Below are 57671 nucleotides of genomic sequence, written 5' to 3' on the forward strand. Positions count from 1 at the left end.
CAGCCACTTCGTTTGAAGTGGCTGTTTAATATGTTTATTAAAATAATATTGATCTCAAATTACATAAATAGTAATTGTGTAAGAATGTAAATTGGTAATAAAATGATTAATGAAAATTTAATCATATATCCGAAGAAACTAGGCATTTTAATACCGTGATCTTCTGCAATAGATTTTACCATAAAGTTAGGACCATTTCCAATGTAAGTTAAAGCTCCAAAGAACACAGCACTTGTCGCAATGGCGCTTAGTATTTTTTCTGCAACGTTAGCAACTATAGGAATGCCATCTGCCACAGGTATACTAGACGCTACACTATGAAAGGCGACTGCAGTTGGTGTGTTATCAAGAAAGGCACTAAGTATTCCTGTTGCATAATAAAACTGCCAAGCTTCAGTTAGTCCCATATCTGGCGCATGTTGTCTTAAAAAGATAAGGGTAGGTGTCATGGTAATGAAAATACCAATAAAGACTACGGCAACTTCAACAATAGGTCCCCATGAAAATTTATTTTTTGCACGTGTTTTTTCAGGTGTAGAAAAGAATGCAATTGCAGTTAATGTAAGTAGAATGAATTCTCTTAAATATTTCAACCAAAACGGCGCATCTTCTTTAGCCATTTGAGGAATAACATCGTGATTAATAAACGCTACAGATAAAATAACTCCTAATAAATACACAAAGTTTAAAGCACCTGTAATACGTATAGGTTCTATTTCTCTAGCATCTGCTTCCAGATTACTTTTAGGTTCTTTTTTGTAATATTTAGTATCAACTATATAATAGATAATAAGTAATAGTGCACCTGTAAACGCCCATTCTGGGATTAGACTAAAGAACCACGTGAAACTTGCACCTCTTAAATACAACATTAATAATGGTGGATCTCCAAGTGGAGTTAGAAGTCCACCACAGTTAGCTACAGCTGCAATAAAGAATAATATGGTGTGCACGTTGTATTTTCTCTGGTGGTTGATAGAAATTACTGGACGTATAAGTAGCATTGCTGCTCCGGTTGTTCCCATAAATGAGGCCAAAAGGTATCCAATCCCTAAAAATAAGGTGTTTACCCAAGGTTTTGCTTTAATATCTCCACTAAGGTGAATACCTCCAGTGATAACAAATAGTGAGGTTAGTAAAACAATAAAAGGGAAGTAATCTCCTAAAATTTGATGTTTAAGATGTTCGGTAAGGCCCATAGTTACCAAATAATAAATTGTGGGTACACTTAAAATAATTGAAACAATAAATTTGTTTCGATTATTTTCCCACCATTCCTCTGCAATTAGAGGTCCGACAGCGATTGCGAGTAAGATAATAAAGAAAGGAATTGAGGGCCACAGAGGTATTTGCTGTACTAATTCAGTACCATTAAGTAATAATAACATGAGTTAATTGTTTGTAGAATGGTTTAGCTATTCTAATTGAGTTAATTTTTGTTTGTAAGGTCTTCTTAATTTTTTTGGTGATTTTTAATTTTTACTTAAATAAATCCATAGTTTTTTGTGTTATTGTTGTTTTTTTGACAAATTAAGGCATAAAATAGTTTTATTTTTATGACAAAAATCAGCAAGATGAATATGAATATTTTTTATAACAGTAAATTAGATAATAAGTAACTAAATTAATAAAACCTATGTTAAATTGCGATCAGAAGATATGTTAAACTTTGAATAAGTTTAAGAAGTATGCTGACAGTTGCGTTTTTTTAGCTCCGCTTTTTATCAATTTTTGTATTCTTATTAGTCGTAGCCATACTGTAACCTTTTGTAAGATGGACTGATATATAAGATGTTATAAATACGTTTTTTTACATTGATGAGTGACCGTATTAAAATTCTTGATCCTTAATTTGTTTGCCGCTAAGTTTTGTTAATGTTATGTTATATTCCCCGTAAACTCTAACAGAAGTCGTTTAAAGAAGTCTCTATTAAATAATATTTCTTTAATTTGCACCCATCTTTCTTAGATAGTTTATGGATTATAAAAAACAGATCGGCAAAAATATAGCCTCATTATTGCTTTTGGTAGCTTTAATGTTACCTACTGTTGTCCAATTTGTTCATATTTTTGAAGATCATGAACATTATTCATGTACCGAACAAAAAGCTCACATTCATAAATCGGTCACCAAGTGTGAAATTTGTAGTTTTCATTTGGCTTCTTTTAAGTATGATATTTTTGAATATCCTGACTTATTAATTACAGAAGTTCCTGTAAAACCTGTAGCAAACTTTATTGCATTACACTGTCATGCTTTTGGAACTACTAATACTCAACTTCGAGCACCACCTATTTCATAATTCTATCTTGTTTATTAGATCTTAAGGTCACATATGCTATATAAATTTGCTTATTAATTGCAAGGTTTTATATGTGTCTTAGTCTTAATCTATAAACATTCTATATTCTGTTACTTAAAATGTTATGCATAATCATAAGCTTGTAAACCTATTGGTTATACGTTAATTGTGTATAAGAATTTAACTAACAATACACTCAAATTAAGTAAATCTATATTTTTTATGCGTATATATGTACTAGTCATATTGTTATGTTTCAGTATGTCTGCTCTATCACAAACTTGTGATAATACCCTTTCCGGTACCGTAAAAGACTCTCATGATGGTTCTCTATTAGTTGGAGCCACAGTAATTATTGCTGGGACCGAACAAGCCGTGCAAACCAATTTAGATGGTGAGTATGTTTTTAATCATTTATGCGACGGAACTTACGATATACAGGTATCTCATCCGTTTTGTGAGACGCAAGGTTTTAGCGTTAAAGTTGATGAAAACACTGTGAAAATTTTTAGGTTAGAACATCACCTAGAAGAACTTAATGAAGTTATTGTAGAAGGTCATGCTTACGGAGATAAATCTAAAACACTTGTAGAAAGCACCATTTCAAAAGAGAAATTAGAAGCATTTAACGGTGCAACACTTGGAGATGCTTTAAATAGTTTGAGTGGCGTATCGTCTTTAAACTCTGGTAACGCTATTGTTAAACCAGTTGTTAACGGGTTACATAGTAGTCGTGTTATTGTAATTAATAACGGCGTACGTATGGAAGACCAAGAATGGGGTGTAGAACATGCGCCTAATATGGATGTTAATGCCGTGGGAAACCTAACACTTATAAAAGGGGCAGGCGCTTTGCAATATAGCGGAGATGCTGTTGGAGGTGTGATTGTTGCAGAAGCCGCAAAGGTACCTGTTAAAGATACACTCTATGGAAAAACAATTCTTACAGGAGCATCTAACGGACGTGGTGGTTCGGTAACTTCTCAACTAACTAAGAGTTATCAAAATGGTTGGTATGGTTCTGTACAGGGGACTTACAAGCGCTTAGGTGATTTTGAAGCACCGGATTATGTGCTTAGTAACACGGGAACATCTGAACGTAATGCTTCTTTTAATTTTGGTCTCAATCGATTTGATTATGGGGTAGAAGCCTATTATTCATACTTTAAAAATGAAATCGGAATTTTAAGCGCCTCTCATATTGGTGGTGCTTCAGATTTAGTGAGTGCCATTAACAGTGATGTACCCTTAATTATTAATGATTTTACGTATGATATTTCAGAACCTAGGCAAGATATTACCCACCATTTAGCACGTGTAAAAGGGTTTAAAACATTTGAAAATTTAGGTAAACTGAGTTTGCAATATGATTTTCAGCGTAATAATAGATTAGAATATGATATTAGAACCGGTTCAGACAGTGGTAAAGCATCTGTAGATCTAGAACTGACCACGCATACGCTTAGTCTCGATTTAGACTCTCATTTAAAAGATGGTATAAAACTAAAAACAGGTATAAAAGCCAGTTACCAAGATAATTTTGCAGATCCCAATACAGGTGTACGACGCTTAATACCGGATTACGATAAGTACGATTTAGGCGTGTACGCTATTCTAGATTACCCAATTAATAATGATTGGGTTGTTGAAGCTGGTGGACGTTTTGATTACAGTTTTATGGATGCCTATAAATATTATAAAACTTCGTTTTGGGAATCTAGAAATTACGACGAATTGTATCCAGATATTGTAGTCGAAGAGTTCGATAATCAAATTTTAACGCATCCAGAATTACACTTTTATAATCCTTCGGTAACCTTAGGGACAACTTATAATTTTGGAGAATCGTATCAGTTGTTTTTTAATTATGCTTTAGCTTCAAGAGCGCCAAATGCTTCAGAATTATTTAGTGAAGGCTTGCACCATTCGGCATCTAGGATAGAATATGGCGACTTGAGTTTTAATTCAGAAATCGGACATAAATTTATACTAACATTTCAACGAAATAATAAAGACTTCAATTTTTCTGTAAGTCCGTTTATAAATACCATTAAAGATTTTATTGTTATAGAACCAACCTCTATAGAAACTACGGTAAGAGGAAGTTTTCAGGTGTGGGAATACAGACAAACAGATGCACAACTTTTTGGTGTAGATATAGATGCGTCTTATGCTTTTACTAATAATTTCCGTTACAACTATCAGTTCTCTTTAGTAAAAGGTTACGACCGTTCTCAAGACGAACCGTTAATAAGCATGCCGCCTATAAACATGAAAAATGAAATTGTATATCAGAATCCGAAATTAAATAATTTAAGATTAGCCTTACAAAGTGAGTTTGTATTCCGTCAAAACGAATATCCAGATAATAATTTTGAAGTCTATATCGCAGAAACAGAAAGTACAGAACTTGTAGATATAAGCACACCTCCAGATGCTTATCATTTACTAAATTTTAACTCCAGCATAGATCTTAACGTGAATGAAAAATCTAAGTTAAGTTTAGGGTTTGGAGTAACAAATCTATTAAATACCTCTTACAGAGATTACCTAAATAGTATGCGTTATTATGCAGACGATTTGGGTAGAAATTTTTTACTAAATATTAAATTCAATTATTAAATATTAAATCAAAAACAGCAATGAAAAAAGGAAAATTTTTAAAATTAAGCCAAATGAATACAGTAAAGTTATTTACTGCAGCCTTATTTGCAACTGTATTATTTACATCATGTTCTAGTGACGATGATACTCCCGAAATAGTTAACGAAGAAGAAGTCATTACTACGCTTACAGTAACATTAACACCTTCTGGAACAGGAGATGTTATTACCTTACAAACACAAGATTTAGATGGAGATGGTCCTGACGATCCAGTGATTACTGTGTCTGGAAATTTAATTTCAGGTGAGGTTTACCAAGGTAGCATTGAACTTTTAAACGAAACTGTAGATCCTGCTGAAGATATTACAGAAGAAGTAGAAGATGAAAGTGACGAGCACCAATTTTTCTATACTGTAGCTAGTACTTTAGATGTTTCAACAGAGTATACAAGTTTTGATGATGATGGAAATCCATTAGGAACAACATTTACACTTACAGCGGGAGCAGCAAGTACTGGTAACTTAACTTTTACATTAATTCATGAGCCAACAAAACCAAATGATGGTTTAACAGATGCTGGCGGAGAAACAGATGCAGAAGCAACATTTAGTGTTACAGTAGAATAATTATAAAATTCTAAACTTAAAAAAAAGCTCTTAACTAGAATGTTAAGAGCTTTTTTTTGTGCTAAATAAAAGGCACAAAAAATTATTAAAAGGCTATAAAAAATCAACATTTAAAATTAGTGCGAATTTGGTGTTTCAAATTTTAGTAAAACATCACTTATTTCGTGTCACTTTTCGGATATACTAGGAGATAGTTAAGTATGTGAAAGTCATTTTTAAGAGTAAAAACATTAAAATAAAATTCTATTCACCTACGGTAAACTACCATTCGTCTACACTAATAGTCTCGCTATCGATTAGAAAATGAAAAATTAGCTTTTACATACTATGTTTGTAATTCTCTAAAAAATAGCTAAAATGACACACGTTTTAAAAATATTACTTATCGAAGATGATATGATCGAAGTTATGAAACTAAACCGATCAATTTCATCACTAAAATTAAATCATAAAATCATTGAAGCTAATAATGGTGAAGATGCTTTGAAAATTTTAGAGAGAAAAGAGGACTTACCCGATATAATTTTATTAGATTTAAATATGCCAAAAATTAATGGCATTGAATTTTTAAATATTCTGAAACAAGACGATGTTTTAAAATACATTCCTACTATTATATTGACGACCTCTAGTAATCAAAAAGATTTATTAGAATGTTATAAAATAGGTGTTGCAGGTTATGTGTTAAAACCTTTAAAATATGAGGAATACGTGTCTAAAATCGAAAAGCTTTTAGCCTATTGGAGTATTAACGAATTAAAAAAAATGTAATGAAAGGTATCGTTTTTACTGAGTTTTTAGATTTAGTTGAAGCTAAATTTGGATTAGAAATGGTCGATAAAATTATCACTGAATCTAATTTGGAATCTGAAGGGATATATACTTCTGTTGGAACGTATAAGTTTTCAGAAATGTTACAATTGCTTCAGCATTTAAGTGAACATACAGATATTTCTATAGACGATTTACTGTTGGTGTATGCCGAACATTTTTTTAGTGTTATTGAGCGCAGTTATCCAGGTTTGCTAAATACATATAGCGATCCTTTAGAGATGTTATCTTCTATAGAAAATCATATTCATATAGAAGTTAGAAAAATTTATCCAGACGCCGAGCTTCCCACATTTGAAGTTGTCGATAAAACCCAAGATTCACTCGTATTAATATACAAATCGAATCGCGCAATGCATCATTTTGGGTTAGGTTTAATGAATAAAACGTTCGAGCATTTTAATACTAAAGCCAGCATTGTATTAGAAAAGATTAAGGACGATGGTACAGAAGTAAAGTTTACGATACACAAAATATAATGAGTCAAGATAAGATAGATATTTTACAACGGGCATTAGCTCGAGAAAAAGCGGCAAGAAAACAAGCCGAATCTATCTTAGAAAAAAAATCAGCAGAATTATACGAAACCAATCAGAAGTTAGAACAATCGTATACCGAGCTTGAAACCATACTTTCCAAAAAAGATTCTCAATTACAAGGTGTGTTTGAGAATATTGTCGATGCCTATTTAATAATGGACTTGTTTGGCAACGTTCTAAAAATGAATGATGCCGCACTGCAATTATTAGGATTTAAAGTAGATCAAACCGACTTTAACCTTATGAGTATGGTGCAGCCTAGCGATTTAGAGCGGGTTAATAAGTCGTTTAAATCGCTATTAGAGAAAGGCACATTAACAGATTTTGAAATTAAAATAAAGACCTGTTTAAACGTAGAAAAGCTGGTACATATAAATGCCAGTATCATTTTTCATAACAAGGTGCCAATAGCAGCACAAGGTATTATTAGAGATATTACTAAAGACAAAGAGGCTGAAGACAAACTTAAAGAATCTGAAAACAGACTGGCCACTTTAATTCTTAATTTAGATAGTGGAGTTGTTTTAGAAGATGAAAATCGAAAAATTGTACTCACCAATAAAAAATTCACCGATTTATTTAATATAGACGCTTCTCCAAGCGAATTAATTGGTTTAGACTGCCAAGAAGCAGCAAAACAAAACAGTTTATTATTTAAAAATCCAGAAGCTTTTCTAGCACGGATGGATGATATCGATCACAAAAAAGAAACGGTTTTAGGCGATGAATTGGATATGGTAGATGGAAAAATTCTAGAAAGAAACTATATTCCCATTATTCATGGCGACCAATCTAAAGGGTATTTATGGACCTTTAAAGATGTTACGCTTAACAGAACTTATAGAAAGAGTTTAGAGACAGAAAAACAGAAATATTATAATATTATCTCTAACATGAATCTAGGTTTGGTAGAACTGGATTTAGATGATAAAATTTTGATGGTCAATCAGACTTTTATTAACATGACCGGATATACTGAAGCCGAACTTATCGGGGTTAAAGGCAAGGATCTTTTTCCTGTACATGAAGATAAACGTATTATAGAAGAGCAAATTAAAGCTCGAAAAAAAGGAAAAACTGCATCTTACGAATTGCGTATAAACGACAAGCAAGGGAATGTAAGATACTGGCTTATTAGTGGTGCTCCTAATTATGATTTAGAAGGTAATATTATAGGATCTATTGGATTGAATTTTGATATCACAGAAATAAAAAATCTAGAATTTCAAAAAGAAAACCTGCTGTCAGAACTGGCTAAAAGTAATAACGAATTACAAGAGTATGCACATATAGTCTCTCACGATTTAAAATCGCCTTTACGCAGTATTAATGCTTTGGTAAGTTGGATAAAAGAAGACAATACAGATAAATTAGATGCTGCAAGTATTCAGAATTTTGATTTAATAGAAGTCACCTTAGAAAAAATGGAGCAATTAATTACAGACATTTTAGATTACTCTAGTATAGGTGCAGAAGAGAGCGATAAAATAGAAATTAATACGCAAGACTTAGTCGAAGATTTAATAGAGATTTTATACATTCCAGAACACATTTCGGTTCAAATAACCAATACACTGCCGATGGTTTTAGGACATAAAACAAAGTTGCAACAGGTGTTTCAAAATTTAATAAGTAACTCGGTTAAATTTATTGATAAACCGCAAGGTATAATACAAATTTCAGCAGAAACGTTAAGCGATTCGTATCAGTTTTCTATTCAAGATAATGGTATGGGAATAGCGCCTCAATTTCACGATAAAATATTCAAAGTATTTCATTCTTTACAACACAGTAAAGATTCATCTGGTATCGGACTCTCTATCGTACAAAAAATAGTACATATGCATGATGGTAAAATTTGGTTAGAGAGTGAACCTAATATCGGAACCACGTTTACTTTCACAATAAAAAAATAGAATGAAAATAGTACAGTTAACAAGAACAGCATCTTCCGATTGGAAGTATTTAAGTGCAGACACTACACTTGTAAAACCACTTGTTTTGGTTTTTGGAAGTCGGTTACTCTTAGAACAAGAAGGCGTTTTTAACGAGGTTAAAACCCTTTTTCCTGATGGCGAAATTGTATTTGGCTCTTCTTGTGCAGATATTACTGCCAATTGTGTTAATGAAAATGCCATTACTATAACAGCCATAGCATTCGAAAAAAGTACATTTCAAATACGGACGAGTAATGTGTTACATACCGATTATGATGGTTTTAAAACAGGACACGATTTAATACAAAAATTTCCTAAAGAAAACCTTAAATATGTGTTTGTGATTTCTGAAGGGAGTTTTATTAACGGAAGCGATTTAACTAAAGGCATGAATTATGCCACACACGATAATTTATTAATTACGGGCGCTTTATGTGGCGATTCAGACCGGTTTGAAAAGACACTGTCTTCGTATAACGAAAATCCCAAACCTGGTGAAATTGTTGCCGTGGGCTTATACGGTGACTCTTTAGAGATTTCATTTTCTATTTATGGCGGGTGGACACCTTTTGGTCCTGAGCGTATGGTAACTAAATCTGAAGGCAATGTGCTGTTCGAGTTAGACAATCTTCCAGCTTTAGATATTTATAAAAAGTATTTGGGCGAAAAATCTAAAGAACTTCCAGGTGCTGCTTTATTATATCCTTTAAACGTTAAATGTGCCAATGAAAAACAATCTATTGTTCGCTCTATTTTAAATATAGATGAAGAGCAGAATGCCATGATACTTGCTGGCGATATACCTGAAAATTCAAAAGTTCAACTCATGATGACTAATGTTGATAATATTGCAAATGCATCAGAACGCGCTGCACAACAAGCATTAGGTTTAAGAGAAAAGAAACCCGAGTTGGCCATGTTAGTGAGTTGTATTGGAAGGAAGTTAGTGCTAGATCAGCGTGTAGAAGAAGAAATAGAAGAAGTCACCCAAGTTATTGGAGCAGATATTGCTGTTACTGGACTGTATTCTTATGGAGAAATAGCGCCTTTTCATGGCGAAGTTTCATGCCAGTTACATAACCAAACCATGACGGTTACTTTATTGAGCGAATAATGAATTCATTATTAAAACGGCAAATACGGAAATATTTAAATGAAGGGGAACTTGATGCCAATTTAGAACCTTTTATTGATGCCGTAAATAAGTCTTATAATAATTATGATGAGCATTTTGACATGTTGCAACGCGCTATGAGTATTAGTTCTGAAGAGTTGTTTTCTGCCAATCAGAAATTACATAAAGAAGCCAAAGCTCAACAAAAACTTATCGATAAATTAAAGAGCGTTATTAATACACTTAAAGTTTACGACTTATCTGAAACCGATAAAACGGATGATGGCGGTGAGTTAAGCGGACTTCATTTGGTGAATTTTTTAGATAGTCAGACTAAAGATATTATAGAAATTAATGCCCAACGCGAGCAAGTTTTACAAAAATTAGCCCAACAAAATCAAGAATTAAGTGATTATGCCCATATGGTTTCTCACGATTTAAAATCACCTTTACGAAGTATCGATTCCTTAACGGCATGGTTAAAAGAAGATTATCAAGATAAAATTGATGAAGAAGGAAATACACATCTTAACCTAATCCGGAATAATGTAGAAAAAATGGATAAGTTGATTAGTGGTATTTTAGATTATACCACCATTAGTAAGAATAAATCCGATTTTTATGATGTCGATGTCAATAAATTAATAGACAATATTATTGAAGCTATTGCAGTGCCAGATCACATAACTATTCGTAAAACCACAACCTTACCTCTTATTAGCGGTGATAAATTTAGGCTGCAGCAATTATTCCAAAACCTTATAGATAATGCTATAAAATACAACGATAAAGAATCTGGTGTTATAGAAATTGGGTGTGAATCGCAAAATGATTTTTGGAAGTTTACCATACAAGATAACGGTAAAGGAATAGAGCAAATGTACTTTGATAAAATATTTAAAACCTTCGAAAAATTAGAAAATAATCCAAATTCTACAGGAATAGGATTGTCAATAGTCAAAAAAATTGTCGATGTTTATGGTGGTAAAATTTGGTTAGAATCGGAATTAGGTACAGGTACTACTTTCTATTTTACTTTAAAAAAATAAACCCATGGAACAGCCTAACTTATCCTACATTCACAGCATGTCTGGAGGCGATAAAGCCTTTGAACAAAAACTAATAGACATCATAAAAAGTGAATTTCCAGAAGAAAAAGCCACCTATTATAAAAATTATAAAGCGGGTGAATTAAAAATGACTGCAGAAAATGTTCATAAACTTAAGCATAAAATTAGTATTTTAGGACTTGAAAAAAGTTATGATATTGCGGTAGCATTTGAACACAATTTATTAGAAGGGAGTACAGACCTTAATGAAAACTTTGAATCTATATTAAATACCATAACTAATTATTTAACCACCTTATAATTAGTTCTATTTATGAATTGTATTATTATTGATGATGAGGCTACTGCTAGAGCCATAATTGTTCAACTGTGCTCTAATATTAAGTCCCTTAATGTGATAGCCGATTTTTCAAATGCAATTCAGTCCATAAAATTTTTAAATCAAAACGAAGTCGATTTAATTTTTTTAGATATTCATATGCCCGATTTTACAGGATTCGATTTTATTCAGACCTTAAAAAATCCGCCAAAAATTATTTTAACCACTTCAGATCCGCAATTTGCTATAGAAGCTTTTGAGTACGATTGTATAGTCGATTATTTAGTAAAGCCTGTTTTACCTCCGCGTTTTGAAAAAGCCATTATTAAAGCTCAAAAAACTGAATTAAATCCAGCTGAACCCAAAATAGTTAAAGAGAAACCCACAGATACTACGGGTAACGTTTTATATGTGAATATTGACAGACGATTGATTAAAATAGTAATCTCTAGTATATATTTAGTTGAAGCTAAAGGCGATTATATTTTAATAAAAACAGACGATAAAAATTATACTGTACATTCTACACTTAAAAAAATAGCAGATAAATTACCGGAAAGTATCTTTTTAAAAGTGCACCGTTCTTATATTATTAATGTACAAAAGATTATTGATATAGAGGATAATAGCGTTTTAATTAAAAAAGATGTTATTCCTGTAAGCCGTTCCAATAGACCAGAATTAATGAAACGCTTAAATTTACTGTAAGCGTTAAACTTTAATAACATCCCATTCGTCTACACTTAATTTTCATCCACCGAATAATAAAAAATAGTAGAGGTTAGTGTTCTAAATTCGTGATATAAATATCTATATCATGAAACAACTATTACTTTTATTAATCCTTATTTATACCACTTCTAACGCACAAGAAGTTCCTTTTAATTGCGATTATAACGCTTACTTATTTCAATATAACGATATCTATGCTGTCGATTTAGCTTCAGGAAACTCATATATAGTTGCCGAAGATATTACAGAAGGTAATATAAATGCTACAGCATACAATTCTGCAGATGGTTATATCTGGGGCGCTTTAAGTTCTCCTAGAAAAACAATTGTACGTATTGGTAAAGATTATAAAGCCACGACGTACTATATAGACGATTTGCCAAATTCAAATTTTTACATTGGTGATGTAAGTACCTCAGGGATTTACTATTTAAAATCTTCAGGAAAAACGTATTATACTGTAGACTTAAATCCAAACTCGGCGACTTATACTTCAGGAATAAACACATTAACCTTATCTCAAAGCATTAATAATCACGATTGGGCTTTTAATGCTGTAGATAATAAACTGTATACAGTTGAAAAAAAGACTAATATTTTATACAGAATTGATGCTGAAACCGGTCAAGTTACAAATCTAGGAACAGTACCTGTATTGGCTGGGTTAACTTATACTTATGGCGCGGTCTATTTTGATGCTTCTGGACGCTTTTATGTGTCGGCTAACGAAACTGGAACCATATACATGATTCAAAGTGTACAAGATTTAACAGGAACTAATGCCATGGAATCTAATTTATTCGCTTTCGGACCTTCAAGTTCTCAAAACGATGGTGCACGTTGTCCAACAGCTCCTGTAGCTCAAGAAATTTGCGATAATGGTATAGATGATGATGGCGATGGATTAATTGATTGCGAAGATCCTTCATGTTCAGGATATTCGGGCTGTCCAGTTATTCAGACTGCAGCGTCTTCAACAGCAAACGAAGGTGGATTAGAAAGTAATAACAGATTATCAGATCAAATTAGTAAGCGTAATTTTAACAGAACGAAAACAAATTACGAGTTCAATTCTGCTACAGCTAAACGGTTTGTAAAACCAACTCATTACGGAGCGACTGCGACAAGCAGAACGGCATTTCAATTATCAGATTTTATACCTGCAGAGGTTATTGATGAAGATATTATTATAGAATCTTCTCCAGAAGATTTGGTAGGAATTACCAATGCAACGGCGGTTTACTCTGTAGATTATATTAGACAAGATGATGCTGTAGCTTCTATACTTGTGTTAGAAACCGAAGATGGAGTTTACGAGCATACCAAATACATTTGCGATAGGTTGTTAGGCGCAGAATTGGTGTCTGTATCTACTATCGATATTAATGAACAACAGTTTATTAAAGCACTTATTAGAAATATAGATGGCACACTAGAATTCGTATTGAGTTTCTCTGCTAAAGCAGAAAACAATAGTTCTAATTTTGGTATAGAGAGTCACTGGAATTTGGATAAATATGAAGGTGGAGCGGACTTTTATAACTTTCAGATTTGGTCTAATTCTTTAGACGATTTGATGGTGTTGGGGGAAGAAGTTTTAAAGTTAGTCGAAGTACAAAAACCTATATCTAGCTATAATAACTCTACACCTCCTACGGTATTTGTTAAAAAAGGAACGTATAGAAATGGGAAACTAAATTTAGAATTGGTAAATACCAATAGAAGTAGTCAGGTTACATTTGATGGCGGATTAAGATCTACAGAAACCGCTGGAGTAGAGTATGTGTCTACAGCCATTAGTTTAGAAGATAGTTATATCTCGCATGTAGAAGTTGATGCAGGTAATTTATTCGATATCGGATTTAGAATAGGGGATGGCGTGGCTACACCAGACGATTTATTTATGTCTGATGGTCCTTGGGGTTATGATGATGCTGCACCAAGTACAACGGTTAAAAACTATACCGTGTCTACCAACCTTGATGCTTTTGAAGCTGATGAATATCCTATAGAAAGAGATATTACTTTAACGGCAACTACAAGCGAATATATTGCTGCTTACAGAGCTTTAACGCCTAAGTTTAATGCTATAGACTTAACAGACTATAAAAGCTTAAAACTACAAGCAAAAGGTACAGGAACATTAATTGTTAGATTAGTTAAAGCAAGTGTAGATCAATGGGAAACACAGTATAAAGCAAGTATAGAGTTAACATCAGATTTGGAAGATTATACAATCCCATTTACCGAATTTGAATCGACTAATGGTACACCTATAGATGTGAGTGATATTACTTCACTTGTCTTTACGATGCTAGCTGAAGATGGAACAGAAACCACAAAGTCTATGACATTAGAACAATTAAGGTTTTCTGCTCAAGCACAAACGCTTTCAATTTCAGACAGTGAATTAGAATTGACTAACAGTACGTTTGCATCTCCAAACCCAATGCGAACTATATCAAACATACACTTTACGGCTCAAACCTCAGAATCTGTAGTGTTATTGGTTTACAATCAATTAGGAGCATTGGTAAAACAAACAACTTTTAATGCAGTCCGTGGTGATAATGAAATCACTTTTAATAGAGAACATCTTAGTTCTGGACTGTATTTCTGTAAAATAGATAGTAAGCATACCACTTATAAAACGATCAAGCTACTCGTGAATTAATTAATAGCTAATTACTCCTGTAGTGTGGCAGAAAGCGAAAGCTTTCTGCCTTTTTTTGTTTAAAATTGTAGGTGTATTTCAGATGTAAAAGGGTTACCACATTTTAAGATTTATAGTTGCATATAATTGTTGTTTAAATATTAATACATGGGACTATCTTACCTCTTAAGAGCCCTAAATAAGTATAGCTTATTACATGTTTCAGTTGTAACGCTTAAGGATTAATGTATTGTATTGAATATTCTAATATAATGTCCTAATAAAAAGTCTTAAAACAGCTGATTTAGAAGTCTGTTATGCCGACGTTTTATATTCTATCCGTTTATAAATAATAGTTGTGATTAAAGCCGTTTTAAACTGAACATTAAGATATTGAGATGAGTATGTATTAGTCTGTTAAGACGTCATTATGTTACTAAACCAAGTTGACAAGTGATTTAATTCGAGACGTGTATATCTCTAAATTTGATGCATTATTCCTATGTAGATCAGCAAGCTTTTGATTGTCTTTGTGGTATTTGAGTAGTACAAATTCTATAGTGAAGAAGTGCTAATGAGAAGCATGAAGGATCGATCAATATCATCAAACTATTTATATGTTGATTATGATTACGGAAACTTGATTAAAAGTAGACTTTAATATTTTGCTTTTTAAACTAAACTAAAATACTCCCAAACTTCATTACGAGAATGAAACATGGGAGTATCTTATTACTATAAACGTATAGCTTTTAAGAAAGTTTTTTATTTTCTAAAAATAGGAGCATCAAACAAGTACCATTTAAATCTTAAGCCAAGCTCTGTATAATTAAAACCAGCAGCTGTAGCTGAAGCAATATTACTTTGTGTACCATAGAAATTTAAGAGTGCACGCTCAGAAAATTTGTATCCTAACTTTCCTTGTATGCGATAGGTCATTTGGCTGCTATCATCTTCAATATACTGAAGTCCTGTAGCAGCAGTAAGTTCGTAAAACCACTCTTTAGGTTTCGTTTCACTTTCATTTTTAATGATGTTTACAAAAATTTCAACAGCATTAAAGGTCTCAGGACTAAAGTAAATGTCTGGCACTTGATTTTTAAATGTAATGTATTGGTAATTCAAACCTGCCTTTAAAGCGGGTTTACTCAGTATATTATAATATAGAGATGTGAAAAATAAATTTCTGGTATTATCATCGTTTTGCCAGGTATAATAATACTGTGAAAACCAGCCTAATTTAAAATTAGTACTTAGGTTATAATTGGCATATAGATTATTCATTACAATTTCACGATCTAATAATTCGGCATTAAAACTCTGAATTTCTCGTTTATAACCCACATCTAACACCTGAAGTTTGTAAGGTATAATATGTAGAGCAATATCAGATACGAAATGTGTATAATCGTTAGTGGTTGCTTTAGCAGAGGTTACACCTGCAGTTCCTTTAAATGTTATATTTGGTAGAATTTGATAGCCCAATCCTAACGAGAAATCATGAGACTTGGCATCGTTATCTGTAACTTTATTAGATGTAGAACGGTAACCGTATTGTGCCAACCATTCGAGTTTAGTTGAAGTTGGTAAAGCTACATTGGTTTGTATAGCGTAAGCGTTATTATCTCCATTATCAAAAGAGTAATAAGACTTGGTCTCCCAAAAAGGTGTAAAGTTGGTGTTTAATGTCTTTATAAAATTAGTAGCATCTTTTTGCTTATCGTAAAAAACTAAAGTTTGTTCAGCAGAATTATAAGCATCATCATAATAGCCTAATGCTTTTAAAGCATTGGCTTTTCCCAAATTCCCATCAAACGAGGTGCTATCGTTTTCTAAAATTCGGTTATAGTCCTTAACACTCATTTTGAAATCACTTTTATAAATGTTTAAAGTGGCACGTAAAGCAAGGATCCAATTTTCGTTAGGCTGTTCTGCAATTAATTCAGAAATATGAGATTCTGCAGTGCTATACTTTTTATTCCATATCAAAGCTTGAATATAACGTTCAGTAGTTGCTCGTTTATTTGTCGATTTAGTTTCAGAATTTATACTTGCAAAAGCGTGTTCACTAATTTGTAATGCATCGGCTTCTTTACCATTTAAATGCGCAACTAAAGCTAAACCGTTTAATGCTGTGAGTTTGTAATCTGGATGTTCTCCTATTTTATTATAAACGGTTTCGGCATCGTCTAATCGATTTGCAATAAGGTATAAGTTGGCTAAATTTATTAGAGTGTCTATATCGTCCGGGAATAACGATAAGTTTTCTTGTAATAAATCTTCAGCTTCATCGTAATTCTGGGCTTGCTGATTTTGGTAAGCATATCCTAAATAGATATATTTTTTAGAGGTTAATGCATTGGCATTTCCTGGTAAAACCTCTAAAGCTTTATTGACGTATGTTAAAGCTTCGTCATATATTTTTAGATTAGAGAGTGTATTAGCATAACCCAAAAATGCTGGAAAACTCTGGTCGTTTTCGGCAATTAAACCTTCGTAGAATGTTTTGGCGTCTTGGTAATTTTTATTCCATAATAACGATTCTGCATAGTTTAATTTAATTTCAAAATCGTTAGGATAGGTGTCCAGTAAATCTGTAAATATGACTACCGCCTTATCAGATTCGCCTTGTAATCCTACCGCACGACCATAACAGAGCTTAGCTGTTTTGTTCTCAGGATAATCTTTTAAAATGGTTTCAAAGAAAGATTCTGCCTTGGCGTATTTACCTGTTTCTAAATATGTAAAGCCTTGTTGCATATCTTGAGAAAACGCAAAACTGCTGATAAAGAAAACACATATTCTAAGATAATATTTATAGGTCATTTGTTCTAAATTTTAATGTATAGCAAGTTAATCAAACCAATTCAATCATTCATCTACAGTAACATGCAACTCACCGAAATATACCTGTACTCTGGTGATTATTGAAAGATATTTGTGTCTATAAAACAGAATAAAACTCTTAATTTTTAAAGTAAATAAGCTGTTTTATCAGTAAACTATTAAAGCTAGTACTTAAATATAGTAAAGCATTTAAGTCTATTGTAAACATATACTTTAAACAGAGAAAACGAATATATAATATAATGATACAATCAATTTTAAATTTAAGAACTAAAAAAATTGCACCAGAGCAATTGTTTATGTTAAGTGTGTTAATTGTAAATGGTGGTAATTATATTTACAATCTTATTTTAGGGCGTGTATTAGGTCCGGAGCAGTTTGCAGATGCTGCTGTGCTTATAACATTTTTATTAGTCTTGTCTTTTGTCGCAATGACGTTTCAATTGGTTACAGCCAAATTCTCGGTGTTATTTGAACATAAGGTCTTTCAAGATTTTATTACTAAAGTCTATAAGCAAGCTGGAATAGTTGGCCTTCTATTAGGATTACTCATTATCGTGTTTGCTTCGCAATTGCAACACATTTTTAATACGTCTTCATCTGTTATGTTTATCATTTTTGGATGTGGTGTACCGCTTTATTTTTTAATGAGTGTAAATAGAGGAGCATTTCAAGGTAAAAAAGCTTATAAACCGTTATCGTTAACGTATCAAGCAGAAATGTTAAGTCGGTTATTAATTACCTTAGGATTAATTTATCTTTTTAATCTTCAATCGTCTGCAGTCATCGCTATTGGTATAGTCTTGTCTTTTGTATTTGGAATGTTTCCTTTCAATGTGAAACACATTCGTTTTAAAAAGCCACAAGCGTTATCGCAAGATTATAGTAAACAAATTAAGCGTTTCTTTTTGTTAACCGCGTTTTACGAGCTTACTCAAATCATTATAAATAATAGTGACATCTTATTAGTAAAACACTATTTTGAATCTTATGAAGCAGGTTTATACGCCTCTCTAGCATTAATAGGGCGCATGGTATATTTTATAGCTTGGATGTTTGTAATGTTACTTTTACCTGCTGTAGTTGAGTTGAAAAAAGAAGGGAAAGAAACAGCTTCGGTCCTTTTTAAATATGTGGGTTATATCGCTATTATTTCCGCTCTCATTGTTTTAAGTTGTTTAAGTTTCCCAGAATTGATAATAAAATTATTATTTGGTGAATCTTATCTTGCCATGGCACCGTTATTATGGAAATATGCTATTGCGACTTCAATGTTTGCTATTTCAAACATCTTCGCTTATTACTATTTATCGTTAGATCAATATATCCCCGTAATCTTCTCTGGAGTGTTTGGTATGCTTCAAATGCTATTGGTGGTGTTTTATCACGATAGTCTAGAGCAAGTGGTTCATATGCAAATTATTGCTATGCTTTGTTTGCTTACTATTCAAATTATATTCTTTATCTATAACTCAAAAAGAACACGCTTAAAGGCTTAGTCTAAAGTAAATTACCATTCGTCTATACTAAATCGCCCTCGGTCTAAATTGGGCAATATTATTGAAGAATAAACATCAAATTTGTATTATAATTAAAATAATTAATCATGAAATTAGCTATTGTAACCGCCTTCCCTCCAAGTAAAGTCACCTTAAACGAATATGCTTATCATTTGGTAAAGCACTTCAGACAAAAACAAGATATCACTGAATTAATTTTACTGACAGATAAAACTGAAGGTGATAAAGATTTAGAATTTACAGAAGCCGGTTGTAAGATTACTGTAAAAGAATGTTGGTCGTTTAATAGCTACACTACGTTATTTTCTGTAAATCGTGCCATCAATAAAACAAAGCCAGATGCTGTATTATTTAATTTACAGTTTATGAAATTTGGTGATAAGAAAATAGCAGCAGCTTTAGGATTGTTATTGCCTTTAGTATGTAAATTGAAAAAGATTCCTAATGTAGTATTGTTACATAACATCCTTGAAGAAGTAGATTTAAAAAGTGCAGGCTTTACTTCAAGTAAGTTAATGCAAAACATTTACGGATTTATAGGAACAACCTTAACCGAATTTATTCTTCATGCAGATGTTGTTGCCGTTACTATGCAGAAATACGTCACCACATTAGAAGCAAAATACTTAGCGCCAAACATAAAGTTAATTCCTCATGGGACTTTTGAAGTGCCTGTTGAACAAGATTATAGTTTAGCAGATGGACCTTTAAAAGTAATGACTTTTGGGAAGTTTGGAACTTATAAAAAAGTTGAAGGCATGATTGAAGCTGTAGAATTAGTCCGTGCAAATACGGGATTAGATATAGAGGTTGTTATTGCTGGAACAGATAACCCAAATGTACCTGGATATTTGGCTCAAGTGCAAGAGGACTATAAACACGTCCCTCAGATTAGATTTACGGGTTATGTAGAAGAACATGAAGTGCCAACTTTGTTTAATGAAAGTGCTGTAGTTGTTTTTCCATATACCTCTACAACCGGAAGTTCTGGGGTGTTGCATCAGGCTGGAAGTTATGGTAAAGCAGTAGTGATGCCAGATTTAGGTGACTTAGCTAGTTTAGTTAAAGAAGAAGGCTATAAAGGAGAGTTTTTTGATCCGAATAGTGTTGAAAGTTTAGCCGTTGCAATAGAAAATATTGTAACTAATAACGGATATAGAATTGCATTAGGTCAAGCCAATTATAAAGCAGCAACAGCTTTACCTATGAGTAAAATAACTGACATGTACTTAGAAACATTTAAGGAGATCATCGAAAAAAAAATAGAACTAACTAATAAGAAAGAAATTATGGCTTAGCTATATAATCAAAGGCGGGTTTTGTTTGCCCGTTTTTGTCTATAAATCCATAATGTTCTTGTGCGTTTTTTCGCCATGGTAAACTCCCTACAACTGCTTTTGGTATGTATGTAAAATCGTAAAGTGTCCAAGACATAAATTGCAAATTATTAGCTGCAATATGTTCTTGGATTTTTTTGTGGTAATTAGCTTGGTCTTCGTCTGAAGCTCCATTAGGTTTCCATAATCCTGAATAAGAGGATAGCCCAAATTCCTGTAAAACCAAAGGTTTGTTCGGGATTTCGGTTTTAAGGGTTTTTATAGCGTCATTTAAATGCTCTAAATTTTCGTAATAATGAAAGGAAACGATATCAACTTTATCTTTTAAAATTGGTGCACTTTGGGTATTAGACCAGCCAATAGTTACGGGGTGCGAAGCATCTACAGATTTTACAAAATCTATCATATTATCTAACCACGCAATAACATTAGGTTTACCTCTCGATTCAAAATCTAAATTGGGTTCGTTTTTAATGTCCCAAGCAAGAAGTGCCTTGTGGTTCTTGAAAGTCGATACAATAGTTTCTGCATGACGCTGATTTAATGTCCAATCCATCACCGAATAATCCCCATAAAAATCGAATAAAGTTAAGACAACTTTTAAACTATGAGCTTCAGCTAAGTCTAAAGTTTGTTTTAGTTTTTCTAGCTTTTCGGGTTTTACGTTTGCTTTGCCAAAATCTTCGTATTGTACAAAAATACGCACCGAATTTAGTCCAGCATTTTTAATAATGTCAAAATCTTTTGATAGGATTGAGGTCGAAAAATCGTCGCCAAACATATCCCAAGGATTGGCTTGCGGATAGTAATTTATACCTTTAATATCTAAATTAGCCGTATTGATTGGTTCGGTATCAAACGTGTAGGGTTCACTGTGTTCTTTAACCAAATGTCGAATGCGCCAAAAACCATCTTCTAGTAAAAACACCATTTTATAGGTCGAAGTTTCTGTGGTTTCCAAAACCAATTGTTCCGCTTTAAACACGCTTTTGTATTCTACCACATTTCTATCTGTAATAACGGCTAATTGACCATCTTCACTAAAAAATTCTAAAGTCGGATGATGCTTTAAAGTGGTAGCATCAATTGTGATGTCTTCCGCTTTATTTAAGGCTATAAAGTCGAACAGGTTTTTTCGTGCACTATCGGTATAATAGTCTTTGATACCTGCTGTTTTATTGGTTTTATAAGCAATTTGTTTTACATACCACGCATCTAAATAATCGTTTTGTAAAGCGTTTAGGTTTTCGTTGTCCATGGGACGTCCTTCGTTTTGTAAAGGTTCCCACACCAATTGAGGCATGTATTGTTCTACTTTCTGAATTTCGGTATGTAACATGCTGCTTCGGTCTGCACCTGTATTGAGGTAGCTAAATACAGCGCTAAGGCCCGAAATAATTAAGGCAATAACCATAATATAAGAGATAATTAAAATGGTACGTAGTATGTTTTTATTAAGACCTACCATAGTTTTTTAGTATTGAATTGTTTCGTTATTCCAGCCGTTTCTATACTGAAATTATAGTTGCCATTACTGTAAATAGCGGGTTTTAAATTGAAATTGACATACCCATTAAACGATGTTTTGGTCAGAGTTTCAATGTGTTTATTTGTTTTATATATATGAAGTTTTACATGTAAACCATCCGGAATCATTTGTCCCATAAAACTTTGTAAAGGCCCAACCGTAATGCTTCTGTTTTGCTCTGAAAATTTTACATTATAATCTTCAATAACAGATTTGTATTGTAATGCAATACTTTCGCTTTCTGCCATACCATCGACGTAGGCTTTAACAGTCCAAGCATCTTTATAATCTGGATGTATAATTTTTGCTTGGGCAATACCATCAATTGTTGTTCCTGTGGTTTTTAGAATATTTTGTTTTTGATTGGTGATAAAAAACGTAACATATGTACCATCACTCACCACATTATTCTGTTTGTCTTTTATAATAGATGTTGAAAATGTTGTAATCTGATTACCGTCGGCATAGGCATGAGGACGTGTTGCCGAAATAGTAAAATCTGTAGGAATGGCAGCAGAAACATTAATCGTGAATTCTTTTGAGTTGATACCTAAACTTTCTGAAGACACTAACATACGTCCGCTTTCTTGTTTAGAATATATGTTTTTATACGCAATTAGATTCTTAGTGAAAATGTCTGTAGTTTCTTCTGATGCTAAAAATTGATGCTTAGCATTTACCAAAGTATTTGTCGGCACCGGATTATCTAAAGAATCGGTAGGAATCACCACCAACATGGTATAATCTGTACCACCAGCTTCTATACTTGGCGGCCCAATATAGGTTTCCATAGTTGCCACTTCAGCTTTTGGATTCATGGTAAACGTCCCTGATAGCGACATTGTTTTATCTAGTAGTTTCCAACTTACAGCACCTCTCTTTTTACTGATGTTTTCTGGAATTTTATATTGAAGGATATTCGCATTTAATTCCCCAGTCAACAAAGTAGACCCATAACTGTTAGAACAATAGAGTAGTGGGTGCTCGCCTTCCGATGTAGAGAATTTTAAAACAACACTATCACCAACGTTATAATCGGTTTGTGTGGTAATCAATTGGATAGGTTGAGTTGTTTCACTGTATTGTACAACAGAAAAAGATGATAATAGTATCAATCCTAAAAGGAACAAATATGTGTGTTTAAATGGCATTAATTCGGACTTCCTATATATGTGTTTATTTCTATTTTAATATAACTAAAATTGGGATGTTCAATTTTTTGTAATTGAGATGTCGTATGATTGTCAATTCTATTGGGTACTATTTTACCAGCAATAGCAGCGTTAGGTAAGCCGTTGACAAAAATATTAGTCATATCATCATTTATCAACGTCACTTTGCCTGCATGCAACATCGGATATTCAAAATCTTGTTTCCGTTGTTGGCGTACCCCTTCTTTTACAAAAGCATGATCTACCCAAAGCATGTTTTTCTGCTCATCGTAATACGTAATTAATAGCTGAGGTATCGTAATTTCTTGAATACCACTATTAAATAAGTTTCCGCTTATAGTTTTATCTTTAATATTGATAGCGCTTAAGACGACACTTTTATATAAATCGGACCCAGAGACATTTCCTGCCGCTTGTAAGTTAAATTTGGTAGGTTGTTCTTCAAACTCTACAGGTGTAAATTCATCCGGATTAAACGTATCTGGAATAGAATCTTGTGTTTTAGACCAGGCAATACCTTCAAAATTAATACGGAAACTGGTCGACTCTTTAGGCATCAACTTATGTTTCATATGGTATTTAGCATTGTAAGTCGCCAGTTCTTTATTATCGTCGTTATATAAGGTGCCTTTTAAAATCACGTCTGCTGGCACATTATCTATATTTTGAACTTCACCAATAATGGCATAATGTCCATCGTATTGCACCAATTTAGCCGAAACGACTTCTAAAACAGGTTGTTTTAAAATGTCTTCGTGATGGGTTTGTTCGGTGGTAATACGGCGTCGCCCTTGATTAAAATATTTAGTGGCATTAGCCGAGTACAATTGGTCTGGTGGTAAATCGTTATTTAAATCGTCGGGGTGTAAATACCATTTTTTACGATGTTTAGATAGGGTTTTATAATCTATCTTTTCAATTTTTTCTAAAGGTGTTATCCATTGGGTGGTCACTTTTGCAGAAGCCGTACTATCGTTAAGTTGTGTGATTTCTGTTTCAATGGCATCCATTTTAGCATAACTACTTAATAAACCATCTGTCACCGAAATTTCCAACATATACTGAGCAATTGGCAAATTACTATTGGGATCTATCAATTGGTGAGCTTTTTCAAATTCCTTAAAATCTAAAGCATCGTAATAGGCGATAATGGCATTTTCAGGACTGCGTTGTGAGTCATTTTTAAGATAGAATAGATAGAGGCCATAACATAATATAATCGCCAAAAACACCGACCAAATATGCGTGACACGCAGAACGTTCCTGTTAAATTTATGGTAGCTCACCGAGTATTTTAAAAAATCTGGAATAGGTTTAAAGCGCGTTTTTAGCATGTTTACCCAGAGCATTTGTATGTTTAAAACAAAGGCGATTAATACGGTTAAAAATGGTACTATTCCCCAATGAATTTTAAGCCATTTGGCTACATCTTCTTTGGGTAAAATAGATGACACTGGCGGAATATTAAGCCGTTCCCAAACCATGATGCCGTTTTCTAATTGGCGTAACCGTTGCCAACCACAGAAGTAGAGGATAGGGTCGTAAAACTTATCGTTAGAAAAAATGTATTTGAGATTGTATTTTTCAGGCGTCGTTAAAAATTGTTGTAAGGACCCAATGCCGGCCACTCCTTTAAACTTCGAGTTCTCTAAACGTTCAATTGGTCGTGTGGTGAGTTCTGGTAAACGTCTTGCTGAATGGTAGTTACCGTCAACTGTCATAGCATTGGTTTGTGCACTAAGCCAAGCCATTTGGTCGCCAAAACCTAAGGTTAAAAAACGCCATTTATCATGGTCATCTTGGTTTAAGAAATTCACAATGGGTAACATCTTAATTTTCTGCGGTTGCGATGGTCTGAAGTAATTTAAACTCATGGTAAACACCACCATAAATACAGCTAATCCCGCTAAAATACCACCAATTATTCGGTGATAGACCGCGCCAAATTTAGACTGAATCAATTCTTTTAAATCGCCTTCAACAAAGCGATAGGTAAATTCACCCATTAATGGAATGGATAGAATAGACGCCCAAAGTGTAAAGCGGTCTAAAGTCAAAATATTAAAAGCAGTTTCACCTAATATTTTTAAAGGAATAGGCGTGGTGCCACCAGTACCCAAAATAGTACAAATGGTAACGGATAAACCAAAAAACAGATAGCGTTTGCTGTAATATCTGTAAAAGATATAAGGTAACAAGACTAACAAGATTCCCCAAGGAATTAAAAAGAAGACGAGTCCTGAGGATGTGATTTCTAAAAAATTATCGCGAGAACCATGCGGAATCGGAACTTGCGTAATAGGATTGGCTTTTGAGTTTAACCAATACGGAAAAATACAGCCAATAATTAAAACTAAAGACAACATGCCGAAGCTTACAATCCGTTTAAAAAGTTTGAAAAAGCTATTTAAAAAGAGTTTGAAGGTGACCTCTTTCATAGAGTTCACTTGCGCTCTCGAGACATCCATAATTACCATACCTATTAACGGAAAGATAAAAAAGACCATTCCAAAAATAGGGGTTACATGATGTGATGTTACGGTAACGGCAATGAGTGACAGACTGGTTGCTAAATACCATTTCTTACCGGTTTTTAACCATAAATAAATTTCGGGTAAGGCATGCATTAACACCGAGACACCAACAATACTAGGCAATTGCCCAAAAATATGAAGCGTTTCTACAAAAGAAGATGAGAACACCGCCAAAAGAGCGGCATAACCCGCTACGGTTTTGTTCCCCGTCATGAGTAATGAAAACCGATAAGCACCAGTAATAAATAAGACTATTGCAATTAAGGCCACACTAAACATTCCAAACTTTAAGCCCCCAATCATTGAGAGTAAGGCAATAGATTGATGTACTAAAGGCGGATAGCTTTGCACTGTAAAACCCGTATACCATTCATAGTTCCAAGGTTCAAACCAACTATTCGCATAATGATCTGCAAAGAACAAATGGATTAAGGCATCATAAGTAGTTTCCAAAGTGAAAAATATGGCACTTCCATGAAAAGCCAATCCTAAGAGTAGGGCTGCTATTAAGTATTTATTTGAGGTTTCCTTCATTTTTAAGCCTAAGCTGTAACGATATGGTAAAGATATATAATTTTAATAGGGGTTCGATTTTTAATCACCTAAAGCAAACTACCATTCGTCGACACATCAATATGAGTTAATCTAAATAAGAAAAATAAAAGCAGCTTCTACAGTACTTTTGAACTGTTTAAAATGATAAAATAACCACATTATGAAAATTCTTGCTATAGACGACCAACAATTAGTTTTATTGCCTTTACAAAAACGATTAACCGAATTGGGTTATGGAGTAAGCACCGCAAGCAATGCATCTGACGGTATGGATTTGTATGATACCATAAAACCAGATTTAATTATTGTAGATATAAATTTATCTGGAATTTCTGGTTTAGAAGTTGTCAGATACGTTAGAATTACAAATAATGATCAGACTCCAATTATGGTGTTATCTGGTAATACAAAAGACGAAACTATAACTAAAGGTTTTGAATTGGGGATTAATGACTATATGAAAAAGCCATTAAGTCTTAATGAGATTAGTGCTCGTGTAAAACGTTTAATAGGAGCGCCTGCAATGGAGCATCGTATAACGAATACAGATGTTATGATTCAAGAACGTTGTGTAGGCGTTGTTATTCCATGTTATAACGAAGAAGCACGTTTATTAAGAAAAGAATTTACAGATTATATTGATAAAAATACAGGTTACCATTTATGTTTTGTGAATGATGGCAGTAAAGATGATACCTTAAATATCTTAAAAGATTTGCAACAAGGACGAGAAGATTTTATTACCGTGTACGATTGTGAAAAAAATGGTGGTAAGGCTGAAGCTGTGCGTTTAGGCATGTTGCATATGGCTAAAAAAGAAGATTTAGACTATATAGGGTTCTTAGATGCCGATTTATCTACCGACTTAGCCGATTTTGATGATTTAGTTAAAACCATTGAAACGTCCGATTTCAAAATTGTAAGTGGATCCCGAATCTCTAGAATGGGTGCCAATATTACCAAAGAATCTGCTCGAAAAATAATCAGTTTAAGCATCAATTATATCATTAGAAAGATTCTAAAAATGGATTTTAAAGACACACAATGTGGTGCAAAAATCTTTAGTAAAGATGTCATTAATATTGCGTTTGGAGAAAAATTCGTAACCCAATGGATTTTTGATGTTGAAATCTTTAAAAGAATGAGTAATCATTTCGGTTTAAAACAAGCAAAAAGTATGTTGTGTGAACAACCTTTAAAACGTTGGATTCATGCTGATGGTTCTAAATTATCTATGAAAGATTCTATGAAAATTATTGGGCAATTAGCTCAGATTGCTTGGGTGTATAAAGGAAAACAGACTATTAAAGCAGAGACTGCAAATTTGAAAGTAATCCATAACGATTAGACTATGAAGATTGGGATATTAATTATTTTTTTTAATACCGAAAAACACATTAGTTCTCGTTTATTGGAGAGTTTATCAAATTTTCCTAAATATGTAAAATTGAGCTTAATTAATAATGGTAGTAAAGACAATACTTTTGAAAAGCTTAAAATGCTTGAAGATCGTAATGACGAAGGGCTCTCTTTAATCGATATTAAAAAATATAGAGGTATAGATCCAGCAATAAAAGCAGGCGTGAGATACCTCTCTAAAAATAACGATTTAAAATATATTGGATACTTAAATTTCGATGCCAATTTAAATCCAAATTATTTTATTAAAATCATGTTGTTAATCAAAGCGCAACATGAACTCATGTTTACTTACAACCAAGCGCAAGAGCAAAAACCGTTTCAGCGTAACTTATTTAAGAATATTTTTTCTTTAACAGATTGGGAAATATTTGCTCACAATACTATTGAGAAAACTGATTGTAATACGTTTTAATCACCTGTTCTACAGGTTTGTTTTGTGGTGTAAACCTTGAGTCGTTTTCTCCACCAGATTGATCATGATTAATAAACCATTTCCAAACAAATCCTCCAGCAAACCATTTTTCAGCCCAAAAGGTATCAAACAATGCTTTCGTGCAATTTACTTGTGCATCCAGATTTACTGTAGTCATAGCACGATCACTATTCCAAGGTGCTTTACCACTATAATCCACACTTCTGTATCCAAACTCTGTAAATAAAATAGGTTTGTTATTAGTTGTGGAAAATTCAGAAACTAAGGTTTTATATTTCTTTAAGCCTGCCATGGCATCTTCATAACTAGGTGTTTTATTCGGACTTACAGGAAAGTATGCATTAACACCAATATAGTCTAAGCTATCCCAAAACGGTGTGTCTTCAAATTCATCCCAATTGGCAGCATAGGTTAATTTTCCAGAATACACCTTTTTAACATCCACTATTAAAGATTTCCAAAATTCAGGTCTAGCCGTAATAAATTGCTCTAATTCGGTACCAATACAAAACATATCTACATGAGCCGTTTCTGCTAGTTTCGCATAGTCTAAAATAAAATTAGCGTAAGTGCTTTCTAAAGTGTTCCAATGGTCTTCATTAGTCATGGTAATATGTCCTGTAAATTCGCCGTGTCTGACCCATATTTGTGGTTTAAGCATCACTTTAATGTTTTGCTTTTGTAATTTCTCTATATAATATTTTGCACCAGATTTAGTTTCGCCAAACCATTGTCTTTGCGTATTGTATTGTACTTCGGGGTGATTAAGATCGCGAATAAATCCAAAAGGCATAACAGCGGCATAATTGGAATGAATATTTACAAGTGGTGTAATATGATTATCGCTTACCGTGTCTCTTGAAGCAACAAAACTGACACCGTTAATTTTAGGTGTTTCATTCTGACAAGAAAGTATACTGAATAGAAATAAAAAAAATAAACGGTTAAATATATGCATGGCGTCTTTTTCTGAACTTCGAATGTAGTATAAATCAGTCAACCATTATTTTAAAGTTTTACTAAAGTTTAAGATTTCATTTAGACTTTTCTTTTAAAAACGATAAAAATTATGCACGTCATCACTTGTTTAAAAACCTTACAACGCCTGTGTAATTTAAACACTTTCTAAATTAGAAGCAGCTTATAAGTTATTACCTTTAAGTTCGACCTAACATTGGATAACAATTAAATCTATGGAACATATTGCCATTATTGGAAACGGAATTTCAGGAGTGACACTAGCACGACACATTAGAAAAAATTCTGATAAAAAGATTACTATAATTTCTGGAGAGACTGAATACTTTTTCTCACGTACTGCACTCATGTATATTTATATGGGACATATGAAGTTTGAGCATACGCAGCCTTATGAAAATTGGTTTTGGGAAAAAAATAGAATCGAATTAAAGCAAGGGTTTGTAAAGCAAGTCGATACAGATACAAAAACACTTCATTTTGCAGAAGGCGATACATTGCAGTACGATAAACTTGTGATAGCGACAGGAAGCAAACCGAATAAGTTTGGCTGGCCAGGTCAGGATTTGGAAGGTGTTATGGGGATGTACCATAAACAAGATCTAGAGAATTTAGAAAAGTATGCACCCAATAAAGACGTTTGTAAACGCGCCGTTATTGTTGGTGGAGGCTTGATAGGTATTGAAATGGCAGAAATGCTTAATAGTCGTGGTATTCCCGTAACTTTTCTGGTAAGGGAAGATAGTTTTTGGAATGGGGTGTTACCGAGTGGTGAAAGTGAAATGATTAATCGTCATATAAAAAATCATCATATAGATCTTAGGTTGTCTACAAACTTAAAAGAAATTGTTTCTGATGCAGATGGTAAAGTAAAATCCATAATTATTGAAGAAACAGGAGAAGAGATTCCGTGCAATGTTGTTGGTCTTACTGCTGGTGTGGCACCAAACATTGATTTTTTAAGAGAATCTGATATTGAAATAGGTCGCGGTGTAAAAGTGAATCGCTTTTTAGAAACAAACCTCCCAGATATTTATGCGATTGGAGATTGTGCAGAACAGCATGAAGCTATAGGGAATAGACGACCAATAGAAGCTGTTTGGTATACAGGACGTATGATGGGAGAAGTTTTGGCACAAACTATTTGCGGTAATAAAATGGAATATAAACCTGGACATTGGTTTAATTCTGCAAAATTTTTAGATATCGAATACCAAACGTACGGTTGGGTATTTAGTGATAGAAATAAGTCGGAATTTGAAGCACATTTTCATTGGAAACATACAGACGATACTAAATGCATTACAGTGGCGTATCACAAAGATACGAATACGTTTTTAGGCATAAATACTTTCGGAATTCGAATGCGTCATGAGGTGTTTGACCGTTGGCTTACCGAAAATCGAGATGTAGATTATGTTATGAATCATCTCGCAGAAGCTAATTTCGATCCTGAATTCTATTCTAAATTTGAAACTGAAATTTTAAACGCCTACACTAACCAATTACAAACTATATAACATGAGTAATAAAATAAATCATAGTATGTCATTGGCTCAACCCGATGCATTAAACATTACTAACACACAAAAAATTGCACTGGCTATAGGTGTTGTTGGCTTATTTATATTGGCTTTGGCACTTTTTAATACTAATTTTCCTAACAAAGGACTGTTTTTAACACTTTCATTAGGCGCCATATTTGGAGGTGTCATTCTATATTCTAGATCGGCGTATCTTACCAAATTAGAGGGGATAAAAAACGACGGTGTTTGGTTTAAATCCATTTCTTCTCGTGGAGTTTTGGGGTGGATGCTTGGTGTGCTGTTAACGACTTTTTATATTGTATTATATTTCTTTCCAACGTATTTAGGCCTTGGTACAAACGGGGAAGCAAACTCAGGTTTAATCGGGTTTTTCGATCCTTTAAGTCAGTTATTAAGTGGGAGAGATGCTAGTCAGTGGTTTGTATATGGCGTACTGTATACTGTGGCTATTTTAGCTTTCGGATATAAGTTTTTATTAAAATACAGACATAATCGCTATCAGCAATTACGTACGGGTTCTGTGATGTTTTTTCAATTGGGTTTTGCCTTTCTGATTCCAGAATTCATGTACGTTATGAATAACGATTTACCGTATTACGACCTTAAAAGTATATGGCCACTTAACTACTATATTTTTGATGAATGGTCTGTAAAAGGATTTCTTTCAACAGGAAATATTGGTATTGCCTTACTCTTATTTGGTTTGTTATCCATTTTTGTAATTACACCTATTTTAACTTATAAATACGGGAAGCGTTGGTACTGTTCTTGGGTTTGTGGTTGTGGTGGTTTAGCGGAAACTGCAGGGGATTCTTTCAGACAGTTATCCTCTAAAAAAATGTATGCTTGGAAAATAGAACGCTGGTTAATACATACGGTATTGGTTTTCTCTATCGTAATGACGGTTGCCATGGTATACTCGTATTTAGGTTATGAAAAAAACGATTTTTGGTTAACCCGAGGTGTATTTATTTCATTAGTCATTGGGTTGTTAACAGTGGTATTTGCTGCCGTAATGTACTTTAAAAGACAAGAGCTAGGTAAAGATGCTAAAATGGGAGCAATTGGTTATGCTGTTGTAATTGCTTTGTTATTAATTATGCACTACACAGGAACTACAGATCATTTATTTTATATAAAAGCAGGAGCTTTACGTTCTGCTTACGGATTATATATTGGTTCTATTTTCTCAGGAGTTATCGGAACTGGGTTTTATCCTATTTTAGGAAACCGTTCTTGGTGTCGTTTTGGTTGTCCTATGGCGGCAATCTTAGGATTCCAACAACGTTTATTTTCTAAATTTAGAATTACAACCAATGGCGGACAATGTATTTCTTGTGGAAACTGTTCTAACAGTTGCGAAATGGGAATAGATGTTAGAGCCTATGCACAGAAAGGTGAAAACATTGTACGTTCTAGTTGTGTAGGTTGTGGAATTTGTTCTGCAGTCTGCCCAAGAGGTGTTTTAAAATTAGAAAACGATTCTATGAAAGGACGAATTAATCCTACAGAAGTACTTTTAGGAAATGATGTAGATTTAATGGATTTACTTAATAATAAATAAGAAGAAGAGTAGTTTTTAACTCTAGTTTAAATTATCAGTGTTTTATACTTTAAAAGGATATTACACTGATAATTTATTCGTTTTTAGAAGTCGTAGTTATGGGTTCTTTTTCTATTTTAATGAAATAGTGAAACGGATGAAAACACATATCCTTAAAAATATTAAAGAGCACTTTTGGGAGTAATCTAAAGTTTACACCTCTAGATTTTAATGCTAAATAGAAGGTGATTGAAAAACTAACAATAAAATTCACCAGACCAATTAGTAAAGCTCCACTAATACCTAGTAACATAATTTTGATACTAAAATCATAATTCATGATCGCAAAACCTAGATTTGCAGAACTAAAGGCAACGTGTCTAATGTCTATTTCGAAAGGAAAAATATGACTGAGTAAGAATGATGATCCTAGAAAAAATCCAAGACTAATATTCCCAAAGAAAGTACCAGCTTTCTTTTCAAAAAAAGTTGCTAAGCGATTACTATTGAAGAATAATTTATTATTACTAATACGGTGTGCTACTTTAGAAGCAATAACTTTATTATCTACATAACCAGAAATTAAACCTGATAATGCTAAGAAAAACCCAGCCATTGCGGCAAAGAACAGCAATTGTGTGTTAGGAAGTATTTTACTAATTAAATACTCGGGCTTCACCATTTTATTCACGTATTGTGTGTCTATTTGCTGTAAGATAAACATTAACCCACAGGCAAATAGTATGGCCATAATAAAGTTTCCCATCACAGAAATAAACTGACTCCTAAATACTTTTCTAACAATATAAATAATACTTTTTATGGAATCGTATTTCATATTCCCTTCTTTATCAATGTTTTTTGCAAGGGTAGTAGCTGTCATTGCAGGCTGTTTAGTCGCAATAATTCCGCCTAATTCTTTTACAATTATAAAACACAAAGCATAGTTTAAGCTATACAATAGGGCATGTGTAAATTCTGTTGCGTCGTAAGAGGTTAAAATTAATTTTATAAATGCAAACAGGGCAATTATGCTTCCGCCAAACAAAGATCTGTTAAAGAAGTTCCAATACTCTTTACGGGTTTCAGCAATATATTTTTCACCTTTATTAGAATTGTGTTCAACAATTTCTATGGCTAATAAATCGGAATGTCTGCTAATATAACGTCTAATACTATCCTTGTGTTTCGCATAGGTAATAAAATCTGTTAAGATGTTTTTCCAATATTTTTCAGAAGAAATATTGAGTTTTAGAAAAAGTAATTCTTTAATTCTTGTGGTATATTCTAGAATTCGTCTTGTTGTAAGCGTTAAATGAAGACTAGTACCAATCTTATTTTTGTTTTTCCTTAAATCGATTATAAGACGCTCTATATCTTTTAATGTGTTTATTAAATCTAAAGTATCTTCTCGTTCGCAATGAGATAAATGATTAATTTTTTCGAGTAAAACTATAAATGGTTCAGTGTTTAATTCTAGATAATCACTTTTAGCCTTAATATTACTGTCTAAACCAAAGGCGACAACTTTAGCACAAAGCGCTTTAATACTTAGATCCAGTTGTTTGGACGTATGACTTCTTGATATGGTTTTAAAATCGATTAGGGATAACACATAAGAAACCGGATTTTCTTTTTTCAGTAATACATATTCCACCGTGTTAGGTTCAGGGATATTAGGTAGTATTTTCCTATAAAATCGGTTTATAATTCCAGAACTAAACCCGTATTCTTCCATAAGTGAATACTTCGTGAAGAACGAATAAAAATTCAAAAATTCTAGGGATTTAGGATTGGTTTCATTTGAAATCATATGTGTTCGACGGTGTTTTTTAAACGATGTCATGATTATTAAACAACAAAGTTTACCAAATACTAAAATAGCGCATATTAAACTATGAATTGTGCTCCATTAATTTATTATTTAACCCAACTAAAAGGCGGCTGAATTCGGTCAAAATTTAATAAGGAATTCACGTCAATAACTAGTGAAAGTGTAGTCTGTTATTTTAGTAATCCCACTAAAATTATAATTTCAAGAAATAATTTAAACGATTTAGATTGTGTACCAATAAATGTTTTGGTCTGATCTTGTATTACAGACAATACTTTTTTATAATGTGTTCTCACCACTTTTTCACTTACTCCAAAAGATTTAGAGGTGTCTTTTACAGATAGATTATGTTCCCAAATCGATTTAAATATATCTTGAGTGAGTGTTGGAAAATCTATTAAAACACGATCTATCATATCTAACATGTCTTTAACCTGAATGTCTTCAATAATATGCAAATAACCGTCTTCGTTTGCCATAGATTCTAAAACAAATTCAGAACCTAAAAATTTAGAAGCAGAAGTACGTAGGTAATCTAACATTCTGTAAGTAAAATAATGGATTAAATAGGTTCTTGAAACTCCAAAGTCGTCTGTTTTAATCGCATGAGATTTAGACCAGAAAATAACCCAGAAATTTTGTACAATATCTTCTGCCAAATCCCTATTTCCTGTACGTTTAGTTGCCCAGTTTAATAATAATTTGGCATACCTATCATAAAAGACTTTAAATGCTTTTTCGTCTTTATTATCATAAATAGCTAGAAGTAAATCCTGATCTGAACGATACATTTTTTTAGGGAGTGCTTTATAACTACAAACATAGTATGTTTTTTAGGCTGAAATTTTGATAAGTAGATTAATAAAATGTTATGATAGGTTTTTTAAAAAGCTACTTTTTACATGATTTTAACTAATTTTTAAATTTAAATAATTGAAATACAGGGCGTTATTTAGCATAACGTTTTGTTAACGGCTGTAGAGGGAAAAAAATAAGACTTGAATACGATATATAGATGAATGCCTAAAAGCACAGATCTATTATATAAATGAAGACTACCAATACAAGAAAATGGTTAGAATTAATTTGGGTTATTAAACTACTAGAGCGCTATTTTGATGGACGTGCTACCGAAAAAGAGCAATATACTATAGAGCAGTGGAACCCTGAATTAAATGAAGACATTATACAAGATACCTTAGAGCCTAATGAAGATACAGAACGTATCTGGAAAAGCATTGTCACAGAACTTCATTTAACGCCAAAAGCTCCTGAAAAGAAAACGATTCAGTTTTACCATTACGCGGCTGCGGCTTCCGTTTTATTACTTATTTCTCTGAGTATTCTGTTTTTTAAACACTCAGATCAAGTAGAACATGCACTGCCTAATACAACGATTGTAAACTCTAAACCTGTAACTGCAGGTACAAATAAGGCTGTTTTAACTTTGGAAGACGGTACCGAAGTGGTACTTACAGATCAAATAAATTACAAAACGAATCAGGTACAGAGTAATGGCGAACAACTTGTTTATAATACGTCTGATATAGATCCAAACACCCAAACTATTTCAGACGTTAAATTTAACTTTTTAACAGTACCAAGAGGCGGACAGTATTATGTGAAATTAGCCGATGAAACTGAAGTTTGGTTAAATTCAGAATCTCAGTTAAAATTTCCAACAGCTTTTGTTGCAGGTCAAACACGACAAGTAGAGTTAGTGTATGGTGAAGCTTATTTTGATGTATCTCCGAGTAGTAAACATGCTGGTGCCAAGTTTAAAGTCTATAACCAAAATCAGAGTGTCGAAGTTTTAGGGACAGCGTTTAATATTAAAGCATACAGAGACGAGTCTAAGATTTACACTACGCTAGTAGAAGGAAAAGTTGTGGTAGACTCTAAAGACAACCATAAAGATTTAGTCCCTAATCAAAAACTCACCTTAAACTTATTGAATAATAATGTAACCATAGCTAATGTCGATGTGCAATCTGAAATATCGTGGCGCGATGGTCTTTTTTATTTTAAAGGAGATTCTTTAAAAGATATTATGAAAATAATTTCGAGATGGTATGATGTCGATGTTCAGTTTGAAAACAAAAATCTTGAAGAGATAACGTTTAAAGGTGTTTTAGGCAAGCATCAAGACCTTACAGAAATACTAGAAATAATTAAAAACCTAAGTATAATTAAAAGCTACAATTTATATGACAAAACCCTCATTCTAAATTAAATAAAAAAGTAAAGGGAATGAAGTTAAGACCGTGCAAAGTAGAAACTATATCCCCTTTTTTAATCACTAATCAATTAAAATTATAATCAATTAATTAACAAATTTATGAAAATTAAATTAAACAGTATTCTCTTTAGTTTTATAAAGAGACTTATGCTAAACATTATGAGAACATTACTTTTTTTATATGTTTCAGTCATTTTTGGTTTTACGCCAACAGACGTGTTATCTCAGAATCCAGAAATCTATATTGAATCCGAAACAACATTAACGGTAGATCAGGTTTTTGAACTCATTATGAAACAGACAGATTACAAGTTTATTTATCAGGAAAGTTTATTTAAAGATCTTCCAGAAATTAATGTTAAACAAGGTGTACAACCTGCAAATGATTTATTAAACAGAAGTTTATCTCAAGGTGATTTTGAAATACAGTTAGAAGCTAATAATACTGTTGTTGTAAAAAAGAACACTAAACGAAAAAAACAGCAACAAATTATTATTTCTGGAGAAGTTTTAGATGAAGCCAATATGCCTTTACCAGGAGCTAGTGTTATTGAAAAAGGCACTAGCAATGGAGTAACTACAGATATAGATGGTAAATTTACACTTAATGTGAGTAGCAATGGTGGTAAAATTTTAGTCTCTTATTTGGGATATTCCACAAAAGAAATCAGCTTAAATGGTGAAACTAATTTTTCTATTACACTTGATGTAGATGCAGCAGGTTTAGACGAAATTGTAGTTGTGGGGTACGGGAGAAAAAAGAAATCAGAATTATCTTCTTCAGTATCTATAATTTCTCAAGAAGAATTAGAAAGTTCAATTAGCTCAACAAATATTCAGGATGTATTACAAGGTAGAGTACCCGGAATGCAGATTTCAGGTACGAGCGGAGAACCTGGTCAAAGTGCCTCTATGGTTATTCAAGGGATGGGATCTTTAGAAGCCGATAGTTCTCCTCTAACTGTTGTAGATGGTATTATTGGGGGACAATATGATCCTAAAGATGTAAAGTCAATTTCTATTTTAAGAGATGCAGCAGCAACTGGTCTTTATGGTTCTCGTGCGGCGAATGGTGTAATTGTTATTACAACTAAAGACGGAAAAGCAGGAGAATTTAAAGTATCTGTAAATAGTACTTTTGGTCCAACTTCTAATTGGGACGATAGAGTAGAAGTGTATGATGCAGAAGGTTTGTATGGGCAATGGTCTACAGCAATGGAAAACCTATATAATTTAAGAGTGTCTGAAGGAAATACAGATTTTACCAGTCAAACATTTGAAGAATACAGAAACAGTGTGGTTCCAGAAAGTGCACTAGATTATACTACAGATTGGACAGATTTATTGTTACGTACAGGATCTTTAAATCAAACGCAGCTTTCTATGTCTGGAGGTTCAGACAGAACTACCTTTTATGTAAGTGCCTCTTTAAACAGAGAAAAAGGAACAGCATTAGATACTTATAATAATCAATACAATTTTAGAGGAAATTTAAGTCATAAAATTTCTGATAAATTAACGACTAATATTAGAATGACGGCACAATACGGTGAAAAATCCGAATTTAATTGGCCGAGCCCTTACACCCAAGCGTATCAGAATGTGCCTTTAGATTCTGCTTTTTTACCAGACGGAGTTACTCCAACACCAGCTATGGATATTAGTCAAGTTCCTATTTGGTATCGTGGTACAGGAGTTAACTATATGCTAGAACGCGAAGAGTCTGAAAATAGTAAAAAATATTGGGGAACGACTCTAATGTTCGAATTGGATTATAAAATAACAGATTGGGCAAGATTTAATACCTCTAACAGAGTGGAACTTACAGGTTCTGATCATTCTATGGCTTATTCAAATATGACATGGGTTGGATATAATTACGATGGGTATATGGAATGGGTTTATAGTTATGGTTTAGGTGTTATAACTTCCAATACGTTACATCTTAATAAAAGTTTTGGAGACCATAATTTCAATGCCATTTTGGGACAAGAGTATAATTATGATCAAACCCGTTATGTAGAAGCTGTAGGTACAGGAATCGTAGGAGATTTAACCGCTTTAAGTTCTGTAGGTACTGCAAGATCTGTAAGCGGAGATCTGGAAGAATCAGGTTTCTTATCGTATTTCGGACAGTTAGATTACGATTACAAAAACAAATATTATTTAGTAGGTTCATTAAGGCGTGATGCATCTTCTGTATTTGGAGAAAATGATCGTTGGGGAACGTTTTATTCCATAGGAGGTAGCTGGATGGTTAATAAAGAGAATTTCTTAAAAGATACCGATTCTTGGCTGGATTTATTAAAAGTGAGAATGAGTTATGGTACTACAGGAAATGCAAATATAGAGTCGTATTTGTCTATGGGAACCTATTCATTCACAACGTCTTCTGGTTATAATGGCGATTCAGGGGCTTGGCCATCACGTTTACCTAACCCAGACTTAACTTGGGAAACGGCTCGTAAATTCAATTTAGGATTAGACATTAGTATTTTTAACCGCGCATCTTTAGAAGTTAACTTTTATAACCGTATAAACGATGACTTATTACAGTCCGTACCTCTAGAGGCCACTACAGGCTTTACAAGTCAGATTCGTAACATTGGGTCTATTCGTAACAGAGGTATAGATTTATCTTTAATTACAACGAATATTGAAGGTGAATTTTCATGGAAAACAAATTTCAATTTCAATATTAATAGAAATGAAGTCTTAGAATTAGAAGGGGGAGAAGATATAATTGATGAAAACATGATTATTAGAGAAGGACATTCTTTAAGAAGCTTTTATTTGCCAGAATATCAAGGAGTAGACACCCAAACAGGAGCACCAATTTATACACGTTGGGAAGATGCAGATGGTAATAAAATAAACGGAAACGATACCACAACACCTGCTTTAGTAACCACTACAAACTATCAGTCTGAGGCTAGTTATATTACAACTTCTTCTGCTTATCCTAAACTGACGGGTGGTTTTGCTAACTATTTTAAATACAAAAATTTTCATTTAAATATCTTAACAAGTTTTGCATTAGGGCAAACGGTTTACAACTATGTAGATTGGAATGCAAGTGATTTTAATACCAATAGATTTAAGCTTACAAAATGGCAAGACTTAAAACGTTGGGAAAATGCAGGAGATCAAGCAGATATACCGCAATTAATATATGGAGATATTTATAATTTTAGCGGAACCTCTTCTTTTTACTTAGAAGATGCTAGCTACTTAAAGATTCAGAAATTAACCATAGGTTACACATTTCCAGAAGCTTTCTTAGGACGAGTATTTAAAGAATTTACGATAAATGCATCAGTAGAAAATTTAGCAGTTATTACAAATTATTCTTTTGGAGATTCAGACATTAGTTTCGAGTATCCGTTTACAGATTCTACACGATACAGTCCAACAAGAAAGTTTTTATTAAATCTAAATTTTAGTTTCTAACCAAACCAAAAAAATAAACATCATGAAAATTATTAAAATATTTATAATCAGCATGTTTGCATTGTGTTTAGGAGCATGTGCTGAAGACGCAATAGAGTTTGAACCAATTAGTCAAATTACAACAGAACAAGTTACGGCATCATTAGACTTGCTTGAAAATGCTGTTATTGGTAATTATGCTTTTTTAAGTTTAGCAGAAGGGAAATATGGTTACGACAGAACACGTTACGATGTCACCGAGTATATGAGCGATGATGTTATTCTGAACCAATGGAGTGGAAATCATTTTTCATACTCTTTAACTTATCAGCCAACTTCAGCGTCAGAACGTTCTCAAGATTTTTGGCAGTATTCTTACCGTGCCATTTACTCTATAAATGTCGTTAATGAAGGTTTAGACGCTTTAGTCGATTTAAGCTCAGAAGAGATGGAGCAAAGAGATCAGTTAAAAGGAGAAAATATCTTTCTTCGTGCCATGTTTTATTTCGATTTGGTGCGTGTTTACGGACGTCCATATTCTCATGACAGTCCAGAAACTAATTTAGGTGTGCCATTAACAAGTACTTCTACAGAAAATGAAGGATTATCTAGAGCATCAGTAAAGGAAACTTACGAGTTCATTGAACAAGATTTATTAGAAGCTGTAAGCTTGTTGGCAGAGAGTAAAAGCAATATTTATGTGTCTAAAGAAGTGGCATATGCTGCATTAGCAAGATTGTATTTATTTATGGAAGATAACGATAAAGCTATTGAATATGCAGACCTTGTATTAAATTCAGGCAGGTATCAATTACTTGACCAAGCCACGTATGTACAATATAATCGTTATGCTCCAGAATCTGTTTCTGAAACTATTTTTGCTGTTAAAAGATTAGAAACCGATAACGTGGGAAGATATATGATAGGAGGAATGATGCATGGAGATGGCGGATATGGTCAGATTATGGTGTCTTCTTCTTATATGGATTTGCTATTTAAGAATCCAAATGATTTGAGAATAAACTTTATAGATCCACAATATGAATTGGATACAGATGGCAACAAAATTGTAGATCCAGATAATGATTACTATGGGTATAAAATTGTAGAAAGTTCTAGTGTACCTCAATATTGGACTTTGAAATTAACTTATCAAGATGATGTTCCGATGCTAACGTCTCCTATCTATTTTAGATTGGCAGAAATGTATCTGATAAAAGCTGAAGCATACGCTAAAAATGGTCAAGATGAATTGGCTTTGGATATGGTAAATGTAATTAGATCACGTGCAGGATTAAGCGGCGATCAGTTATTCAGTACAAGCAATCTTCAGGGGTATGATACGGTTTTAGATATTGTTTTGGATGAAGAACGTTTAGAATTTGCACACGAAGGACACCGTACACATGATGTTTTTAGAAATAAAGGGACTATGGATAGAAGTTATATGTCTTGGCAAGGGTGGTCTGGACCTAGCGAAATACCATATACGTCTAACCGTATACTACATCAGATACCAGAAGTAGAAATGTTGAAAAATGATTATTTAATTCAAAACCCATCATTTTAAGCGGTAATGTTTAAGTGTAAAATTGCACGTATTATATTAAATACATACGTGCAATTATTTTAAAGATTTAAATGGTAAATATAATAAGGTCGGGTAGGTTAACTTAATGTTAGCAATGTTATCAAAACTTTACCATTCTGAATTTAGATAGGGGAAAAACGAATTTTTGATACTTATTATTAAAGCCAAGTTTCATTTAGATCCTAAATATATAATTTTCATTCAACAGAAATTATGATAAAAAAAAGCACCTTTTTACTAGTAATGCTATTTACAGTATATTCCTTTTCTCAATCATTAGATTCGGAAACTGTTAACGTTTCAAAGGCATCTACGGCAACAATCGTAGAACGTGGCCCTTATTTACAGCGTGGTACACCTACAAGTGTTATTGTAAAATGGAGAACCAATGTTCCTACAACATCTGTTGTTCATTACGGAACCGCCTTGAACACTTTAACAAATCTAGCTTCTAGTGATATGTTAAACACAGATCACGAAGTGGTTTTAATAGGTTTAACGCCGAACACAAAGTATTATTATAATATTGGAACAGCTACAAATGTGTTGTCTCAAAGCCAGTCTGGCGATATGTATGTAATTACGGCTCCAACTGCAGGAACAGACCAATTTGTGCGCGCATGGATTCTAGGAGATCCTGGAACGGCGAATGCTTACCAGAGAGAGGTAAGAGATGCCTATTATAATTATGTTGCTACAGATTCAGTAGAAACGGGTAAAACAGATATGATGTTGTTCTTAGGCGATAATGCCTACAATACTGGAACTGATGCCGAATATCAAGAGGCGTTTTTCGATGTCTACCAGCAGATGTTTCAAAAGTCTGTGGCTTGGTCGTGTTTAGGAAATCATGATGGATATTCAGCTGATTCCGATTCTCAATCTGGACCGTATTACGATATTTTTACGTTTCCAACACAAGGAGAATCTGGAGGTACTGCATCTGGAACAGAAGCGTATTATGCTTTCGATTATGCAAATATTCACTTTATCATCTTAGATTCTCATCATTCAAATAGAGAAATTGGTGCACCAATGTATAATTGGGCACTCACAGATATTCAGAATACAAAGCAAGACTGGATTGTAACTTTATTTCATCATCCCGCGTATTCTAAAGGATCTCATGATTCCGATTCTGAAGATCGACTAATAGATATGAGAACAAACTTTATGCCTATGTTAGAAGCAAATGGTGTAGATCTTATTTTAAATGGACATAGTCATTCCTACGAGCGATCTTATTTTTTAAATGGTCACCACGGATTTTCTAACACTTTTAATCCTGAAGATATGAGTAAAGGCGGACATACTGTTGGTCCAACCGGTCACGGAGATGGACAAGCAGAAGGTAATGGTGTATATCAAAAAAGTAAAGACACTCCAGAAGGTGCAGTGTATATTACCACAGGTTCTGCAGGACAAATATCGGGAGGCGATTTAAATCACCAAGCCATGTTTGTGTCTTTAAATGAACTCGGCTCTTGTGTTATGGAAATTGAAGCAGATGGTAAAGGCGGACAAAATCTTATCATAAAGTTTATTAGAGAAAACGGCGAAATTGATGATCATTTCAGTATTAATAAATCAGGAATTTCACTTGAAAAAAATCAATCGTCTCATGTAGAAACAGAATTAGTTCCTGTAAATGGTAAAATTTCAATTGAAGTCAATGCAGATGAACGCCTAAAAAATATCAAGATATTTAATACGCTAGGTAAACGCGTAAAAAAGAGTCGCAAAGGCATTATAGATGTGAGCGATTTGGATACTGGTATATATGTTGTAGAAATTAAAACCAGTGAAACCATCCATTATAAATCGGTTGAAATAGAATAATATAGAGTTTGTTTGATTTTTAGTTTTACGTAAACCTCGATACCGTACTTTTAAAGTATAGTGTTGAGGTTTTTTAATTTATAACTTCTACACAAATGTTCTTGTAAAGTATATCTTAAAATTCAGGAACTTCTTGTATTCTCACATACGGGTGGCTCTGTGTTTTTTGCAGTGTATAGTAGCTGTTTAATCCAGAAATACCAACACTATTAGTTTTTTCTAAATCGATATCACCATTTACAAGAGCTTGGTCAGGAATGCTAAGATGCTCTATTTCTCCGATAATTAAAGTAGTGCCGTTAACTTTAATATCTATGGCTTCTTTAAAACGAAGTCCGATTTTAAAATGACTTTCTTCTACAAAAGGAGCTTTAAAATCATCTATATATTCAGCCGTAAGCTTACAACGTTCAAATTCAGAAATTTCAGATTCAAATTTAGCAGATGTATAATGTGCATTTTTAATAAATTCCGGATGTATATGGTTAATAGTATAATATGTAGTATCCTGAATATTGCGAATGGTATGTCCTACATCTTCTGTCTGTGGCCTGGCTATAAAACCGATTAGAGCAGGATCACTTCCTAAATGAACCACAGAGCTAAAAATGGCTAGGTTAGTCTGTCCTTCATTATTTATGGTTCCAATTAGATTAGCAGGTTTTATACCGGTAACGGCGTTTATAATTTTTAATCGTGTTACACGATCTAATTGTTTAATATCGTCTTTAGTGTAAATCATTATAGATTATCGTTTGCTTATTCTATTTCCTGAAATGGCTTTTTGTCTAGAACATTTAAATCGTGTAATATCCGGATTGCGTTTTTTTAAATGTTTCTGACTTACACCGCTATTTACGCGTTTACGCCAACGTTTAAAACTAGATGTTTTTAATTGACTACGCATTACTGTTATCACATCTTTTTCGGTTAAATTAAACTGAAATAGAATGGCTTCAAAAGGAGTACGGTCTTCCCAGGCCATTTCTATAATGCGGTCTAGTTCTCTTTCTGTAAAGTTTTGTGTTGTTGTAGACATGTGTAATTTAGATTTTTTCCCAGATTTGATCGGCGTTTAAATAAAAGCTACCAAGGGCATTAAATTGGCATTGTTCTGGCGCAATAATAGACAAGAATGTCTCTCCATTCTCTCTTTTGTATAGATGATATGTTTCACCAAGAATAGGTTCAAAAGTAAATTTAGCATCAAAAATAAGCTTGTTGTATTCAAACTGTTGCATCATCGTTTCATATTCAGCTTTTAATTCTAAATATTTCGATTTTACTTTATGATTAACTTTATTAATACTTCTGTTTTTCCACGGAATATTATCTGTAGTTGTAATTACAGGCGCTCCAACAGAACTCGCATACGGTTTTATCGAGGCATCGTATTGCTGTGTTTCAGTATTAAAAACGACATTATCAGGTTTTTTGTCTTCACCCATATTTATACACTGTTAATTCAATTTTTCAATTTTTTTCATAATTTCATCGGCTTCAAAAACTTTGTCGTCACTAAGTTTTCTGTTTGTGGTAGACAAACTATGCGCTTCTTTTAAAAGCTTTTCGTATTGCGCTTGCAATTTTTCTTTTTCTGATTTCTTTTTAAATAATCCGAACATCTATCTTTATTTAAGGTTAAAAAATTAAGATTTTTAATTTATATAAAGATACAGAATGTTTAAGAGCTTTATAATATGAAAAATATAGATGAACGGATTGCGTTATATATTTTCTGATTTGGGCTATAAATAGTACCACTACACGTAAATTAATGTAGCTTATGAGACGTTATCTATTTTAGTATATTGAAAAAAATTAGACATACTTTTACACTTAATTTGCAATTTAATTACTTTATGAAAATAGTATTTAGTTTAATATGCCTGTTGGCTTTACAGTTCGCATGTTTTGCACAATCTGATGAAAATTATTCTCAAGATTTTGTGTTTTACGACAGCTGTTCTGAATCTGTGATTATCCCAGAATATGAACTTGAAGCCTTTCCAAAGATGAATTATACCTTAATTACAGTGTTTGTTAAGCGTGGCGATTTAATAGGGCATTTTGTAGCATCTACACCAGCTGTGGGAGATACAATACGCATTCCTAAACTTTTATTTGCTTTCGATAATAAAAACGAATTTTTAGCTAAAAAATGGTGTAGTATGTTTTGCAATACCGTTTGTGATGGTCTACAAACCGAGTATTATCCGAACGGAAATTTGGGTGTACAAGGGCATTTTGATAACGGCAAACCTCTTGAAATTAAAACGTATAGAGAAAACGGAATATTAGTTACACAAGCCTTTTATAAAGGTGAAAGCCCAGATTTTTACAAAGTGAATTATTTTGATGAAAATGGTGATTTAGCTAAGTATCAATTATATACTTACACAAACACTCAGACTATAATTAAGTCTTACAATGTAGATGGTATTTTAATAGAAACAGAAAAACGAGAGAGAGAAGGTTAACCTGTTTAGAATGAAAGATTTCGATTAATTTTTCAAAATAAATGTTTAGATTTAACTTTTTAATATACAGATGACTAACAAATTAAAAATACCTTTTTCAGAGAAAATTAAATTTATAAAGATTGCCATCAAGAAAAATGGAGGCATCTTAATACTACTATGTTTCTTCTTGTTTTTAGGTATTGCAATGATTTGGTTTTCTTATCGAGCAGGAGTGCTTTTAATGGTGGCTTTTGGTATTTTTGTTACAGGTATGGCATTATTTACTATTGTTTACACCATTCCTTCTAGTGTAATGCATTATTACGAAAAAGAAGTTATTAAAAAGTATGGTGCATTTACAACGGCAGTTATTACTAAAAAAGAAATTGAAGACCACTCGTATATAGATGATGAAACTAAAAAAAAGGTTGAAGAAGTAACATATTTAATAGAATATACTTTTGAGTATAATTACAAACATTTTTCTGCTTTTTCAATCGTGGAGAATAAAGAGTTTTACGATCAATTAACTATTGGTTTGGATATTCCTATTAAATATTTAAAAACCAATCCGAACAAATCTTCGGTTCGGATGAGAAAGCTCAAAAATTCATTTAAAAAGAAAGTGCTGGCTTAAAACCTTCTAAAAACACATTATGAAATTACTAATTATGTCTGTATTAATATTTACAGTATGTACCAATACAGTTGCCGCTCAGCAGTCGTACAAAGATGCTGCAGGATTCTATAATTTATCGGCTTTTGAAATGGCATCTGGCCTTTATTTATTAGAAAATAAAACCTTCTTCTACTATGCGAGTTTTGGTAATGCCGATTTAAAATTATACGGTACATATACGATAGAAAATCAAAAGCTTCATTTAAAAACAGATGAAAATTTAAACCATGCATTTTATGTTTATGGTTCTAAACATGAAACGACACCATCTGAATTTACCTTAGAATATGGTCGACCTTACAATGGAGATGCAGAAGATTTAATAGTGAAAATTGGAGAAGAAGTATTTCCGCTTCCAAAATTTACAGCAGAACAAGATAGTGTGTCTATAACTTTAAAAATGGCTAAAACCAAAGTTATAGCCTTAGCGCTTAAGAAACCTGAAAGACAGTATTATGAAGGTGAAGTACATGATGAAACTCCATTAGTCTATGAGAGTGTACAGTTAACGGCAGACACCGATAAAGTGCTGGTATATCATAATTATTATTACGACATGACAACCCAAGTTTCACAAATGGATTATGGTATACAACAAAACACACTGACTCTGAAGGATAATCTTGAAAATAAAACCCTACAAAAAAAAGAGATTACTAAAGATGTTGAAGTAGAAATATTAGCATTTATAGATAACTTAAAGTCTAAATATTTAAATATTGTTATAGATGAAAAGACTTACAATAAGTTGTAGTTATTTAAATAGTTGTTTTTATTTTACAATATGTTAAAATACAATTAACTTACTTAATAAATTATCCCTAGAGTTTGTGAATATTTTTGCAAATAAACAGAAAGAATGGGATATCTAATTAGCATAATTGTGTTTCAAACACTTTTTGCTTTATTTCTTGTGCTTATAACACGTAGTAAAAAAGAGAAAAAAGTGTTTGAGAATATGCTGATCATGCTTCTTCTAATCATGTTAGTGCATTTGTCTATTAAGTTTTTATTTCTGCTCAAATTCAATGAAAACTCAACTCTATTTAACTTACCAACAAGTTTTAGCTTAATATATGGTCCGAGCTTGTATTTGTTGACATTTTATGCGCTCAAAAAGGAAAGAATGAAGTTTGCTTTTGTTCATTTTTTACCTTTTATAATTATGACATGTGTTTATGCGGTCTTATTAATTCAGTTGCAATCTTTTCCTTTACAAAGCAAGTTAATCTTACCATACTATGATAAATTAATGTATTTAGAAGGTCTATCTATTTTTGTTTATCCTATTTTTAATTTACTGAAACTTAATAAGCATAAAGCGCAGGTAGATCCTTTAAAGTTTAAACTCTTAAATGTTTTAAACTCTTTATTAGTAATAATGCCTCTATGCTTATTTTTAATACTAGCAATTTCAGAACCATTACATCTACAAATTCCGATAAGATTTGTGTACGTGTTTATTTTATTAATGGTGATTTCTATAGTAATATATAAGTTTAGAACTAAAGGATATATGGAGCTGGTTGAAGCTAATGATACTAACAATACAAGCTCTAAAGAAAAAAAATATACTAGTTCTAATTTAAGTGATACCGATTTAGATGACTATCAAGATAAAATAGAATCGTATTTTAAAACCAAAAAGCCCTATCTAGATCCCGAATTAACTCTACAAACACTGTCTTTAAAATGTGGTATTCCTAAACATCATCTCACTCAACTTTTAAATACCCGTTTCAATAAGAATTTTTATCAATTTATAAATGGATTTAGGGTGGAAGAAGTGATAGAGAAAATTCCAGAACATTTAAATGATCCTTTAGTCGATATCGCCTATAAATGTGGCTTTAATTCTAAGTCAACCTTCAACAATTACTTCAAAAAAATCACAGGATTAACCCCAAGTGAGTTCAAAAAAAGTCAAGATTTAAGCGCTTAACATTTTATTAAACTTAATGGTTTTATTTGTTAACATCTGTCAAGTATATGTAAATCAGTTGTTTGATTTTATTTTTTGTGTATCTCACACGAGTAGTACGTCTTAAATGTCCGTCTCAGGTACCCTAAACCTATTTTTTAAATGCAGCTCGCATATTTGCCGAAAATTAATCTAACAATAATGAAAACAACATTTCAATTTTTTAAATGTATAGGACTTTTATTTCTAGTTTTAAGTGGTAAACATATGCTTGCTCAAACTTCGGGACCTGCTGTAGACGTCTCAGAAAAGTATATTACTAAACCCACAAATGGAGAAACTTCTGAAATTATTGGAACAATTTCAGACGATTTAGGTCCGCTACCAGGAGCTAATATTATGCTTAAAGGTTCCGATAACGGAACTACTTCTAATTTAGATGGTCATTTTAACTTAGTTAATGTAAAGCCAGGACAACATGTTTTAGTGATTTCTTATTTGGGATACGAAACTAAAGAAATGGGTATTAATGTTCCTGAAAAAACACAAGTAAATGTAGGTACCGTTATTTTGTCTGTCGGATCAGAGACTTTAGACGAAGTGGTTTTAAATAGTGGGTACAGATCGTCGCAACAAAAAGCATTAAACATTAAAAAGCAATCGTTAGCCATTATGGAAGTTATGGCGTCTGATGCTATTGGGAAACTACCAGATCGTAATGCCGCAGAGGCAGTACAAAGAATGCCTGGTGTTTCTATAGAAAGAGATCACGGAGAAGGACGTTATGTTATTGTGAGAGGGACTCCGATAGCGTGGAACTCCACATTAATGAATGGCAGCAGAATGCCAAGTACAGAAGGTACATCAGATAATTCTACTGGAACACGATCTGCACCATTAGATGTGTTTCCTTCAGAAATGATTGAATTTGTAGAGTTGTCTAAGGCCATTACACCAGATATGGAAGGTGATGCCATTGGCGGGTCTGTAAACTTTATTACTAGAACAGCACCAAGCAAGAAAACTTTAAGTGTAAACTTAGGGTATGGCGCAAATTTTCAAGCAGAAAAACCAATCCAAAACGTTTCTGTAGTCTATGGAGATCGTGTTGCAGATGGTAAAATCGGATTTATGATTTCGGGTACGTATTGGAATAGAAACTGGGGAACAGATAATTATGAAGTGGTTTACGATGATAATTTCGCGATTAATAACTTGCAGCTTAGAGATTATTTAGGAACACGTACTACAGCTGGATTAAATGCTGGTTTTGAATATAAGCCAAACGCTGATACTAAAATTTATTTTAGAGGATTATACACCGATTTTCAAGATGATGAATCTGCAGTAGAACAAACGTTTGGATTTGCAGACGAAGAAATGTCTTTAAGAGTTAGACATGGTATTACAGGTATTACTTTATATGGTTCAGAAATAGGAGGAGACCACAGATTTGCAAGTGGAAAATTAGGAATAGATTGGAAAGCGTCCCTTTACGATGCAGAGATGGGAAATAGAAATGTTCCAAATTCAAAAGGGAATGGAGAAGCAGCGTATTATATGGCAACTTTTTCAACACCTGTTTCTTATAATAACTTAACTAGCGATGGTTATAAGTTTTTAGATATTGATTCGCCTGAGGGTTACAATGGTGATCATTATGATAACATACAACCGTATATGACAAGTACTGTAGGTGCAGATCAATTACAATTAGACAATCAAATCGCGTTTAAACAATATAGTAAAGAAACAGATTATACTGCCCAATTAGATTTTACTTATGAGCCTACAGATAAAGTAAAAATTAAAGCTGGTGGTAAATATAAAGCCATGAAATTAGAGCGTGGTTCTCCATACAGCTATTACTTGTATTTAGGAGGTAGTTATGGTGTCCCAGTAAATATGACCGATTATGAAACTACAAATTATTCATATAATGGTGGGTATTTAACAGAAATAGATAGTCCATACGATAATGTGTTAATTGATACACCTTTAAATAAAAACGAACTACCCAAACTGTTTACAGAAGAGAATTTAGACAACCCATTATATTATCATATTAATTTCGATAAAGAGAATCCGTCATCTGTTGGTGCATTCTATACCGGTAATGAAGATGTTGCTGCTGCTTATATCATGGGTGATGTAAATCTGAGTGAAAAGGTTAAAATGATTGCAGGTGTACGTTACGAACATACATCGCTTAAATATTCAGGATATGCAGTAACTACAGATGCAGACGGACAAGTAATAAGTGAAGTAGAGAACACTAACGATTTTGGGTCTTTACTACCTATGGTACATTTAAAATATACACCGTTAGATAATTTAAATTTAAAATTAGCGTATACTAGGTCTTTCGCTCGTGCAAATTTTTCAGACTTAAATCCAACAGAAACAGTAAGTGTAATTTCTAATCCAAATACAATATCTCGTGGAAATATCGGATTAGAACCAACTTACTCAAACAACTTCGATTTTATGGGAGAGTATTTCTTTGATAATGTCGGATTAATCACCGGAGGGGTGTTTTATAAATCATTAGAAAATGTTATTTATTCTGCTAGAAGTTACGAAACTATAGATGGCACTTTATATCAAGTTACCGAGCCAAATAACTCAGAAAAAGGTTGGTTAGCTGGTTTTGAAGTTGGTTTTAATAAACGATTAACATTCTTACCAGGGATCTTGAGTGGTTTAGGTATTGAAGGAAACTATACCTTTGCAGATTCTGAAATGGATGTGCCATCTTATGATGTTAATGAAACCACTGGAGATGTAACTGAAACAATCACAACAGAAAAAATTCCGAACCAATCACAACATATCTTTAACGCTGCATTATTTTACGAAAGAGGTGGATTTAACTTTAGATTGGCAGGAAACTACAAAGGAGAATCTTTAGCCGTAGTACAAGGGAATCCAGAAAATTACAGATGGTACGATAAGAACTTTACTATGGATTTATCTACATCTTATGCGATTACGCCAAAGTTAAAAGTGTACTTAGAGCTTAATAACTTAACTAACGAACCGCTTAGATACTATCAAGGAACTGCGGAACGTCCAGAACAAACCGAATATTATTCTTTACGAGGAATTATTGGACTTAACTACAACTTATTTTAAAACCGTTTACAATGCAAATAAATATATATAACAAAGTTATGCTGTTAATAGGCATAGCATGCGCTACTTCTTGTGCAGATTACGAAAAATCAATAGCACCACCATATACTTTAAATGAAATTATTTACGTAGATCGTTTAGCGACTAACGATTACGAACTGACTTTAAAAGATTCCGGAAACTGGACTGTGTATACAGGAACAGATACTAAAAATATAAACTGGAAGGATTCTCAAATATTATCTGAAGAACAAAAAATCATACAGGTAAAAAATAACACACCTAATAACCGATTGTTTTTTGCAGCAGTTAAAGATCAGGATACGTTGTTCCTTTCAGAGCGTGAAATAGATTTTGAAAACACCGTAAATTTTAGAGATATAGGAGGTATAAAAACAGTTAATGGCAAGCATACAAAATGGGGTATGTTATTTCGTTCTGGAGAACTTTCTGAACTTACAGATGCAGATTTAGCTTATATGGAAAGTCTTAATATAAAAACTATTTTAGATTTAAGAACCGATGAAGAAATAGAAGATAAGCCAGATATGTACCCGACAGGAGTAAAATGGAAACATCTGCCAATAGGAGATTTGGGAAATAAAGCCGATATGAACAAAATGATGGATACCATAAGAAATGCAGATCCAGAAACATTTGATGGGGGAAAATTAATGGAAGAATTGTCTGTGAAATTTATAAATAGTAAAACGAATTTTAAAGCGCTTTTTGCCGAACTCCTGAGTCAAGAAGGAGATAGAACACCTTTATTATTTCATTGTACTGCTGGAAAGGATAGAACAGGATTTTCATCTGCGTTTATTTTAAGAGCGCTTGGTGTAGATAAAAATACAATTATAGATGAATATACATTATCTAATTATTACAGATACGAATATAATGAAGAGACCGTAGAAAAAGCTGCTAAATTTTATGGTTTAGATCAGCGTATTTTAAGACCCATGATGAGTGTAAGACCAGAATGGCTTAAAAAAGGATTTGACGAGATTGACAAACAGTATGGGAGTTTCGATAATTATTTATTAGAAATTGGAGTAGATTCTACTGCAAAAGCTAATCTAAGAGCAAAGTTCTTGCACTAGATTTTTATAACTGTTTATTTTTTATAAACCTCTTTAAAGTTAAAATTTTAAAGAGGTTTTTTTATGTGATAAATTAAGTAATAGTTGGGGTTGTAAATGTTCTCTAATGTTTCCTTATCTCGGTTATTATACGGATTAATGTTAATTGAGTGTTAGCAAGGTTAACAAACCTTTATCATGAAAATAAGACATAGGGGAAACCTATATTTTGGGTACATATTTGTAAAAGAAAGTTGTTTTGTGAGCCATCATCACCAATAAAACAACCACAAAACAACACGCTTTTAAAGTATATATTAAATGATTTGTCTTTTACCAAAAAACCTACGCTCTAGTATTAAAAATGTACTATTAACACTAAGCTTTTCACTTTTAACAATTACCGCTTTTTCTCATGGCGATTTATCTATACGTATAGAAAAAAAGACACAAGAAATTTTAGAACACCCAAACAATCCAGAACTGTATTTTGAGAGAGGTTTACTCTATCAGCAACATGTAGAATACGTTAAAGCCTATAACGATTATTCAAAATCTAAAGACTTAGGATACACAAATAAAGTCCTTAGGTATAGAATGGCCGAGTTAAATTATTTAACTACAGACTATCAGACAGCCTTAATCGAAATTAAATCGTATTTAGAAATTGATGATAAAGATGTAAAAGCTAAGAAATTAGAAGCTCAGATTTATTATGAATTAAAAAATTATAAAGCGGCTTTAAAATCTTATCAATACGTCATGAATACCATGGTAGATATTCGTCCTGAAGATGTTTTAGAGTATTGCGACATCATTCTAGCAGAAGACTCTAAAAACTACAAAGCCGCTTTAAATGCACTAGCGTCTGGTTTAACTGCTCTGGGAGAAAACACCTTATCACTTCAACTTAAAAAATTAGATTATTTAATCGCTTCCAATCGGCACGATGAGGTTATAAAACAATACGATTATTTCATTCTTCAGTATAAGAGAAAAGAATTCTGGTATTACAAGAAAGCATTGTATTTGGTTAAAATTAATAAACCTAAAGCGGCCAATATCGCTTTAAAATTAGCCACCATATCTATTGAACAATTAGACACAAAATTTAAGAACATGAATTCAATTATAGAATTAAAAGCACAAATACAAAAATTAGAAAATTCCCTTAACACGTAGAACTTATAATTAGAAAAAGTACTTTTATGTTAATGATGCTCTTTACAGCGTATTCATTTTCACAAACAATTACTGTCGATATAGCCAGTGTATCCACAGGTACCGCCGAAGAAGACACTTCCGATGGTGATATTGCCATCGCCAGTTCCGATTTAGAATTTTATCACGATGGTGATACCGAACAGGTGGTAGGTATCCATTTTGAACAGGTTAATTTACCTGAAGATGCGGTAATTACAAATGCCTATATTCAGTTTCAAGCAGATCAAGAAGGTGCTGGAGATGTTACTGTAAACATTACAGGAGATGCAAGTGATAATGCAGTCGGATTGAGTGATAATGGCGATTACGGAATTTCGTCCAGAACAGCTACAACTGCAAATGTAGATTGGGCTATTGCGAGTTGGGTTGGACAAAAAGATGAAGCTTCAGAAAATCAAAGAACTCCAGATATTAGTGCCGTTATTACCGAAATTATAAGCAGAGATGGATGGGTTTCGGGGAATAATTTGGCTTTTGTATTTACAGGAGTATCACGTTCTGATGGGGCTTGGAGAGAAGCAGAAAGCGGAACAGCATCGGGCGGACCTATTTTACACTTGGTGTACACATCAGAGTCTGTAGAAGTAGGTGCAACCATTTCTACTGCAGATATCTCAATCAGTTCAGATAATGGTTCTGGAGAAGAAGATACAACAGATGGTTATGTGAGTGTAATAAGTTCCGATTTGGAATTTTATCATGATGGTGATACTGAACAAATTGTTGGACTTCATTTTGATAATATTAATATCCCTAAACATGCGACTATTAGTAAGGCATATATTCAATTTCAAGCAGATCAAGATGGAGCAGGAGATGTTACTGTAAATATTCAAGGCGATGATAGCGATAATGCTTTAGGTCTTAAAGATAATGGTGACTACGGATTGTCTAAAAGAACTGCAACCTCTGCTAATGTAGATTGGGATATTGCAAGTTGGGTTGGACAAATTGGTTATGCTTCAGAAAATCAAAGAACACCAGATATTAGTGCCATTATTTCAGAAATCACTTCTAGAGACGGTTGGGCTTTAGGAAATAGTATGGCTTTTACATTTACCGGAGTATCTAGGTCTGATGGGGCTTGGAGAGAAGCAGAAAGTAATTCTGATGGCACACCAACTTTACATTTAGAATATATTACTCCTCCTGCAGAAATTACAGTATATGGAAATAGCTTAACCATAGCGAGTGGAAATGTTACTCCTGATGTTTTAGACGATACTCAGTTTGGAGATATTGGTATAAATCAAATCGTAACTAAAACTTATACGATTACCAATATAGGCGAAGAAGCTTTAAACCTGTCAGGAGATCCTATAGTGTCTTTAACGGGAGATTCGGCGTTTACAATTAGTGTTCAGCCTGAAGTAGCGATTTTAGAAGCTGGAGAGCACACTGAGTTTGAGATAGAATTTATTCCAACAGCTATTGAAGCCTATACAGCCACGGTGTCTATTATTAATAATGATACAGATGAAAATCCATATACTTTTAATATAGCAGGAAGTGGAGCAACTCCAGTATTAGATTTAGATGTTTTAGGAAACGACATGCCAATAGAGAATGGAGATATCACTCCAGATGTATTAGATAATACAGATTTTGGGTCTATTTACACTTTTATTGAGCGTGTTAAAACATTTACAATTCAAAATACAGGTAATAGTGTGTTAACTATTGGATCTGTAACAAGTAGCGCAGATGATTTTACCATTATTAGTGCACCAGAATCGACTTTAAATATTGGAGCATCTACAACATTTCAAGTGTTGTTTACACCTTTAAGTGCTGCAGAAATTACATCTGTTATTACTGTTAATAGTGATGATGAAGATGATAATGTCTTTACCTTTACCGTTAAAGGAGAGGGAATAAATGGTACGTTCCCTGCTGCAATTTCAGCCGGCGATTCTTGGTTTTATTCTGCAGATGGCACAGACCATGGAACAGATTGGAGACTTTTAAATTTTGATCAAGGTAATTGGATAGAGGGAGCAACCGAAATTGGTTATGGCGATGGCGATGAAACGACAGATATTGGCCAACCAGCAACTCCAAGACCTATTACAACATACTTTAGAAAGTATATAACCATAGAAGATACGTCTCTTTTTAATAGTTTAGACATCGAAGCTGTTAGAGATGATGGTATTATAGTTTACATTAATAATGTTGAAGTTTGGAGAAATAATTTACCAACATCAGAAACAATTTCTTTTAACGATGAAGCAGAATCTGCTATTGCCGGAGATGATGAGTCTGCTTGGAATTCAAGAAGTGTAAGTGTAGAGCCTTTGGTAAATGGTGTAAATGTAATCTCTGTAGAGATTCACCAATCAGGGAGTTCTAGTTCAGACATTAGTTTCAATTTTAAATTAACGCCTAGCGAAGCACGATTACCTTCAGCATATATCGAACGTGGTCCGTATTTACAGTCCGGAACAGCTCATAGTGTTATTGTAAAATGGAGAACAGATAATGCTACAGAATCTGTTGTAAATTACGGAACCAGCTTAGATGCTTTAACTCTAAATGAAGTTAGTGAAGATTTAACCACAGAGCATGAAGTCGTATTAACAGGCTTAACTCCGAATACCAAATATTATTATAACATCGGGAATAACACCGAAGTACTATCTGAAAGTACAACAGGAGATATGTACGTTATTACATCGCCTGAAGCAGGAACAGACCAGTTTATACGTGCTTGGATTTTAGGAGATCCTGGAACAGCAAACACTTCGCAAAGAGAAGTGCGAGATGCGTATTACAATTATGTTGCAAACGCAACTGAGAATACAGGGAAAACAGATATGATGTTGTTTTTAGGTGATAACGCTTATAGTAGTGGTACAGATCTAGAATACCAATATGCGTTCTTTGATGTATACGACGAGATGTTGAAAAAATCTGTAGCATGGTCTTGCTTAGGAAACCACGATGGTTATACCGCAGATTCTGATACGCAATCTGGTCCGTATTACGATATTTATTCATTCCCAACTCAAGCAGAAGCAGGAGGAACAGCATCAGGTACAGAAGCGTATTATGCCTTCGATTATGGAAATATTCACTTTATCATTTTAGATTCTCACCATTCTAGCCGTGCCGTAGGAGATGCCATGTATAATTGGGCACAAACAGACATTCAAAACACGACACAGGATTGGATTGTAACCTTATTCCACCACCCAGCATATTCTAAAGGATCTCACGATTCAGATTATGAAGATAGACTTATCGATATGAGAGAAAATTTTATGCCTTTGTTAGAAGCAAATGGTGTAGATCTTGTTTTAAACGGACATAGTCATTCTTACGAGCGTTCTTATTTTATAAATGGACATCAAGGTGCTTCAAATACATTTAATATTGATGAGGTTTCTAATGGCGGACATACAGTTGGAGCAACAGGAAGCGGAGATGGTAAGGCAGATGGTACTGGCGTATATCAAAAAACTCTAGATGCTACCGAAGGTGCTGTTTATATAACAACGGGTTCTGCAGGTCAGACTTCTGGAGGAGATTTAAATCATCAAGCCATGTCTGTATCTTTAAACGAACTTGGATCTTGCGTTATGGAAATAGAATCTGATGGAAATGGCGGACAAAACCTAAACATTAAATTTGTTAGGGATAACGGCGATATCGATGATTATTTTACCATCAATAAATCTGGAGTTACTCTTTCTGTAGACCAGACAGATACTCAAGAAAATAGTATAAAAATATATCCAGTTCCTGCTAACGATTTATTGAACATAAAGGTTAATCTGAACGAAAATTTTAAAACAGCTAAAATTTATAACAATACAGGAGCTCTGGTAAAATCAACTACAGACGCGACTGTTAATGTTAGTAATCTAGCTTCAGGGATGTATGTTGTTGAAATAAAAACAGATAAAAACACGTATTACAAATCTGTTATTATTGAGTAAGTCATCCAATACAATATAGATAAAACCTCAACAAGTTCGGCTTAGGTCGGATTTTAGTTGAGGTTTTGCTATTATTTTGATAATAAATTTTAGTTAGTCATGAAAAAAATAAGTCTTTTAATACTCACTGTAATGGTATGTTTTTTTATGC

42 protein-coding genes (1 of these 42 only partly in view) are annotated in these 57671 nt (G+C 33.1%); 30 read left to right on the forward strand and 12 right to left on the reverse strand.

The features are described from left to right. Positions 1-59: 59 nt before the first annotated feature. A complete protein-coding gene (locus AST99_RS05460) occupies positions 60-1388 on the reverse strand; it encodes a sodium:proton antiporter (RefSeq protein ID WP_057779988.1) in 1329 nt (442 codons plus the stop codon). Between the two features lie 630 nt (positions 1389-2018). On the opposite strand from AST99_RS05460, the gene AST99_RS05465 reads away from it, so the two are divergent. The 11 genes from AST99_RS05465 to AST99_RS05515 all read left to right on the forward strand — a co-directional run bounded on the left by AST99_RS05465 (position 2019) and on the right by AST99_RS05515 (position 14749). Continuing rightward, positions 2019-2303, forward strand: a complete 285-nt coding sequence (locus AST99_RS05465) for a hypothetical protein (RefSeq protein WP_157486308.1) — start codon at positions 2019-2021, stop codon at positions 2301-2303. Between the two features lie 261 nt (positions 2304-2564). Beyond that, positions 2565-4925, forward strand: coding sequence for a TonB-dependent receptor (locus AST99_RS05470; RefSeq protein WP_232301583.1), 2361 nt, complete (start codon positions 2565-2567; stop codon positions 4923-4925). 53 nt (positions 4926-4978) lie between these two features. Beyond that, the gene (locus AST99_RS05475) at positions 4979-5533 is read left to right on the forward strand and encodes a hypothetical protein (protein WP_057780291.1); all 555 of its coding nucleotides are present in this window, start codon (positions 4979-4981) and stop codon (positions 5531-5533) included. A 357-nt stretch (positions 5534-5890) separates the two neighbouring features. Further along, positions 5891-6304, forward strand: a complete 414-nt coding sequence (locus tag AST99_RS05480) for a response regulator (RefSeq protein ID WP_057779994.1) — start codon at positions 5891-5893, stop codon at positions 6302-6304. Further along, the gene (locus AST99_RS05485; RefSeq protein WP_057779996.1) at positions 6304-6843 is read left to right on the forward strand and encodes a heme NO-binding domain-containing protein; all 540 of its coding nucleotides are present in this window, start codon (positions 6304-6306) and stop codon (positions 6841-6843) included. Before AST99_RS05480 ends, AST99_RS05485 begins: the two co-directional genes overlap by 1 nt. Then, complete coding sequence (locus AST99_RS05490) at positions 6843-8819, forward strand: PAS domain S-box protein (protein ID WP_057779997.1); 1977 nt, start codon at positions 6843-6845, stop codon at positions 8817-8819. The genes AST99_RS05485 and AST99_RS05490 overlap by 1 nt, the downstream gene beginning before the upstream one ends. A 1-nt stretch (position 8820) precedes the next feature. Further along, positions 8821-9954, forward strand: a complete 1134-nt coding sequence (locus AST99_RS05495; RefSeq protein ID WP_057779999.1) for an FIST signal transduction protein — start codon at positions 8821-8823, stop codon at positions 9952-9954. After that, a complete protein-coding gene (locus tag AST99_RS05500; RefSeq protein WP_057780001.1) occupies positions 9954-11003 on the forward strand; it encodes a sensor histidine kinase in 1050 nt (349 codons plus the stop codon). The genes AST99_RS05495 and AST99_RS05500 overlap by 1 nt, the downstream gene beginning before the upstream one ends. Positions 11004-11007: 4 nt before the next feature. Then, the gene (locus AST99_RS05505; protein ID WP_057780003.1) at positions 11008-11325 is read left to right on the forward strand and encodes a hypothetical protein; all 318 of its coding nucleotides are present in this window, start codon (positions 11008-11010) and stop codon (positions 11323-11325) included. Between the two features lie 12 nt (positions 11326-11337). Continuing rightward, positions 11338-12051, forward strand: coding sequence for a LytR/AlgR family response regulator transcription factor (locus AST99_RS05510; RefSeq protein WP_057780005.1), 714 nt, complete (start codon positions 11338-11340; stop codon positions 12049-12051). A gap of 109 nt (positions 12052-12160) precedes the next feature. Then, positions 12161-14749, forward strand: coding sequence for a DUF6923 family protein (locus tag AST99_RS05515; protein ID WP_057780008.1), 2589 nt, complete (start codon positions 12161-12163; stop codon positions 14747-14749). 744 nt (positions 14750-15493) lie between these two features. Here AST99_RS05515 and AST99_RS05520 read toward each other — a convergent pair. Further along, the gene (locus AST99_RS05520; protein WP_057780009.1) at positions 15494-17554 is read right to left on the reverse strand and encodes a tetratricopeptide repeat protein; all 2061 of its coding nucleotides are present in this window, start codon (positions 17552-17554) and stop codon (positions 15494-15496) included. Positions 17555-17817: 263 nt separating this feature from the next. Here AST99_RS05520 and AST99_RS05525 point away from each other — a divergent pair, with 263 nt between their 5' ends. Then, the gene (locus AST99_RS05525) at positions 17818-19074 is read left to right on the forward strand and encodes an oligosaccharide flippase family protein (RefSeq protein WP_057780011.1); all 1257 of its coding nucleotides are present in this window, start codon (positions 17818-17820) and stop codon (positions 19072-19074) included. Between the two features lie 107 nt (positions 19075-19181). After that, positions 19182-20393, forward strand: a complete 1212-nt coding sequence (locus AST99_RS05530; RefSeq protein ID WP_057780013.1) for a glycosyltransferase — start codon at positions 19182-19184, stop codon at positions 20391-20393. On the opposite strand, the gene AST99_RS05535 is transcribed toward AST99_RS05530, so the two are convergent. The 3 genes from AST99_RS05535 to AST99_RS05545 are packed head-to-tail and all read right to left on the reverse strand — an operon-like array spanning position 20383 to position 26200. Then, positions 20383-21900, reverse strand: a complete 1518-nt coding sequence (locus AST99_RS05535; RefSeq protein ID WP_057780015.1) for a glycoside hydrolase family 2 TIM barrel-domain containing protein — start codon at positions 21898-21900, stop codon at positions 20383-20385. The two genes, AST99_RS05530 and AST99_RS05535, sit on opposite strands and share 11 nt — an antisense overlap. Then, positions 21894-23111: a hypothetical protein gene (locus tag AST99_RS05540; RefSeq protein WP_057780017.1), complete on the reverse strand. Its 1218-nt coding sequence runs from the start codon at positions 23109-23111 to the stop codon at positions 21894-21896. The genes AST99_RS05535 and AST99_RS05540 overlap by 7 nt, the downstream gene beginning before the upstream one ends. Further along, positions 23111-26200, reverse strand: coding sequence for a hypothetical protein (locus AST99_RS05545; RefSeq protein ID WP_057780019.1), 3090 nt, complete (start codon positions 26198-26200; stop codon positions 23111-23113). The genes AST99_RS05540 and AST99_RS05545 overlap by 1 nt, the downstream gene beginning before the upstream one ends. A gap of 181 nt (positions 26201-26381) precedes the next feature. Here AST99_RS05545 and AST99_RS05550 point away from each other — a divergent pair, with 181 nt between their 5' ends. Then, positions 26382-27569, forward strand: a complete 1188-nt coding sequence (locus tag AST99_RS05550; RefSeq protein WP_057780021.1) for a response regulator — start codon at positions 26382-26384, stop codon at positions 27567-27569. A 3-nt stretch (positions 27570-27572) separates the two neighbouring features. Continuing rightward, positions 27573-28055: a glycosyltransferase gene (locus AST99_RS05555; protein ID WP_057780023.1), complete on the forward strand. Its 483-nt coding sequence runs from the start codon at positions 27573-27575 to the stop codon at positions 28053-28055. Here AST99_RS05555 and AST99_RS05560 read toward each other — a convergent pair. Beyond that, positions 28024-29076 (reverse strand): glycoside hydrolase family 113, encoded by a 1053-nt coding sequence (locus tag AST99_RS05560; protein WP_232301584.1) that lies wholly within the window; start codon positions 29074-29076, stop codon positions 28024-28026. The genes AST99_RS05555 and AST99_RS05560 overlap by 32 nt on opposite strands. 193 nt (positions 29077-29269) lie before the next feature. Here AST99_RS05560 and AST99_RS05565 point away from each other — a divergent pair, with 193 nt between their 5' ends. Beyond that, positions 29270-30574: an NAD(P)/FAD-dependent oxidoreductase gene (locus AST99_RS05565; protein WP_057780027.1), complete on the forward strand. Its 1305-nt coding sequence runs from the start codon at positions 29270-29272 to the stop codon at positions 30572-30574. Between the two features lies 1 nt (position 30575). Further along, positions 30576-32165 carry a 4Fe-4S binding protein gene (locus AST99_RS05570; RefSeq protein ID WP_057780029.1) on the forward strand — a complete coding sequence of 530 codons (1590 nt, stop codon included), beginning with the start codon at positions 30576-30578 and terminating at the stop codon, positions 32163-32165. Positions 32166-32238: 73 nt separating this feature from the next. On the opposite strand, the gene AST99_RS05575 is transcribed toward AST99_RS05570, so the two are convergent. Together AST99_RS05575 and AST99_RS05580 are read right to left on the reverse strand one after the other, a co-directional pair. Further along, positions 32239-33957, reverse strand: coding sequence for a hypothetical protein (locus tag AST99_RS05575; RefSeq protein ID WP_198151411.1), 1719 nt, complete (start codon positions 33955-33957; stop codon positions 32239-32241). Positions 33958-34148: 191 nt separating this feature from the next. Next, positions 34149-34769 carry an RNA polymerase sigma factor gene (locus tag AST99_RS05580; protein ID WP_057780033.1) on the reverse strand — a complete coding sequence of 207 codons (621 nt, stop codon included), beginning with the start codon at positions 34767-34769 and terminating at the stop codon, positions 34149-34151. A gap of 257 nt (positions 34770-35026) precedes the next feature. Here AST99_RS05580 and AST99_RS05585 point away from each other — a divergent pair, with 257 nt between their 5' ends. From AST99_RS05585 to AST99_RS05600, 4 genes are all read left to right on the forward strand, one after another. Continuing rightward, positions 35027-36211 (forward strand): FecR family protein, encoded by a 1185-nt coding sequence (locus AST99_RS05585; RefSeq protein ID WP_057780034.1) that lies wholly within the window; start codon positions 35027-35029, stop codon positions 36209-36211. 165 nt (positions 36212-36376) lie between these two features. Continuing rightward, a complete protein-coding gene (locus AST99_RS05590) occupies positions 36377-39667 on the forward strand; it encodes a SusC/RagA family TonB-linked outer membrane protein (protein WP_057780036.1) in 3291 nt (1096 codons plus the stop codon). Positions 39668-39689: 22 nt separating this feature from the next. Next, on the forward strand, positions 39690-41216 hold the full coding sequence (locus tag AST99_RS05595; RefSeq protein WP_198151413.1) for a RagB/SusD family nutrient uptake outer membrane protein: 1527 nt from the start codon (positions 39690-39692) through the stop codon (positions 41214-41216). A gap of 234 nt (positions 41217-41450) precedes the next feature. Next, positions 41451-43076, forward strand: a complete 1626-nt coding sequence (locus AST99_RS05600) for a metallophosphoesterase (protein ID WP_057780041.1) — start codon at positions 41451-41453, stop codon at positions 43074-43076. 115 nt (positions 43077-43191) lie between these two features. Here the strand turns inward: AST99_RS05600 and AST99_RS05605 are convergent, their stop codons facing one another. Genes AST99_RS05605 through AST99_RS18550 form a run of 4 tightly spaced genes read right to left on the reverse strand, consistent with a single transcriptional unit; the run spans position 43192 to position 44701 of the window. After that, a complete protein-coding gene (locus tag AST99_RS05605; RefSeq protein ID WP_057780043.1) occupies positions 43192-43818 on the reverse strand; it encodes a flavin reductase family protein in 627 nt (208 codons plus the stop codon). A gap of 6 nt (positions 43819-43824) precedes the next feature. Further along, complete coding sequence (locus tag AST99_RS05610; RefSeq protein ID WP_057780045.1) at positions 43825-44115, reverse strand: TIGR03643 family protein; 291 nt, start codon at positions 44113-44115, stop codon at positions 43825-43827. A gap of 7 nt (positions 44116-44122) precedes the next feature. After that, positions 44123-44524 carry a DUF2452 domain-containing protein gene (locus tag AST99_RS05615; RefSeq protein WP_057780047.1) on the reverse strand — a complete coding sequence of 134 codons (402 nt, stop codon included), beginning with the start codon at positions 44522-44524 and terminating at the stop codon, positions 44123-44125. A 12-nt stretch (positions 44525-44536) separates the two neighbouring features. After that, positions 44537-44701 carry a Lacal_2735 family protein gene (locus AST99_RS18550; RefSeq protein ID WP_057780049.1) on the reverse strand — a complete coding sequence of 55 codons (165 nt, stop codon included), beginning with the start codon at positions 44699-44701 and terminating at the stop codon, positions 44537-44539. A gap of 237 nt (positions 44702-44938) precedes the next feature. Here AST99_RS18550 and AST99_RS05625 point away from each other — a divergent pair, with 237 nt between their 5' ends. The 9 genes from AST99_RS05625 to AST99_RS05665 all read left to right on the forward strand — a co-directional run. Further along, positions 44939-45556, forward strand: coding sequence for a toxin-antitoxin system YwqK family antitoxin (locus AST99_RS05625; RefSeq protein ID WP_057780051.1), 618 nt, complete (start codon positions 44939-44941; stop codon positions 45554-45556). 70 nt (positions 45557-45626) lie between these two features. Next, positions 45627-46175 (forward strand): hypothetical protein, encoded by a 549-nt coding sequence (locus AST99_RS05630; protein ID WP_057780053.1) that lies wholly within the window; start codon positions 45627-45629, stop codon positions 46173-46175. Positions 46176-46194: 19 nt separating this feature from the next. Further along, positions 46195-46971, forward strand: a complete 777-nt coding sequence (locus AST99_RS05635; RefSeq protein ID WP_057780055.1) for a hypothetical protein — start codon at positions 46195-46197, stop codon at positions 46969-46971. Between the two features lie 105 nt (positions 46972-47076). Then, the gene (locus AST99_RS05640) at positions 47077-48159 is read left to right on the forward strand and encodes a helix-turn-helix domain-containing protein (protein ID WP_057780057.1); all 1083 of its coding nucleotides are present in this window, start codon (positions 47077-47079) and stop codon (positions 48157-48159) included. Positions 48160-48339: 180 nt separating this feature from the next. Beyond that, positions 48340-51273, forward strand: a complete 2934-nt coding sequence (locus AST99_RS05645; protein ID WP_057780059.1) for a TonB-dependent receptor — start codon at positions 48340-48342, stop codon at positions 51271-51273. Positions 51274-51284: 11 nt separating this feature from the next. After that, positions 51285-52376 carry a tyrosine-protein phosphatase gene (locus AST99_RS05650; RefSeq protein WP_057780061.1) on the forward strand — a complete coding sequence of 364 codons (1092 nt, stop codon included), beginning with the start codon at positions 51285-51287 and terminating at the stop codon, positions 52374-52376. 300 nt (positions 52377-52676) lie between these two features. Continuing rightward, entirely contained in the window at positions 52677-53537 is an 861-nt protein-coding gene (locus AST99_RS05655) for a tetratricopeptide repeat protein (protein ID WP_057780063.1), read from the forward strand. 32 nt (positions 53538-53569) lie between these two features. Beyond that, on the forward strand, positions 53570-57520 hold the full coding sequence (locus AST99_RS05660; RefSeq protein ID WP_057780065.1) for a choice-of-anchor D domain-containing protein: 3951 nt from the start codon (positions 53570-53572) through the stop codon (positions 57518-57520). Positions 57521-57619: 99 nt separating this feature from the next. Then, a protein-coding gene (locus tag AST99_RS05665) for a cytochrome-c peroxidase (protein ID WP_083495609.1) crosses the window boundary here: on the forward strand, positions 57620-57671 show its 5' end (the start). 1826 nt of this gene lie beyond the right edge of the window; the window shows 52 of its 1878 coding nt (coding positions 1-52); its start codon is at positions 57620-57622; its stop codon lies beyond the right edge, outside the window.

This window comes from Formosa algae (assembly GCF_001439665.1).
In the GTDB taxonomy this organism is placed as follows: Bacteria; Bacteroidota; Bacteroidia; order Flavobacteriales; family Flavobacteriaceae; genus Formosa; species Formosa algae.

Coding starts and splice junctions, on each gene's coding strand:
- AST99_RS05460 (WP_057779988.1), bottom strand. CDS start 1,388: ATGTTATTATTACTTAATGGTACTGAATTAGTACAGCAAATACCTCTG.
- AST99_RS05470 (WP_232301583.1), top strand. CDS start 2,565: ATGTCTGCTCTATCACAAACTTGTGATAATACCCTTTCCGGTACCGTA.
- AST99_RS05475 (WP_057780291.1), top strand. CDS start 4,979: ATGAATACAGTAAAGTTATTTACTGCAGCCTTATTTGCAACTGTATTA.
- AST99_RS05480 (WP_057779994.1), top strand. CDS start 5,891: ATGACACACGTTTTAAAAATATTACTTATCGAAGATGATATGATCGAA.
- AST99_RS05485 (WP_057779996.1), top strand. CDS start 6,304: ATGAAAGGTATCGTTTTTACTGAGTTTTTAGATTTAGTTGAAGCTAAA.
- AST99_RS05490 (WP_057779997.1), top strand. CDS start 6,843: ATGAGTCAAGATAAGATAGATATTTTACAACGGGCATTAGCTCGAGAA.
- AST99_RS05495 (WP_057779999.1), top strand. CDS start 8,821: ATGAAAATAGTACAGTTAACAAGAACAGCATCTTCCGATTGGAAGTAT.
- AST99_RS05500 (WP_057780001.1), top strand. CDS start 9,954: ATGAATTCATTATTAAAACGGCAAATACGGAAATATTTAAATGAAGGG.
- AST99_RS05505 (WP_057780003.1), top strand. CDS start 11,008: ATGGAACAGCCTAACTTATCCTACATTCACAGCATGTCTGGAGGCGAT.
- AST99_RS05510 (WP_057780005.1), top strand. CDS start 11,338: ATGAATTGTATTATTATTGATGATGAGGCTACTGCTAGAGCCATAATT.
- AST99_RS05515 (WP_057780008.1), top strand. CDS start 12,161: ATGAAACAACTATTACTTTTATTAATCCTTATTTATACCACTTCTAAC.
- AST99_RS05520 (WP_057780009.1), bottom strand. CDS start 17,554: ATGACCTATAAATATTATCTTAGAATATGTGTTTTCTTTATCAGCAGT.
- AST99_RS05525 (WP_057780011.1), top strand. CDS start 17,818: ATGATACAATCAATTTTAAATTTAAGAACTAAAAAAATTGCACCAGAG.
- AST99_RS05530 (WP_057780013.1), top strand. CDS start 19,182: ATGAAATTAGCTATTGTAACCGCCTTCCCTCCAAGTAAAGTCACCTTA.
- AST99_RS05535 (WP_057780015.1), bottom strand. CDS start 21,900: ATGGTAGGTCTTAATAAAAACATACTACGTACCATTTTAATTATCTCT.
- AST99_RS05540 (WP_057780017.1), bottom strand. CDS start 23,111: ATGCCATTTAAACACACATATTTGTTCCTTTTAGGATTGATACTATTA.
- AST99_RS05545 (WP_057780019.1), bottom strand. CDS start 26,200: ATGAAGGAAACCTCAAATAAATACTTAATAGCAGCCCTACTCTTAGGA.
- AST99_RS05550 (WP_057780021.1), top strand. CDS start 26,382: ATGAAAATTCTTGCTATAGACGACCAACAATTAGTTTTATTGCCTTTA.
- AST99_RS05555 (WP_057780023.1), top strand. CDS start 27,573: ATGAAGATTGGGATATTAATTATTTTTTTTAATACCGAAAAACACATT.
- AST99_RS05565 (WP_057780027.1), top strand. CDS start 29,270: ATGGAACATATTGCCATTATTGGAAACGGAATTTCAGGAGTGACACTA.
- AST99_RS05570 (WP_057780029.1), top strand. CDS start 30,576: ATGAGTAATAAAATAAATCATAGTATGTCATTGGCTCAACCCGATGCA.
- AST99_RS05575 (WP_198151411.1), bottom strand. CDS start 33,957: ATGATTTCAAATGAAACCAATCCTAAATCCCTAGAATTTTTGAATTTT.
- AST99_RS05580 (WP_057780033.1), bottom strand. CDS start 34,769: ATGTATCGTTCAGATCAGGATTTACTTCTAGCTATTTATGATAATAAA.
- AST99_RS05585 (WP_057780034.1), top strand. CDS start 35,027: ATGAAGACTACCAATACAAGAAAATGGTTAGAATTAATTTGGGTTATT.
- AST99_RS05590 (WP_057780036.1), top strand. CDS start 36,377: ATGAGAACATTACTTTTTTTATATGTTTCAGTCATTTTTGGTTTTACG.
- AST99_RS05595 (WP_198151413.1), top strand. CDS start 39,690: ATGAAAATTATTAAAATATTTATAATCAGCATGTTTGCATTGTGTTTA.
- AST99_RS05600 (WP_057780041.1), top strand. CDS start 41,451: ATGATAAAAAAAAGCACCTTTTTACTAGTAATGCTATTTACAGTATAT.
- AST99_RS05605 (WP_057780043.1), bottom strand. CDS start 43,818: ATGATTTACACTAAAGACGATATTAAACAATTAGATCGTGTAACACGA.
- AST99_RS05610 (WP_057780045.1), bottom strand. CDS start 44,115: ATGTCTACAACAACACAAAACTTTACAGAAAGAGAACTAGACCGCATT.
- AST99_RS05615 (WP_057780047.1), bottom strand. CDS start 44,524: ATGGGTGAAGACAAAAAACCTGATAATGTCGTTTTTAATACTGAAACA.
- AST99_RS18550 (WP_057780049.1), bottom strand. CDS start 44,701: ATGTTCGGATTATTTAAAAAGAAATCAGAAAAAGAAAAATTGCAAGCG.
- AST99_RS05625 (WP_057780051.1), top strand. CDS start 44,939: ATGAAAATAGTATTTAGTTTAATATGCCTGTTGGCTTTACAGTTCGCA.
- AST99_RS05630 (WP_057780053.1), top strand. CDS start 45,627: ATGACTAACAAATTAAAAATACCTTTTTCAGAGAAAATTAAATTTATA.
- AST99_RS05635 (WP_057780055.1), top strand. CDS start 46,195: ATGAAATTACTAATTATGTCTGTATTAATATTTACAGTATGTACCAAT.
- AST99_RS05640 (WP_057780057.1), top strand. CDS start 47,077: ATGGGATATCTAATTAGCATAATTGTGTTTCAAACACTTTTTGCTTTA.
- AST99_RS05645 (WP_057780059.1), top strand. CDS start 48,340: ATGAAAACAACATTTCAATTTTTTAAATGTATAGGACTTTTATTTCTA.
- AST99_RS05650 (WP_057780061.1), top strand. CDS start 51,285: ATGCAAATAAATATATATAACAAAGTTATGCTGTTAATAGGCATAGCA.
- AST99_RS05655 (WP_057780063.1), top strand. CDS start 52,677: ATGATTTGTCTTTTACCAAAAAACCTACGCTCTAGTATTAAAAATGTA.
- AST99_RS05660 (WP_057780065.1), top strand. CDS start 53,570: ATGATGCTCTTTACAGCGTATTCATTTTCACAAACAATTACTGTCGAT.